We start from the raw sequence: 57,671 nt of genomic DNA, 5'->3' as shown, positions 1-57,671 counted from the left end.
CGCCGACGGTGCGGACCGCTCGGGGCTGGCGCCGCTGAGCTACGTCACCATCGCGAACTTCGCGTGTGACGCCATCCTCGCGGTAGCCCTCGCCAACACCCTGTTCTTCTCGGCGGCGACCGCGGAGTCACGCGGCAACGTCGCGCTGTACCTGCTGGTGACGGTCGCCCCGTTCGCGCTGATCGCGCCCGTCATCGGCCCTGCCCTCGACCGCCTGCGCAGTGGCCGTCGGCTCACCGTCTCGCTGACGTTCACCCTGCGTGCGGTGCTCGCGGTGATCCTCGGCCTGAACTTCGACACATGGCTGCTCTATCCGCTCGCCCTGGGCATGCTCGTGCTGTCCAAGACGTTCGGCGTGGTCAAGGCCTCCATCACCCCGCACGTGCTGCCACCGGCGCTGGACCTGGTCCGGACCAACTCCCGCCTGACGGTGCTGGGACACGTCGGCGGCAGCGTCGTCGCCGGGGCCGCCGCCGGCGCCGTGGCATGGATCTGGGACTCCCCCACCGCGCTATGGCTGCTCGCCGCGGTCGCCCTCGTGTCGGCCTACGTGTCCATGACGATCCCCGCGCACGCCGAGGCGTCGGAGGACGATGAATCCGCCACCCTGTGGTCGGGACACGGGGGTTCGGTGGGACGTGGCCTGCGCGCCGTGCTCACCCGGCCGCTCGGCAGGAACGTCCTGGCGAATCTCTGGGCGGTCTCGCTGGTGCGGTTCATGACGGGATTCCTCACCCTGTATCTGGCCTTCGTCGCCAAGGCGCAGGAGGACGCGTCCGCCCTCGAACAGGCGGGCCTGCTCGCGATCGCCGGCGCGGCCGGCGGGTTGGGCACCTTCGCCGGCAACGCGGTCGGCGCCCGACTGCCGCTGGGGCGCCCGGGCCGGATCACGAGCACGGCGGCGGGGGCGGCGCTGGCCACGGCCGTCGTCGCGGCATTCCTCGGCACGCTCTGGGGCGCGGCCGTCCTGGCGCTGGTGGCCGCGGTGTGCAGCGCACTCGGCAAGGTGGCACTGGACGCGTCCATCCAGACCGACATCCCCGACGCCGCCCGCTCGTCGGCGTTCGGTCGGTCCGAGACCGCGTTGCAGCTGGCGTGGGTCGCGGGCGGGGCGTTGGGCGTGCTGTTGCCGCCCGACTTCACGATCGGGTTCTCGATGATCGCCTCGGTCGGCGCCCTGCTGTTCGCGCAGTCACTGCTCACCGCTCGCGGCTCCACCCTCGTCCCCGGCCTGGGCGGCGACCGGCCGCGGTTCCCGGGCGGGCCCCGTGACCCGGGTGCGCTCGGCGGCCACCTGCTCGGCAGAATGAAGGGGTGAGTTCCCTGAGTGATGCCCCGTCGACCGGCCCCCGCGTCCGCCCGATCACCTGGGCGATCCTGGCGTGGATGATCATCATGATCGCGGCGATCGTCGGCGCGTGGCAGGGGTCGGAGTCCCGCTACGGGGCGCTGCCCGAGATCACCGTCGCCACCGACCGCGGGCAGGAGAAGGTCCTCCCGTTCACCGCGACCGACCTGGACGGCAACACGTACACCAACCCGGTCGGCGAATTCCACGTGCAGGACGAGCACACGTTGACGGTCCGGCTACCCGGCGAGCTGCGGTCCGCGACGATGGACGTCTACGAGGTCCGCGCCGACGGGGTGCGCGACTACACGGTCGAGGCGGACGGACCCGGCCAGCTCCTCGTGCCCGTGACCACCCCGGAGGAGGGCCGGATCGAGGGCCTGGCCATCCGGGCAGTGGCGATCGTCTACGCGGCGGACGGCTCGGAGTCGATCCTCAACGGCGAGTGGTCGGTCGGCTTCACCTACGAGGACTGACCCACCGAACGCACTGGAGCCGGGCCCTCGCCCCGGCCCTGCGCCGTGACGGGATCAGGCGTCCAGCTCGCGCGCTACCGCGCGCAGGACCGAGGCAACCCGGCTCGAGATCTTGTGGTCCGGTCGGTGACCGCGCCGCAACTCCGGCTGGACGGTCGACTCGAGCACCTTGATCATGTCCTCGACCATCCCGTGCAGCTCATCGGGCGAGCGCCTGGGCCCGCCGCGCGGGGCGCGCTCCTCGGCGACGGTCGGCTCGTCGTGGACCACCACGCGCAGCGCCTGCGGACCGCGGCGGCCGGAGACCATGTCGAACTCCACACGCTGACGGGGGCGCAGGGTCTCCACGCCGGCGGGGAGCGCGTCCGCGCGTACGTAGACGTCCTCGCCGCCCTCCTGGGACAGGAAGCCGAACCCCTTCTCCGCGTCGTACCACTTGACCTTGCCGCTGGGCACCGCGAACCACCTTCCGTCCCGGGCGCGCACGGGCGCGACCGACAACTCCACTGACGATCAGAGACTACCCTCGTGCGCGTTGGTGACGGCCGCGAGGCGAGCGGTACCCTCCCCTGTGTGACCTCCGACGATCGACGCCCGGCCGACGACCCCTGGACACCCGACGCGTCCGCCTCCGGTGACGCGCACGCGCCCGCGCGGCCACGTCGCCGCGGGCTGTTCGTGGCCGCGCTGATCATCTTCGCGATCGGGGTCGTCTTCACGATCGTCGCCGCGCTGACGCCGTTCGTGCTCGACCGCGACGCGCCGACGATCCTGTACCTCGGCGCGATGTTCTTCACTCCGGTGGGCTTCCTGCTGGGCCTCGCGTACGCCATTCTCGGCTCGCGCCCGCCCAGGGTGTGACCAACTCCACCCTCGTGGTAACGACCCAGGTAACGAGCGGATAACAGCGCGCTATCTCCGCCCGGGCGAGCTCTTTTTATTTCAGAATGGTGACGATCCGGCATCGAACCGCTACTGTTCCGTAGCAGACTCGTCAGCGAGTCGGCATCGGCCGCACCCACCGAACCCCGCCCTGCGGCCGACGCCACTGTGACCATTACCCGGGCGGGGACGGGGGACCCGACAGGGCCCACGACGGGCCCGGCGACCGCAGGTCGCCTTGGGGTGAAGCCGCCGCCGGCGGCCGGACGCACTCGTTTCCGAACCCGACAGCTCACCTCGTAGGCACAGAGTGAAAAGGACTGACGCGTACATGACCTCGTACACCGGACGCCACCGCGCCGCCACCCCCTCCTCCGCGCCCAAGACCGCCGTCAAGGTCGTGCTCGCCGGCACCGCCTTCTCCGCCGCGGGCCTGGCCCTCGCGCCGGCCGCCAACGCCGCGCCCGACTCCGACTGGGACCGTCTGGCCCAGTGTGAGTCCGGCGGCAACTGGGCCATCAACACCGGCAACGGCTACCAGGGCGGCCTGCAGTTCTCGCCGAGCACCTGGGCCGCCTACGGCGGCACGCAGTACGCGCCGACGGCCAACCAGGCCACGCGCGAGCAGCAGATCGCGATCGCCGAGAAGACCCTCGCCGGCCAGGGCTGGGGCGCATGGCCCGCCTGCTCGGCCAAGCTGGGCCTCAACTCGGCGCCCACCCCGCGTGACCTGTCGGCCCCGAAGCCGGCTCCGGCCCCGCGCCCGCACGCTGATACGGCCGCCCCGGCCGCCCCGCCCGAGGTCAGCGCCGCCGATCACGTGGCCACTCTCAAGGCGTTCGCCGAGAGCCGCGGTGTCTTCCTCCCGATCACCGAGGGTTACGAGGCCAACAAGGCCGCCGTCGACGCCGCCTACGCCGGCAACCAGGACCTGGTGGACGGCTTCGTCGCCACCTACCTGGCCAACTGACGCCGGCGACACCCGCCGAGCGGTCCCCGGGCCACGAGGAAGGGCCGCCACCCCCTACAGGGAGTGGCGGCCCTTCTCGCGTTCCTCGGCGCCGCGCCGGAGGTCGGATCTCAGGCGACCCAGGGCGCGCCGTTGATCTTGGTGTACGGGTGGATGTAACCGAGTCGCTCCTGCGGGAGCGGGAAGGTCTCCTGGCCGAACGGCGACAGGCCTCCCGCGACCAGCGCGGCGAGTTCGGTGACCGGGTGCTCGCCGAACGAGGCGTCGGGCCAACCCGGGTTGTCATAGGTCAGATTCTTCTTGGCAGCCACGCCTGTAGTCTCTCACCTCCGACCCGATTCGGCAGCAGGTGGGTCGATTCCCACGCGGACCGGTTCTCACGGCCGCCGCGGTCTCACTAGGCTGGGACGGATCATGCCCAGCTCCCGAGCCACCTCACGCGGCGCCGCCTCACGCGGCGCCGCCGCCGACGCGCCGGACTTCCCCGCCTGGCTCGCCGGGTTGTCCGACGACGCCCTCGTGCGCGTGTGCGAGCTGCGCCCGGACGTGGCCACTCCCCCGCCCGCCTCGCTGGACGTGTTGGCGTCGCGACTGCGCCTGCCGGCGTCCACCGCGCGGGCGGTGGGGACGTTGTCGTGGCCGGAGCTGCTCGTGGCCGCCGCGGCCGCGGCGGTCGGCGCCGATTCCGGGGCCGTACCACTGGGCGCGGTGTCGGGGAGACTGGGTGTCGACGACGACGAGCCCGTCTTCCACGCCGCCGTGGCCCGTCTCCGCGAACTCGCGTTGATCTGGGGCGAGGAGGACTCGGCGCGGATGGTGCCCGTCACGGCGGTGGCGATCCGGTCGGCTCCCGTGGTGGCCCCTCATCCGGGCGAGCCCGCCGGGGCCGATCTCGAGGCGGCGTGGGGCGGCCTGTCCTCGGCTGCGGCGGGGGTCCTCGAGGCCATCGCCCGCGGGCGCATCCCGGCCGGTGCGCTCGGGGCCGGGGCGTCGGAGTCCGTGCGCGCGGCCGCGGTCGAACTCGCCCAGGCGGGGTTGGCGGAGCTCACCGGCGACGACGACGCCGAGCGGGTGGTGCCCCGCGCCCACGCCCTCGACCGGGCGCGCCACGGGGCCCGCGCGGACGGCTCGTCCCTGCTCCACCCACCGGCCTGGGCGACGCCTCGCGCCGGGGCGGGTGCCGGGCGGGCCCGCGAGGTGGACGCCTCCGGCGGCGTGGCGGCCCTCGACCTGCTCCACCGCTGCGACTCGGTGCTGGCGGCGCTCTCGACCGCCCCGGCGGCCACCCTCAAGGCCGGCGGCGTGGGGGTCCGCGAGTTGCGCCGGGTGGCGCGGGCGGCCGCGCTCGAGGAGTCCGAGCTGCCCCTGTTGCTCGAGGTCCTCGCGGCCGCCGGCCTCATCGCGGTCGGCGACGCCGAGGTCGGGGACGTCGACTACGACTCGGTGTGGGCGCCCACCGAGGCCGCGGACGTGTGGTCGGCGCGCGAGCCCGCCCGCCGCTGGGCCGAGCTGGTCGTGGCGTGGTGGTCGATGCCGCGCACCCCGTGGCGCGTCGGCTCCGAGCTCGAGGGCGGCGGGACCCTGCCCGCACTGGGCGAGCCCGTCGGCCCGCCCGGACCGACGGAACGCGGCCGCGTCCTGAAGGCGCTGGCCGCCCTGGACCCCGCGGCCGAGCCCGCCGACGCCCTGCTGCCCGAGGTGGTGCGCTGGTCGGCGCCGGTGTGGTTCTCGCGTGCGGGTGCGCGGCCCGTCTCGGAGACCGTGGCCGAGGCGCGACGGATGGGACTCGTCGTCGGGACCGTGGCCACCTCGGCCGCCCGCCACCTGGTCGACGCCACCCACGGCGCGGGGGTCTCCGGCGCGGGTGTCTCCGGGGGTTCCGGCGGCGCGGTCGTCGAGGACCTGGAACCGATCCTCACCGCCGCGTTGCCCGCCCCGGTGTCGGAGGTCATCGTCCAGGCGGACCTGACGATCCTCGCCCCCGGCCCGCTGACCCCGGAGCTGGCGGCGGAGTTCGCCCTCCTCGCCGACGTCGAGTCCGCCGGCGCCGCCACCACCTACCGCGTCACCGAGACGTCCCTGCGCCGCGCGCTCGACGCCGGACGCACGGCCGCGGGCATCCGCGAGATGCTCGCCCGCACGTCCGTCACCCCTGTCCCGCAGTCGCTGGACTACCTGATCGAGGACGTCGCCCGCCGCCACGGGCGCCTGCGGGTGGGCACCGCCCTGTCGTTCATCCGCTGCGACGATCCGTCCCTCGTCGCGCAGGTCCTCGGCTCGCCGGTGGCGGAGAGCGCCGCGCTGCGCTCGGTGGCGCCCACCGTCCTGGTCTCCCAGGCCCGACCGCTCGACCTGGTCGAGGCGCTGCGCGTGCACGGGTTCGCCCCCGTCGTGGAGGACACCTCCGGAGCGGTCGTCGCGCTGTCCCGGCCGGCCGCCCGCGTCCGCGAGTCCCGCACCACCCGGGCGCCCCGCGTCCCGACCCGCGCGCCCACCACCTCCGAACTGCGGGCAGCGGTCGCGGCGATGCGCTCCGCGGACCGCGTGCGCTCGGCGCGCGGTACCTCCGCGGGCGCGTACACGGGCGAGGCCGCCATCGCCCGCCTGCACGAGGCCGCGGGCACCGGCACGGCCGTCACCGTCTCCGTGGTCGACGCCGCGGGCCGCTCCTCCGCCCGGCTGGTCGTCCCCGCCTCCGTCGGCGGGGGCCGGATCGAGGGAATCGAGCCGGACTCGGCCGAGCCCGTCGTCCTGCCGCTGCACCGGGTGATCTCCGTCTCCGACGTCGAACCCACGCGCTGACGCGGATTTCTGGACAATGGAGGGTCGGGCCCACGCGGGCCCGGCGAGAGACCCGAGGAGGCCCGAAGTGAGCGGTGGACCGCTGATCGTCCAGTCGGACAAGACAGTGCTGCTGGAGATCGACCACGAGCAGGCCGCCGACGCCCGACAGGCGCTGGCCCCCTTCGCCGAACTCGAGCGCGCGCCCGAGCACGTCCACACCTACCGGATCACGCCGCTGGCCCTGTGGAACGCCCGGGCCGCCGGGCACGACGCCGAGCAGGTGGTCGACGTCCTGGTCTCCTACTCGCGCTTCCCCGTGCCGCAACCGCTGCTCGTGGACATCGCCGAGACCATGGCGCGCTACGGCCGGCTGCAGCTGGTCAAGAGCCCGGTGCACGGCCTGACGCTCGTCTCCCTCGACTCCGCCGTGCTCGCCGAGGTCAAGCGACACAAGAAGATCGCCCCCATGCTCGGCGCCGACATCGACGCGGACACGGTGATCGTGCACCCCTCCGAGCGCGGTCGGCTCAAGCAGGAGCTGCTCAAGGTGGGCTGGCCCGCCGAGGACCTCGCCGGCTACGTGGACGGCGAGGCCCACGAGATCGCGCTGTCCACCGAGGAGGAGCAGTGGGAGCTGCGCGACTACCAGCAGATGGCCGCCGACTCGTTCTGGGCGGGCGGCTCCGGCGTGGTCGTGCTGCCCTGCGGCGCCGGCAAGACGATGGTCGGCGCGGCCGCGATGGCCAAGGCCAAGGCCACCACGCTCATCCTGGTGACCAACACCGTCGCCGGGCGCCAGTGGAAGCGGGAACTGCTGGCCCGCACCACCCTCACCGAGGACGAGATCGGCGAGTACTCCGGTGAGCGCAAGGAGATCCGGCCCGTCACCATCGCTACATACCAGGTGGTCACGCGCAAGACCAAGGGCGTGCACCGGGCGCTGGAGCTGTTCGACTCCCGCGACTGGGGCCTGATGATCTACGACGAGGTCCACCTGCTGCCCGCGCCCGTGTTCCGCATGACCGCCGACCTGCAGTCGCGCCGCCGCCTCGGCCTGACCGCGACGCTCGTGCGCGAGGACGGCCGCGAGGGCGACGTGTTCTCCCTCATCGGGCCCAAGCGCTACGACGCCCCGTGGAAGGACATCGAGGCGCAGGGGTGGATCGCGCCCGCCGACTGCATCGAGGTGCGCGTGACGCTCACCGAGAACGAGCGGATGCTGTACGCGACCGCCGAGGCCGAGGACAAGTACAAGCTGTGCTCGACCGCCCGCACCAAGATCCCGGTGGTCAGGAAGATCCTCGCGCGCCATGCCGGCGCCCCCACCCTGGTGATCGGCGCCTACCTCGACCAGCTCGAGGAGCTCGGCGCCGAACTGGACGCGCCCGTCATCCAGGGGTCGACCTCCAACAAGGAGCGCGAGAAACTGTTCGACCAGTTCCGCAACGGTGAGATCTCCACGCTCGTGGTGTCCAAGGTCGCCAACTTCTCGATCGACCTGCCCGAGGCCAGCGTCGCGGTGCAGGTGTCGGGCACGTTCGGCTCGCGTCAGGAGGAGGCGCAGCGGCTCGGTCGACTGCTGCGGCCCAAGCACGACGGCGGGCAGGCGCACTTCTACTCGGTCGTCGCCCGCGACACCCTCGACGCCGAGTACGCCGCGCACCGCCAGCGGTTCCTCGCCGAGCAGGGGTACGCGTACCGGATCGTCGACGCCGACGACCTGCTCGGCCCGCCCATCCCCGAGGTCGGCTGACGCCCGCGGCGGTCACCCGTGGGCCCGGCCGTCGCCGGTGCTGGGATACTGGGCGCCATGGCCGCCGATCGCTCCCCACGCAACCCGCACGAGCAGTACCGACTCGCCGACATCCCCGTCGACGACGCCTGGGTCCGCAAGAACAACGAGAGCCTCGCCGAGGTGCGCCGCCTGCAGTGGTCGGCAGGCATCCTCGGCGTCATCGTGCTCGCCGCCGGCATCGGCATGCTCGTCTACGCGGAGTTCGCGGCGTGGGGCTGGATCATCGCGGTGGTGGCCGGCGCGTTCGCGATCGGCTGCCTCGCGATGGTCGGCTACATCCCCCGCAAGATGGGGTCGATGCAGCACACCTACTCCACCTCTGAGCTCGTCCCGGCCGTCATCGCCGAGGTCCGCCCGCGCGGCGTGACCCTGCTGGCGTTGGTCGACCGGGCCGTCGACCGGTCCGCCGGCAAGCTGCCCGCCCTCGTGGCCCGCAACTGCGGACCGATCCCGGGCCACGAGTCGAGGGTCGGCGAGCGCGTGCCCTGCGTCGCCGTGGTGGGCAACCGGAGCGCCCGCGGCCGCGACAACCTCTACCAGTTCATCTCCCCCATGCCCGTCGCGTGGGCCACCTCCGACAAGGCGGCGCTGCGCCGGCTGGAGAAGGAGATCCCCTCGGGTGAGTGGGAGCGGCTGCGGCAGAACATCGACCGCGTCACCGAGGTCCAGGCCGTGCCGACGAGCCTGCTCCCCCTCGACTGAGGGTCTCACCGCACCCGCCGGCACACGCCGCAGCCGCCCGCCGACCGGCCCCTCACCCGGCCCCGGGACCGGTGTGAAGTAAGCGTCACGGGACCGTGACCCGACGCCACAGCGCCGCAACACCTCCTTCCTAGCCTGATCCGCACAGGCACGCCAAGGAGGTCCAGGAATGACTGAGCACATCGTCGTCGTCGGGCACGGGATGGTCTCCCACCGCTTCGTCTCCACCCTCGGCTCGCGGTACGCCGACGCCGACGTGGCCGTCACGGTGATCGGCGAGGAACCCGATCCCGCCTACGACCGCGTCGGACTGTCCGCCTACGTCGGCGCGTGGGAGCGCGACGCCCTGCACCTCGACGACGCGCGGCACTCCGCCGACCCCCGCGTCACCGTGCGGTCCGGCCGGCTCGTCACCGCGATCGACACCGCCGCCCGGCGCGTGGAGCTCGACTCCGGCGAGCACGTCGACTACGACACCCTGGTCCTGGCGACCGGCTCGCGCGCGTTCGTCCCGCCCGTCCCCGGCCACGACCTGCCCGGCTGCCACGTCTACCGCACGCTCGACGACCTCGACGCGATCCGCGCGGCCGCCGAGCGGGCCGGGGCGGGCGCGCACGGCGTGGTGATCGGCGGCGGGCTGCTGGGCATCGAGGCCGCCAACGCGCTGAGCCTGCTCGGCCTGGTCCCGCACGTCGTGGAGCGCAACGACCGGCTCATGCCCGTCCAGGTCGACGGCCGCGGCGGCGCCCTGCTGTGCGACCTCATCCGCGACCGCGGCATCGACGTGCACCTCAGCGTGACCGACACGGCCATCGAGGAGAGCGCCGCCGCCGGGCTCCGCGTCGCCCTGTCCTCCGACGACGGCGAGACGGATGTCGTCGACGCGGCCCTCGTCGTGTTCTCCGTCGGAGTCCGGCCCCGTGACGAGCTCGCCCGCGCCGCCGGGATCGCCGTGGCGGAGCGGGGCGGCGTGCTGACCGACCGGGCCTGCCGCACCTCGGACCCGCACGTCTACGCGATCGGCGAGTGCGCGGCCATCGAGGGCACCTGCTACGGCCTGGTCGGGCCCGGATACACCTCCGCCGAGGTCGCGGCCGGGCAGATCACCGGCGACGCCGGCACCGAGTTCACCGGGGCCGACCTCGCCACCAAGCTCAAGCTCATGGGGGTCGACGTGGCCAGCTTCGGCGACGCCCACGGGCGTACGCCCGACTGCCTCGAGGTGGTGGTGGATGACCCGGTCGCCCGCACCTACAGCAAACTCGTCCTCAGCGACGACGCCCTGACCCTGCTCGGCGGCGTGTTCGTCGGCGACGCGGGCCCCTACCAACTGCTCAAGCCGCTGCTGGGCCGCACCTTGCCGTCGTCCAATCCCCTGTCCCTCATCACCCCGGGCGCGGCGGCCGACTCCGGCGTCGGCGTGGACTCACTTCCCGACGACGCGCAGATCTGCTCGTGCAACGCCGTCACCAAGGGCGACCTGCGCGAGGCCATCTGCGGCGGCGCGTGCGACGTGCCCGCCCTCAAGGCGTGCACCCGGGCCGGCACCTCGTGCGGCTCGTGCCTTCCGCTCATGCGTCAGGTCCTCGAGGCCGAGGGCGTCGAGCAGTCCACCGCGCTGTGCGAACACTTCGACCAGTCCCGCTCAGAACTGTTCGAGATCGTCACCGTCACCGGCATCCGCACGTTCTCCGGCCTGATCGGGCGCTTCGGGCGCGGGATCGGCTGTGACATCTGCAAGCCGACGGTCGCGTCGATCCTCGCCTCGACCAGCTCGGACCATGTCCTCGACGGCGAGCAGGCGGCGCTGCAGGACACCAACGACCACTTCCTGGCCAACATCCAGAAGAACGGCACCTACTCGGTGGTACCGCGGATGCCCGGCGGCGAGGTGACGGCCGAGCAGCTCATCGTGATCGGCGAGATCGCCCGCGACCACGACCTGTACGTCAAGGTCACCGGCGGCCAGCGCATCGACCTGTTCGGCGCGCGCGTCGAGGAGCTCCCCGCCATCTGGCGGCGGCTGGTGGACGCGGGCATGGAGTCCGGCCACGCGTACGGCAAGTCGCTGCGCACGGTCAAGAGCTGCGTGGGCACCTCCTGGTGCCGGTACGGACAGCAGGACTCGGTCGCGATGGCGGTGCTGCTGGAGACCCGCTACCGCGGGCTGCGGGCGCCGCACAAGATCAAGATGGCCGTGTCCGGGTGTGCGCGCGAGTGCGCGGAGGCCCGGGGCAAGGACGTCGGCGTGATCGCCACCGAGAACGGCTGGAACCTCTACGTGGGCGGCAACGGCGGCGCGACCCCGCGGCACGCCCAGCTGCTGGCCGGCGACCTCACCGACGACCAGCTCATCCGCTACATCGACCGCACGGTGATGTTCTACGTCCGCACCGCCGAGCGGTTGCAGCGCATGGCGCCGTGGCTCGAGGCGCTCGAGGGCGGGCTCGACCACCTGCGGGAGGTCGTGTGCGACGACTCGCTCGGCCTGGCCGCCGAGCTCGAGGAACGCATGGAGGCGCACGTCGCCGGCTACGTGGACGAGTGGGCGGCCGTGCTCGACGATCCCGACAAGCTCGCCCGGTTCGTCTCGTTCGTCAACGCCCCCGAGGCGCCGGACCCCACCGTGCAGTTCGAGCAGCGCGACGGCCGCAAGGTGCCGGTGCTGCTCGGCTCCCCCGCCATGCCCGTCCGCAGCTGAGCTCGCGCGCCCCCGACGCGCCGGGCCCCCGCCCCAAACCTTTGACCCGACATCCACCCGCCCACACCCGAGGAGTCCGCCATGACCGCAACCCTGTCCCGCCCCGCCCGCACCGGCGCCGCCCCCGAGATCGCCGTGTGCGCGTTCGACCGCCTCATCCCCGGCCGCGGGGTCGCCGCCCTGCTACCCGACGGGCGACAGGTGGCGGTGTACACGCTCGACGACGGCGAGGTCCACGCCGTCTGCAACATCGATCCCGTCGCCCGCGCGGCCGTGATGAGCCGCGGGCTCGTGGGCGACCGCGCCGGCGTCCCCGCCGTGATCTCGCCCATCGGCAAGCAGGCGTACGCGCTCGAGGACGGTCGCGGCCTCGACGACCCGTCCCGCGGGATCTCCGTATTCCCCGCCCGGGTCGCCGACGACGGCACGGTCTACGTGGCGACCGAGCCCGCGGTCCGCCACGCGCGCGCCACCGCTGCGTAGGGCGAGCTCGCGGGGCGCGCGGCTGTCGGGCCGCGCGCCCCGCCTGTTCAGATGGTGAGCCGGTAACCGCGCTTGACGACTGTCGTCACCAGGTCCGGCACGCCGAGCGCCCGCCGGAGTCGACCCATCGCGGTCTCCACCGCGTGCGGGTCCGTGCCGTCGCCGGGCAGGGCCGCGAGCAGCTCGTCCCTGCTCACGCACGCCCCCGGGCGCCGCGCGAGCACCCGCAGCAGCGCGAGCTGGGCCGGCGTCACCTCGACCGGTCGGCCGTCGACCAGCACCGCCGCCGCGCACACGGTCAGCTCGTGCCCGGCCACGTGGATCGGCGCCGTCCGGGCGGCGAGTTCGTCGGTGGTGTGCCGCATGAGCGAACCCAGGCGCATCCGGTCGGGGCAGGTGAACGGCACGTCCAGGTCTGCCAGCGGGGCCGCGGTCACCGGGCCCACGCACAGGGCGGCGACGGGGCCGCGCAGCGCGTCGAGCAGGTCGTCGAAAAGCCCGAGTGCGTCCGCACGCGAGAGCACGGCCACGACCGCCGGCGCGGCGGTGAACGTCACGCCGTCGACGCCGTGACGGGCGATCGTGGTGACCAGTTCGTCGAGCGCGGCGAGATCCTCGGGCAGCTCCCACCGGTAGACGGGCACCTCGATCACGTCGGCGCCCGCGTCCCGCAGGCCGTCGAGCAGGGGGGCCATGGGGTTCCAGCCGGAGCCCGCACCCTGCACCTGCACGCCGATCGTCAACCCGTCGACGCCCCGCTCGAGCAGCATCTCCAGCAGCTCCGGGCTGGCCTCGCTGACCGCGGACGCGTGCTCCCGCAGGCCGGCGGCCCGGATCGCCCCGGTCGTCTTGGGTCCGCGCGAGTACAGCGGGATCCGACCCATCAGTTCGAGTAGCTGCCCGGCCAGGCCCCACTCCTCGCACACCTGCATCCACCAGCGCACCCCGGCGGCGGTGGTGAGCACCATGAGGTCGGCGGGCGCGGCCAGCAGTCGCTCGGTGGCCTCGCGGACCACGGTGTCCTCGGCGATGGGGATCATGTGCATCGCCGGCGCGTGCAGAACGGTCGCGCCGCGGCGCTTGAGCAGGGTGCGCTGCTCAGAGGCCCGCCGGGCGGCGGTGACGGCGACCGTGCGCCCGAGGAGCGGGAGATCGGTGCCGGCGGTGGTCACGTCGGAATCGGTCACTCCCCCATCATGGCCGATCTCTGTTGCCGGGGTGTTTCGCCGCCCGCCGGTCGCTCCGCTCATCCTCGTCTCCTCCACTGCCCGCTTCTCCTCTGTTCCTCACGTCTTCCACCGGGCCCTACCCCGCCGCCGCGAGCCAGCCGCAGATCCCGTCGACGGCCGCCGAACAGCCGCCGCAGCCCGTCCCGGCGCGAGTGCTCTCGGCCAGCGCGTCGCGGTCGCGGGCGCCGTCGGTCCACGCCGCGACGAGGTCGCCCTTGCTGACCCCGTTGCAGCGGCACACCACCGCGGCGGCGGGCATGGTCGACGGCGTCTGAGCGGCCACCGCCTCGGCGCGCCCCAGTATCACCGACACCACGTCGTCCGGCACGGGCAGGGAGTTCTCGTACAGCTGGGTGAGGATGCCGATCGGTTCGGGGTGGCCGATCAACGCGGCGCCCGCCACGCGGCCGGCCACCACGTCGACGCGGGCGTACCGGCCGCGCGCGGGTTCGCACAGGGTGGTGACCTCGACGGCCGCGTCGTCGCCACCCGCCGAGCCGTACACGTCCCCGGCGAGTTCGCCCAACGCGACCACGTCGAGCCCGTGCGCCTTGAGCCTGGTGACCCGGGTGCCGCCGGAGTACCGGGCGCCGGGGTCCGTGCCGCTCAGTCGCGCGGCCAGCACGACGGCCTGGTCCCATGCCGGGGCCACCAGGCCGCTGACGACGCCTCGGTGCTGGGCGCAGTCGCCGATCGCGCTGATCGCGGGATCGCTGGTGGTGAGCTCGTCGTCGACGATCACGCCGTGGCCCACCTCCAGCCCGGCGTCACGCGCGAGGTCCGCCAGGGGCGCGGACCCGGCGGTGAGGACGACCGTGCGGCAGCGCACCTCGCCGTCGTCGAGTCTCAACGTCGCCCCGTCCCAGCTCGTGGCGCGCGCGTCGGTCACCGTCCGCACGCCGAGCGCGGCGAGGGAGCGGACCAGGACGGCGCCGGCGCCGGCGTCGAGGCAGCCGTTCATGGGCCAGGCGCGGGGATGGACGACGACGACGTCGTGCCCGGCCGCGGCCAGTGCGCAGGCGACCTCCAGACCGATGAAGCCCGCACCGACGATCGCGACGGGCCCCGGGTGGGCCGCGAGATGAGCGGTCAGCGCTCTCTGACCCGCGGCGTCCCGGAGGGTGAACACGCCGGGCGCGAGGCCGCCGCCGGGTGAGCGGATGCCGTCGACGGGCGGGATGCGGGGCGCGGCCCCGGTGGCCAGGACGAGGTGGTCGTAGCCGACCCGCTCGCCGCCCGCGAGCTCGACCTCGCACGTGACGCGGTCGATCGCCGCGACGGGCGTCGAGGTGCGCAGGGTGATGTCGTGACGGTCCCACCACCCGGCGGGCTTGAGCCGCGCCACCGGGGTGGCGCCACCGGCAGCGCCGGAGGCCGCGGCGCGCCCGGCCGCGGCGGCGTGGGAGAGCATGATGCGGTTGTACGGCTCCTCCGCCTCGGCGCCGAGCACGGTCACCGCGAGCCTCGCCGGGTCCGGTTCGCCCGCGCGCAGTTCCTCGGCGAGGCGCGCGGCGGCCATCCCCGCGCCGACGATCACCACGCGGCGGGGTGCCCGCCGGACCGCGGCCGCGCTCACGCCGCCTCCAGCCGCACCGCGCACACCTTGAACTCGGGCATCCGGCTGTGCGGGTCGAGCTCGGGCAGGGTGAGCAGGTTGGCCCGCCCCGCGCCGGCGAAGTGGAACGGCAGGAAGAGGGTGTCGGTGCGCATGTCCTCGTCGCAGCGGACCTCGGCCTCGACCGAGCCGCGCCGCGAGACCACGCGCGCGGCGGCGCCGTCGGTCAGCCCGGCCGCGCGGGCGACGACGGGGTGGACCTGCACCCACATCCGCGGTTCGGCCGCGGCGAGTTCGCCCACGCGGCGGGTCTGTGCGCCGGACTGGTAGTGCGCGAGCAGCCGCCCGGTGGTCGCGAGCAGTGGGTACGTGGCGTCGGTCGGCTCGGCCGGTGTCCGCGGTGCGTCGATCACGAAGCGGGCGCGACCGTCGGGAGTGGCGAACCGGTCGAGGAACAGTCGCGGGGTGCCGCCCGGGGAGTCGGCGCCGCACGGCCAGTGCAGCACCTCCCCCGCGTCGAGGCGGTCCCAGTCGACGGCCGAGTAGTCGGCCTTGCCGCCGGCCGAGGCGCGGGCGAGTTCGTCGAACACCGCGCGCGGGTCGGTCGGGAAGCGTTCGGGCCCGCGGTCCAGGCGGCGGGCGAGCTCGTGCCAGATCCACAGTTCGTCACGCGCGCCGGCCGGCGGGGTGATCGACCGGCGGCGCCGCAGGACGCGGCCCTCGAGGTTGGTGAGCGTGCCCTCCTCCTCGGCCCACTGCGGCACGGGCAGCACGACGTCGGCGAGTGCCGCGGTCTCCGACAGGACGAAGTCGGCCACGACCAGCGTGTCGAGCGCGCGCAGCCGCTCGGCGACGCGGTCGGCGTCCGGCGCGGAGACCACCGGGTTGGAGGCGTGCAGGAGCATCGCGGTGGGTCCGCCGGGCTGTCCGAGCGAGTCGAGCAGTTCGAACGCCGACAGACCCGGGCCGGGAATCTGCTCGGGGTCCACGCCCCACACGGCGGCGACGTGGGCGCGGGCGTCGGGATCGGTGATCATCCTGTACCCGGGGAGCTGGTCGGCCTTCTGCCCGTGCTCGCGGCCGCCCTGCCCGTTGCCCTGGCCGGTGAGCGTGCCGTAGCCGGCGCCCGGTCGACCGGGCAGGCCCAACGCGAGGGCCAGCGCGATCACCGCTCCCACCACGGAGGTGCCGTCGGCGTGCTGTTCGGCACCGCGGGCGGTGAGGATGTAGCTGCCGGCGCCGGCGTCGCGGGCGTCGGCGAGGAGCCGCACCGCCCGCTCGAGGAGGGCGACGGAGACCCCCGTGACGCGCTCGGTGCGCTCCGGCAGCCACGCGGCGGCGTGCGCCCACGCGTCCTCGAATCCGGTGGTGCGGGCGGCGAGGTACCGCGTGTCGACGGCCCCGGTGACGACGACGAGGTGCAGCAGCCCCAGCGCGAGGGCCGCGTCCGTGCCGGGGCGCAGGCGCAGGTGCACACCGCCGGAGTCGAGGGCGCGCCGCGCGGTCGCGCTGAGCCGCGGGTCGGCCACGATGAGCCCGCCCGCCGCGGCCGCGGTGCCGAGGTGCGCCAGGAACGGCGGCATGGTGTCGGCGGGGTTGGCGCCGATGAGCAGGACGGCCCGGGCGTCATCGAGGTCGGTGACGGGGAACGGCAGCCCGCGGTCGAGGCCGAAGCTGCGGTTGGCGGCCGCGGCTGCGGAGGACATGCACCAGCGGCCGTTGTAGTCGATGAGCCGGCTGCCCAGCGCGAGCCGGGTGAACTTGCCCAGCTGGTAGGCCTTCTCGTTGGTGAGTCCGCCGCCGCCGAAGGCCGCCACGCCGTCCGGCCCGCCGGCCGCCTGCGCGCTCCGGATCCCGTCGACGACCCGGTCCAGGGCGGTGTCCCAGTCACAGGGCTGCAGCCGCCCGTCGCGCCGGATGAGCGGGGTGGTGAGCCGGTCCGGGTGTCCGAGCAGGTCGCCGGCGGTCCAGCCCTTGCGGCACAGTCCGCCGCGGTTGGTGGGGAACCACTCGGGCGTCACCTCGGCGGCGCCGCCCACGGTGGGCGTGACGTTCATCGCGCACTGCAGCGCGCAGTACGGGCAGTGGGTGTGGCCGGGTCGCTCGGGCTCCTGCATGCCCGGCCGGTCCGGCGTCACCCGGGGGGTGTCGACGCTCGTCATGGTGATCTCCTCGTCGTCGTACTCGTCGTTTCTCGTCGCGCCGCCGCCGCGGCCTGCCGGCGAGTGGTCGAACCCAACCACGTCGTCCCAGGTCGGCACACGCGCAGACCGGCACTTGTGACCACTCGCCGCGCCCCGGCGGGGGCGGGGACACAGGCGCGGCGGTCAGCGCGCGGCGGGCACCGGCTCAGCCCCACCCGGCGAGGCGCCGGCAGTGCCAACCCGCGACGACCCGGCCGCCCCGACAGGCGACGTCCCGGTGGCCACCGGCGCGGGCGCGGCGGCCGGGCGGCGCAGGTACACGGCCCGGGTGATCACGGCCGCCACCACGTAGAAGACGGTGAACACCACGAACGCCGCCGTCGCCGATCCCGATGACTGGTATGAGCTGCGCAGGGTCATGTTGATGAGGAAGCCGCCGAAGGCCCCGACGGCGCCGGCCACTCCGATCAACGCTCCCGAGTGGGCGCGCGACCACGCCGCCCGCGCCGCCTCCGGCAGGTCCAGGCCCCTGCTGCGGGCCTCGTAGACGGTGGGGATCATCTTGTAGACGGACGCGTTGCCCATCCCCGTGAGCGCGAACAGGGTGAGGAACGCCGCGAAGAACAGGACGAGCGCGCCGCCGGAGAGCCTGCCGCCGTTCGAGGCCTGCATGCTCGAGGTGACGATCAGCGCGACCGTCGTGACGGCCATGCCCAGGAACGTCACGAGCGTCACCCGCGCGCCACCGAACCGGTCGGCCAGGCGCCCGCCGAGCATCCGGGTCAGCGAACCGAGCAGCGGGCCGAGGAACGTGATCTGCGCGGCGTGGAGCGCGGCGTCCGCCGGTGACTCGCCGTTGCCGGTGAACGTCATGGTGAGCATCTGCCCGAACGCGAAGCTGAAGCCGATGAACGAGCCGAAGGTACCGATGTAGAGCAGTGACAGGACCCAGCCGTCGCGGTCGGTGGCCACGTCGCGCATGCTCGCCACGTCGACTGTCTGGTGGCCGAGATTGTCCATCTTGAGCGCCGCGCCGATCCCGGCCACGACGAGCAGGACCAGGTACACGGCGATCACCCAGTGCGGCGATCGGTTACCCGCGGCGGCGATCACCACCAACCCCACCACCTGGATGGTGGCCACACCGAGGTTGCCGCCGCCCGCGTTGAGGCCGAGGGCCCAGCCCTTCATGCGCTGCGGGAAGAAGGCGTTGATGTTGGTCATGGACGACGCGAAGTTGGCCCCGCCCAGGCCGGCGAGCGCGCCCACCACCAGGTACAGCCACAGCGGCTGACCCGGGTTGGCCATGATCCACAGCATCGCGCCGGCCGGGATGAGCAGGACGAACGCGGAGAACATGGTCCAGTTGCGCCCGCCGAACGTGGCGGTGGCCAGCGTGTACGGGATGCGCAGGAACGCGCCGGTGAGGGTGACCACCGCGGAGACGAGGAACTTGTCCGGCGCGTCCAGGCCGTAGACGTCCTCGGGCATGAACAGCACCATCACCGCGAACAGGGTCCACACCGAGAACCCCACGTGCTCGGCGAACACGGACCAGTAGAGGTTGCGTACGGCGACGCGTCTGCCGCCGGACTCCCACTGGTGCCGATCCTCCGGATCCCAGTTCTCGATCGTGCGTGAGCGCGTCATGTGCGTGGCCCCTCCCCGCCGGTGGGCTCCCCTGTCCGGTGCCCCGTGCGGGCAACCGTAGGAACGGGCTGTTTCCCCTGCGCTACTCGTGGTGACGGTCCCGTCACGGTGTACTCACGTGTGGGCGTTCGGCCTGTGAGGAGGCGTCGGCCGTGGTGGACTGAGGCATGTCCTCCCGCGTCACATCCCGCGTCACCGCCCGCCTCGTCACCGTGGTGTCCGCCGCGCTCGCCCTCATGACGGGTCCGGTGCCCGCAGCCTCTGCGCAGCAGACCGGGGCCCACCCCCTGGAGACATGGCGGGCGCCCTTTCCACCGCCCGCGCCGATCCCGGCCGACGCGCGGTACGTGGACACCCAGTCCACCACCGGCCCCGACCAGCCGGGGTTCTGGGAGCTGGGGCCAAATGCCATGCGCGTGGTCTCGCGGGCCCCGGCGGACTCTCCCACCTGGTGCGACGGTTACTGGAACCTGGCGGGTGTGCGGTGTTGGCAGGTGGCACCGGATGGATCCGCCGCCGAGCTTCGCCGGTTCTCCCTCCTCACCGACGTGTGGCACGGCTCGTCGGACCCCTGGGCCGGGGCCGCCTATCAGACCGGCTACCGCATCGCCTACGAGATGGGCTGGGACTACACCTCCGGCGGCATCTTCATCCCCACCGGATCCGGGACCACCTACTCAACGATGATGCCGCTCGGCAGGCAGTCACCGGATGCCGACGTATGGGTGGCGCCGGGGATCCTTCCCGGGAGCTGACGAGCGTGGCCGCCACGGCTGAGTAGCCTGAGGGTTCCGCTCGCCCCCGGATGAGAAGGATGCCCCACGTGCCGTTCCCCCTGGATGTACCCGAGTCCGTCCTGCGCAGGCGCCGGAGCCAGAAGTGGCAGGCGTACCCGGAGGACGTGCTGCCGCTGTTCGTCGCCGAGACCGACGTCCTGCTGGCCCCCGCGATCCGGGATCGTCTCGCCGCCGCCGTCGCCGACGGGGACACCGGGTACTTCACGGAGATCGAGCGGCTGGCCGGGGTGTGCGCGCGGTACTACTCGCGTTTCGGGTACGAGGTGCCGGAGGACACCGTGGTCCCGGTCAACGACGTGGGGGTCGGCGTCCGCGAGTCGCTATCGCGCATCCTGCCGGCCGGGAGCGGCGTCGTGTACACGCCGCCGGTGTACATGCCGTTCGGGCCGTGGATCCGGCGGGTGGGGATGTCACCGGTCGCGGTGCCGTTGATCGGTCACGGCGGCGAGGACCCGCGCCTCGACCTGACCGGCATCGAGCAGTCATTGGCGGGCGGGGCCCGGGCGGTCCTGTTGAGTCACCCCCACAACCCCACGGGCGTCCTCCACTCGCAGGCGGAGTTGGCCGAGCTCGCCCAGATCGCCGCCCGGCACGACGCCGTAGTGGTCTCGGACGAGATCTGGGCGCCCCTGGCGATGCCGGGAGTCGACTTCGTGTCGTTCCTCGCCGTATCGAAAACCGCGCGCGAGGTGGGCCTGGCGATCTCGTCGGCGTCCAAGGCGTTCAACCTCGCAGGGTTGAAGTGCGCGTTCGTCGTCAACGGCAATCCCGAGAAGTTCGCGGTGCCGCGTTCGGCTCTGTCCGGAGCAGTGGGGCACTTCGGCGCCCTCGCCGCCGAGGTTGCCCTCACCGAGTCCCTCGACTGGCTCGACGACATGCGCGCCGCTCTGTCCTCCAACCTCGACCTCATGGAGCGGTTGCTGGCCGAGCATCTGCCCCGTGCGCGGTGGCGGCGGCCTGACGCGGGGTTCGTCGCGTGGATCGATCTGCGCGGGTACCCGGGCCTCGGCGACGACCCCGCCGCCGCGTTCCTGGACGAGGGTCGGGTCGCGCTGAGCCCGGGCCCGGCGTTCGGCTCCCAGGGCAAGGGATTCGCCCGCGTGAACTTCGCCTGCTCCGAAGAGCTTCTCTCCGAGGCGTTCACCCGTATGGGGCGGGTCGCGGCCGAGCGCGGTTGAGGTCTGCCCGGGCGCGGTGTCAGCGGGTCCGCGCCCCTTCGGCGGCGGGGCCGTGGCCCCGCCGCCAGAGGAAAACTCCACCGAACGTTCAGCCCGTCACCGTGAAGGCGAACGACGTCCTGTGCTTACGTCCGTATCGGTCCGTCGCCGAGACCTGGGCGGTGTGCTCGCCCGGCTCGAGATCGGAGGGCAGCGCGATCCGCCACAGGTGCGAGCTCGACCGGCCCAGTGCGGCGTCGGCGATGAGGTTGTGGGTCCCCGAGACGGTCTCGGTGTACTCCCAGCCCACGTTGAGGGCCTCGCCGGTCGCCGGCTGGGTGTGCTCGGCGGCGACGGGCTCGCCCCCGTCGACAGACACCCGGACGCTGGCGTCCGTGGATCCGCCGAAGAAGCTGGCCGCCAGCCACGCCGCGCCCGTGCTCACGTCCGCGGTGCTGACGGAGTCGGTCGCCACGGGAGCCGGAGCCTCACCCTGCTCCCCGTCGTCCTTCCACTGCTGGTAGACCTCGGCCCACTCCCGCCACGCGGGGCTGTTGATCCCTGTCAAGAACTGGCGGTCGGCCGACTCGTTACGCACGGTGTAGTACTCGGAGCGCTCGTGTCCGTCGAACTCGATGGTCAAGACACCGGGCTCGGCGGCGTCGGACGTGTACGAGTAGGGGACGCCGTTCTCATTGAGCTCGCCGGAGTACCACGAGCCGGAGACCGCGCCGGCCACGAGCTGGTCGTGGGTCAACTCGGGGATCCCGGCATCGATCCACTCTTGCCTGGAGTCACCCGCCAACAGATGCTCCAGCGTGTGGGTGTGACCGCCCACCGTCACCGCGTTGGGATAATCGGCCAGGATCTCGTACAGCGCACTCGCGTTGTCGGTCGTGACACCGCGGTAGTCCACGATCGGCGCGTGCGCGGCCACGACGATGTTCTTCTGACGCTCCACGTGCTGCAGGTCGTTACGCAGCCAGTCGAGCTGCTCCTGCGTGAGGGCCTCGGCGTAGCCGCCGTTGGACCCGTCGGCCTTCTGACCGTTGTAGACGATGTTGAACAGACCCACGAAGTGGGTGTCGCCCACTTCGTAGGAGTAGTACGGCGCGCCGAAGTCGCGGCGATAGGTGTCGACGGAGTGGGTGGCGTCGGCCGCGTCGAAGTCCATGTCGTGGTTACCGGGGATGGCACGCACGGGACCGTTCGCGTCGGCGTAGAGGTCCTTGACGGGCTGGTTCAGGCTTAGGTCGTCGCCGACGTTGTCGCCCAGGAGCAGGATGCCGCAGCCCGCGTAGTCGTCGCGGGCCGCGAGGTCGGCGGGCACGCCGCGGCTCGCGTACCCGACCTCCTCCATGTCGTAGGTCTGGGTGTCGGAGGCGATCGGGCAGGACTGCCTCGGATCGGCGGTCGCGGCCGACTTCGCGAGCGGGAAGTTCACCGCCGCGGGTAGATCGCCGGTCGGCTTCAGCCCGCCGAAGCGCAGCTCCGGCGAGCCCTCGGGCAGGTGGTTGTAGCTGAACTGGGCGACCTTCTGCTCGTCGACTGGCACCTGCCAGCCTGCGGGCTGGGTGACGAAGGCGGTGAAGTTGTCGGTGGCCGGCAGTTCGTAGCGCCCCTGCTCGCGTTTCACGCCGCGGCGGGCAGAGGGTCTAGGTGCATGCGCGACACCCCCGCCCGCCGTGCCCTTCGAGGGGACGGCGAACGGGGGTGGACGACAGCCTGAGCCGGTGGGATGCGGGCGTCAGCCCTGGTCTGCCGCCAGCTTCCTCAGCGACTCGGTCGGAGCGAAGCGCTCGCCGTACTTCGCGGCCAGCTCCTCCGCGCGAGCGACGAAACCCTTGTAGCCCGAGGCCTCCTTGGCGCCCGGCTCCGAGTAGTTCTTGGCGTACTGGCGGGTGCCGCCGGTCCACGCCGGGAACCCGATGCCGATGATCGAGCCGATGTTGGCGTCGGCGTCGTCGGTGATCACGCCCTCGTCAACGCACTTCTGCGTCTCGAGCACCTCGGCGAAGATCATGCGGTCGATCAGGTCCTGCAGCGGCGGGGCGTTGTCGGGAGAGGTGTTGAACGCCTCCCGCAGGCCCGGCCACAGTCCGCCGCGCTTGCCGTCGGCGTACTCGTAGAATCCGGCGCCGGCGGCGCGCCCGGACCGCTGGAGCTCCTCGACCATCTTGAGGACGACGCGGTCGGAGGAGGTGGGCACGTACTCCCTGCCCGCGGCCTCCTCGGCCTCGCGGGTGGCCTGACGAATCTTGACCATGAGGTTGAGGTTCAGCTCGTCGGAGAGCTGCAGCGGCGCCGCCGGGTAGCCGGCGATCCGGCCGGCCTGCTCGATGGTGGACGGTTCGATGCCCTCGTCGAGCATGCCGATCGCCTCGTTGACGAAGGTGCCGATGACGCGGGAGGTGTAGAAGCCTCGCGAGTCGTTGACGACGATCGGGATCTTGCGGATCTGCAGCGTCAGGTCGATGGCCTTGGCCAGCGTCTCCGGCGTGGTCTTCTCCCCGCAGATGATCTCGACGAGCTGCATCTTGTCGACGGGCGAGAAGAAGTGCAGGCCGATGAAGTCCTCCGGCCGCTTGACGCCGGTGGCCAGGTCGGTGATCGGCAGGGTCGAGGTGTTGGAGCCGAGCAGCGCGTCGGGCGCGACGATGTCCTCGATCTCCTGGAAGACCTTCTTCTTGAGATCGGGCGACTCGAACACCGCCTCGATCACCAGATCGCAGCCGGCGAGCGCCTGCGGGTCTGTGGTCGGGGTGATGCGGGCCAGCAGCGCGTCGGACTTCTCCTGCGTGGTTCGGCCCCGCTCGAGGGCCTTGGCCTCGAGCTTCTCGGAGTACGCCTTCCCCTTGTCGGCGGAGGCCTGCTCGACGTCCTTGAGGACGACCTCGATGCCGGCCTTGGCGCAGACGTAGGCGATGCCGGCGCCCATCATGCCCGCGCCGAGGACGCCGACCTTGGTGAACCGGGTGCGCGGGATCTCGGAGCCGTCGGCCGCCTTCGGGCGGGCGCCGCCGGAGGAGCAGTGCTGCATGTCGAAGAAGAACGCCTGGATCATGTTCTTCGCGATGGGGCCGGTGACGAGGGAGACGAAGTAGCGCGCCTCGATCTTCTCGGCGGTGGCGAAGTCGACCTGGGAGCCCTCGACGGCGGCGGCCATGATGGCGCGCGGCGCAGGGGCGGGCGCGCCCTTGGTCTGCTTGCGCATGTTGGCGGGGAAAGACGGCAGGACGCCCGCCAGCGCGGGGTCGTCGATCGTGCCGCCGGGCAGAGTCCAGCCCTTGCGGTCCCACGGCTGGGTGGGCTCGGGGTCGGTGGCGAGCCATGCCTTGGCGGCGTCGATGAGCTTCTCGGGCTCGACGACCTCGTCGACCAGCCCGGCCTTGAGGGCCTTGTCGGGCGCGAAGGAACGGCCGGACATGAGGATGTTGGGCACGGCCTGGGCGAGGCCGAACATCCGGACGGTGCGGACGATGCCGCCACCGCCGGGCAGCAGGCCGAGGGTGACCTCGGGCAGTCCGACCTTGGCGCCGCGGGCGTCGGCCATGACGCGATGGTGGCACGCGAGCGCGAGTTCGAGGCCGCCGCCGAGGGCGGCGCCGTTGATCGCGGCCACGACGGGCACGCCGCAGGTCTCGAGGGCACGCATGCGGCCCTTGATACCCATCGACCGCTCGTAGAGCTCCTCGGCCTGCTCGGGGCCGGCCTTGATCATGGACTTGAGGTCGCCGCCGCCGAAGAAGCTCTTCTTGGCGGAGGTGAGGACGACTCCCTTGATGGAGTCCTTCTCGGCCACGATGCGGTCGACCGTGGCGGAGAAGTCGTCGATGAAGCGGGTGTTCATCGTGTTGGCGCCGTGGTCGGGGTCGTCCATGGTGAGGGTGACGATGCCGTCGCCGTCCTGCTCCCACCGGAACATGTTGTCGCTCACTGGTTCTGTACTCCTGTATCGCTGTGGTGTCGGTGGGTCAGACGCGTTCGATGATGGTGGCCACGCCCATGCCGCCACCCACGCAGAGCGTGATGAGGGCGCGCTTGCCGCCGGTGCGCTCGAGTTCGTCGAGCACCGTGCCGGTGATCATGGCCCCGGTGGCGCCCAGCGGGTGGCCCATGGCGATGGCGCCGCCGTTGACGTTGAGCTTCTCGTCCGGGATGTCCATGTCCTTCTGGAAGCGCAGCACGACCGAGGCGAAGGCCTCGTTGAGCTCCCACAGGTCGATGTCGTCGGGGGTCAGGCCGGCGGTGGCGAGCGCCTTCTTGGCCGCCGGCGTGGGTCCGGTGAGCATGATGGTGGTGTCGGCCCCCGAGGTCGCGGCGGCGACGACCCGGGCGCGCGGGGTCATCCCCATCTCCTGCCCGGCCTTCTCGGAGCCCACCACGACGAGGGCGGCGCCGTCGACGATGCCGGACGAGTTGCCGCCGTGGTGGACGTGGTTGATCTCCTCGACCCAGTGGTACTTCTGCAGCGCGACGGAGTCGAACCCGCCCATGTCGCCGACCATGGCGAAGGAGGGCTTGAGCCCGGCGAGCGCCTCGACGGTGGTGCCGGGTCGCATGTGTTCGTCGTGGTCGAGGATGGTGATGCCGTTGATGTCCTTGACGGGCACGACCGACCTGGCGAACCGGCCCTCCTCCCAGGCCCGGGCGGCGAGTCGCTGCGAGCGCTCGGCGTAGCGGTCCACGTCCTCGCGGGTGAAGCCCTCGAGGGTGGCGATGAGGTCGGCGCCGATGCCCTGGGGCGAGAAGTAGGTGTCGTAGTTGGTGGCGGGGTCCATCGCCCAGGCGCCACCGTCGGTGCCCATGGGGACGCGGGACATGGACTCCACCCCACCGGCGAAGACGACCTCGTCCCATCCGGAGCGGATCTTCTGGGCGGCCATGTTGATGGACGTCAGCCCGGAGGCACAGAAGCGGTTGATCTGCACGCCGGCGACCGTGTCGGGCATGCCGGCGGCCAGGGCCGCGATGCGGGGCAGGTCCATCCCCTGGTCACCGAGGGGGGTGACGATGCCGAGGATGATGTCCGAGATGCGGTTCTCGTCGAGATCGGGGAACCGACGGCGCGTCTCCTCGATGAGGCCGACCACCAGGTCGATCGGCTTGACCCCGTGTAGGGCACCGCCGGGCTTGCCCTTACCTCGCGGTGTCCGGATGGCGTCGTAGATGAATGCCTCGGTCATGGGTGGGCCACGCTCTTTCTCTGGGCGAACAGGTTCGTGTTCCGTCAGGCTACGTGGTGCGGCCGCGCTTCGCGGAGTGTGGTCCGTTTCCGTCGACCGGCGCGTCGACTGCGCGGCCGGTGGCACAGTGGACCGCGTGACTGCGAATGACATCGTCTCCCCTGTCCTGGCCGAGCTCGCCGAGGTGTGCGGGGTCGCCACGAGTTATGACGACGCGCAGGGCGTGCACCGGGAGATCCCCGCCCGCACTGTGCGCGCGGTGCTCGCCGCGATGGGCGTACCGGTTGCTGTCGACGACGACGACGAGCTCGGCGTTTCGGAACACGAGGCCCTGGCGGCCGTTCGCGTGCGCCCCTGGCGGCGTGTTCTGCCGCCGTCTCTGGTGGCACGTCAGGGCACCGCCATAGGGTGCCCGGTCCATGTCCCGCACGGCGCGAAGGTGACCGTGTCGGTCCTGCTCGAGGACACGGATGTCCCGGTGACCCTGCTCCCCCGCGATGAGCCACGGGCAGCCCGTGAGGTCGACGGCGTCACAGTCGAACGGGTGACGCTCCAGGTGCCGGCCGCGCTGCCCGCGGGATGGCATCGCGTCTCCGCCGTGGTGGAGGTTCCGGACCGCGAACCCGAGTCGAGTGAGTGCACCCTGCTCGTCTACCCGCCGACGATCCCGGTCCCCCGCGGCCTGAAAGAGCGCAGGGCCGTCGGCCTGGCCGCGCAGATTTATCAGGTGCGTTCGCGGCAGTCGTGGGGCGTCGGGGATCTCGCCGACCTCGGCGACCTCTGCGGCTGGGCCGGCCGGGAGACGGGCGCGGATTTCGTGTTGGTCAATCCGATGCATGCCGGCGAGCCGTACCCGCCGGTCGGTCCGTCGCCGTACCTGCCGACGACCCGCCGTTTCGCCTCTCCCCTGTACCTACGTCCGGAGCTGGTGCCCGAGTACGCGGAGCTACCCGCCGCTGATCGCGCGCGGGTCGATGCGCTCGCGCGGGAGGCAGCGGAATCCAATGAGAAGGACACCATCGACCGGGACGCGTCGTGGTCCGCGAAGTTGGAGGCACTGCGCCTCCTCTTCGCCGTTCCGCTCTCGCCGCGACGCTCTGAGTCGTTCGACCGGTTCGCCGTCGAACAGCCGGGGCTGAGGGGGTTCGCCACGTGGTGCGCACTGGCCGGCGAGCACGGGCCTGACTGGAGCGAGTGGCCGGAGGAGCTGAGGGATCCGGACTCGGAGTCCGTCGCGCGCTTTGCCACCGAGCACGCGGAGGAGGTCCGTTTCCATGAGTGGTTGCAGTGGCAGGTCTCGCAGCAGCGGGGGCTTGCGCAGAGCGAGGCGGTCGGAGCCGGTATGCGGCTGGGCGTCCTCCACGATCTGGCGGTCGGCGTCCATCCGACCGGGGCGGATGCGTGGTCTCTGAACCGGTCGCTCGCCCGCAGCGTCTCGGTGGGCGCGCCGCCGGATGCGTACAACCAGCTGGGTCAGGACTGGTCGCAGCCGCCGCTGCGACCGGATGCTCTGGCGGAGGAGGGTTACGCGCCATTCCGCGACATCGTTCGCGCCGCGCTCCGGGATTCCGGTGGGGTGCGTATCGATCACATCCTCGGGCTCTTCCGCCTGTGGTGGATTCCTGAGGGCGCTCCGCCCACCGAGGGGACGTATGTCCGGTATGACCACGAGGCCATGCTCGGTGTCCTCGCGTTGGAGGCCACGCGGGCCGGCGCCGTGGTGGTCGGTGAAGACCTGGGCACGGTGGCTCCGGGGGTGCGGGAGACGTTGTCCGATCTCGGGGTGTTGGGTACGTCGGTGATGTGGTTCGAGAAGCGTGACGACGAGCCGGTTCCGCCGGAGGAGTATCGCCGCCTGTGTATGGCGTCGGTGACGACGCATGATCTTCCCCCGACGGCGGGGTATGTCGATCTCGTCCACGTGGATGTTCGTGAAGAGCTCGGCCAGCTCACCGGCGACGTCGAGGAGGAGCGTCGGTCCGCGGCGGCCGAGATCGAGGCGTTCCGTAAGGAGGTCCGCGATCGGGATCTTCTCGAGGGCGATTCCCCGGATGATCTGGTGGTGGCACTTCACCGATTCGTGGCGGCTGCGCCGTCGTTGCTCGTGGCGGTGTCGGTGTCGGATCTGGTGGGCGATCGCCGCCCGGTGAACATGCCGGGTACGTCGGATGAGTATCCGAATTGGCGGGTGCCGTTGACGGACGCCGATGGCCGTTTGGTCAGCCTCGAGGGGCTCGTGGATTCGGCGTTGGCGCGTCGCGTGATGTCTGTGGTGGTGGGCCGCTGAAATGGCTGGAACCCCCGAACCGTTGGTTCGGGGGTTCCAGCGTTGTGAAGTTGTGTTCGGCGGTGTCCTACTCTCCCACACCCTCGCGAGTGCAGTACCATCGGCGCTGGCAGGCTTAGCTTCCGGGTTCGGAATGGGACCGGGCGTTTCCCTGCCGCTATGGCCGCCGTAACTCTGTGAAACAAGGCCCACACACGCTTTTGGTGTGGGTGTGTTGTTTCAGATACTGCACAGTGGACGCGGGTCGATCTCGTAAAAAGGTGTTTGTGTGTAAGTCCTCGGCCGATTAGTACCGGTCACCTGCACGCATTGCTGCGCTTCCAGTTCCGGCCTATCAACCCCATGGTCTGTGGGGGGCCTTAACCACGCGAAGGTGGTGAGAAACCTCATCTTGGAACAGGCTTCCCGCTTAGATGCTTTCAGCGGTTATCCCTTCCGAACGTAGCTAACCAGCGATGCTCCTGGTGGAACAACTGGCACACCAGAGGTTCGTCCGTCCCGGTCCTCTCGTACTAGGGACAGCCTTCCGCAAGTTTCTTACGCGCGCGGCGGATAGAGACCGAACTGTCTCACGACGTTCTAAACCCAGCTCGCGTGCCGCTTTAATGGGCGAACAGCCCAACCCTTGGGACCTACTCCAGCCCCAGGATGCGACGAGCCGACATCGAGGTGCCAAACCATCCCGTCGATATGGACTCTTGGGGAAGATCAGCCTGTTATCCCCGGGGTACCTTTTATCCGTTGAGCGACACCGCTTCCACATGCCGGTGCCGGATCACTAGTCCCGACTTTCGTCCCTGCTCGACGTGTCAGTCTCACAGTCAAGCTCCCTTGTGCACTTGCACTCAACACCTGATTGCCATCCAGGCTGAGGGAACCTTTGGGCGCCTCCGTTACTCTTTGGGAGGCAACCGCCCCAGTTAAACTACCCACCAGGCACTGTCCCTAACCCAGATCATGGGCCGAGGTTAGACGTCCAATACGATCAGAGTGGTATTTCAACAACGACTCCACACACACTGGCGTGCATGCTTCACAGTCTCCCACCTATCCTACACAAACCGAATCGAACGCCAATACCAAGCTATAGTAAAGGTCCCGGGGTCTTTTCGTCCTGCCGCGCGTAACGAGCATCTTTACTCGTAATGCAATTTCGCCGAGTCTGTGGTCGAGACAGCAGAGAAGTCGTTACGCCATTCGTGCAGGTCGGAACTTACCCGACAAGGAATTTCGCTACCTTAGGATGGTTATAGTTACCACCGCCGTTTACTGGGGCTTAAATTCTCAGCTTCGCCTTGCGGCTAACCGGTCCTCTTAACCTTCCAGCACCGGGCAGGCGTCAGTCCGTATACATCGACTTACGTCTTCGCACGGACCTGTGTTTTTAGTAAACAGTCGCTTCTCTCTGGTCTCTGCGACCACCCCCAGCTCCCACCGCAAAGGGTGTTCACCGGGCGTGGTCCCCCTTCTCCCGAAGTTACGGGGGCATTTTGCCGAGTTCCTTAACCACAGTTCTCTCGATCGCCTTGGTATTCTCTACCTGACCACCTGTGTTGGTTTGGGGTACGGGCCGTGTATGAACTCACTAGAGGCTTTTCTCGGCAGCATAGGATCACTGAATTCCCCACAACGGGTACGCATCAAGTCTCAGCCTTAATGTGACACGGATTTGCCTGTTGTCACGGCCTACACTCTTACACCAGTACAACCACTGACTGGCCCAGCTACCTTCCTGCGTCACCCCATCGCTTGGCTACTACCAGATCAGGTCCCGCGCATCCCCACCACGTACACCGAAGTGTCTCTAGGTGGTTCTGGGCGGTTAGTATCACTGATTCACCATGGGCGCGCATACACGGGTACGGGAATATCAACCCGTTGTCCATCGACTACGCCTGTCGGCCTCGCCTTAGGTCCCGACTCACCCTGGGCAGATTAGCTTGACCCAGGAACCCTTGGTCATCCGGCGGACGAGTTTCTCACTCGTCATTCGCTACTCATGCCTGCATTCTCACTCGTGTGGCCTCCACACCTGGATCACTCCGGCGCTTCTATGGCCACACGACGCTCCCCTACCCACCCACACACCTGCCCGGAGGAGGATATACGTGTGAGTGCCGCGGCTTCGGCGGTGTACTTGAGCCCCGCTACATTGTCGGCGCAGGACCACTTGACCAGTGAGCTATTACGCACTCTTTCAAGGGTGGCTGCTTCTAAGCCAACCTCCTGGCTGTCTCAGCGATCCCACATCCTTTTCCACTTAGTACACGCTTAGGGGCCTTAGCCGGCGATCTGGGCTGTTTCCCTCTCGACTATGAAGCTTATCCCCCACAGTCTCACTGCCGCACTCTCACACCTCGGCATTCGGAGTTTGGCTGACGTCAGTAACCTTGTAGGGCCCATCGGCCATCCAGTAGCTCTACCTCCGAGGTGAAACATGCGACGCTGCACCTAAATGCATTTCGGGGAGAACCAGCTATCACGGAGTTTGATTGGCCTTTCACCCCTACCCACAACTCATCCCCTCAGTTTTCAACCTAAGTGGGTTCGCGCCTCCACGACGTCTTACCGTCGCTTCACACTGGCCATGGGTAGATCACTCCGCTTCGGGTCTAGAGCATGCCACTAACAACGCCCTATTCGGACTCGCTTTCGCTACGGCTTCCCCACACGGGTTAACCTCGCGACATACCACTAACTCGCAGGCTCATTCTTCAAAAGGCACGCCATCAGCCCAAAAGGCCTCTGACGGATTGTAAGCACACGGTTTCAGGTACTATTTCACTCCCCTCCCGGGGTACTTTTCACCATTCCCTCACGGTACTAATCCGCTATCGGTCACCAAGGAGTATTCAGGCTTACCGGGTGGTCCCGGCAGATTCACAGCAGATTTCACGGGCCCGCTGCTACTTGGGTACACAAATCGCCCCGCCGCACAGTTTTCAGGTACGGGACTCTCACCCTCTCCGGTCGACCCTTCCAAGTCGTTCCCCTAACCCACGGTCAATCGGCGCCCGGTCCGGCAGAACCAAGGACATCGCGCCCCACAACACCACACACGCAACCCCTGCCGGGTATCACACGCATGCGGTTTAGCCTCCTCCGCGTTCGCTCGCCGCTACTGACGGAATCACTATTGTTTTCTCTTCCTGCGGGTACTGAGATGTTTCACTTCCCCGCGTTCCCTCCACACACCCTATGTATTCAGATGCGGGTAACACGCCATCACGCGTGCTGGGTTCCCCCATTCGGACACCCTCGGATCACAGCTCGTTTGGCAGCTCCCCGAGGCTTATCGCAGCCTACTACGTCCTTCATCGGCTCTTGGTGCCAAGGCATCCACCGTGTGCTCTTACACACTTACATTCACAAACAATTAAAGATGCTCGCGTCCACTGTGCAGTTCTCAAACAACACACACCAACCCCACCCACACCCTAAGGTCCATAGACCGCATCAGGTGTATCGGGAATCAGTGCCACCAGAAACAACCCAACCCCTCTCAGGGTCAGACGGTGTTGTTTCAGACACCCAACAGTGTGTTTCGTCCCGGACCACACTCACGCCGGCACGCAGATCCTGAGTCTGCATACCCTGCGGTCACCGCGGGTCCTTAAGCGATAGTGTTCCACCCAATTGAGCGTCCGGCCGGCCCACGAACGGGACCGCTACCGGCACTAGACTCTGACCACACCAACAGTGTGGTGAGTGCTCCTTAGAAAGGAGGTGATCCAGCCGCACCTTCCGGTACGGCTACCTTGTTACGACTTCGTCCCAATCGCCGATCCCACCTTCGACGGCTCCCTCCCGCAAGGGGTTAGGCCACCGGCTTCGGGTGTTACCGACTTTCATGACGTGACGGGCGGTGTGTACAAGGCCCGGGAACGTATTCACCGCAGCGTTGCTGATCTGCGATTACTAGCGACTCCGACTTCATGGGGTCGAGTTGCAGACCCCAATCCGAACTGAGACCAGCTTTAAGGGATTCGCTCCACCTCACGGTATCGCAGCCCTCTGTACTAGCCATTGTAGCATGTGTGAAGCCCTAGACATAAGGGGCATGATGATTTGACGTCATCCCCACCTTCCTCCGAGTTGACCCCGGCAGTCTCTCACGAGTCCCCACCATAACGTGCTGGCAACATGAGACAGGGGTTGCGCTCGTTGCGGGACTTAACCCAACATCTCACGACACGAGCTGACGACAACCATGCACCACCTGTATACAAGCCACAAGGGAAACGACATCTCTGCCGTCGTCCTGTATATGTCAAGCCTAGGTAAGGTTCTTCGCGTTGCATCGAATTAATCCACATGCTCCGCCGCTTGTGCGGGCCCCCGTCAATTCCTTTGAGTTTTAGCCTTGCGGCCGTACTCCCCAGGCGGGGCGCTTAATGCGTTAGCTACGGCACGGAATCCGTGGAAGGACCCCACACCTAGCGCCCACCGTTTACGGCATGGACTACCAGGGTATCTAATCCTGTTCGCTACCCATGCTTTCGCTCCTCAGCGTCAGTTACTACCCAGAGACCCGCCTTCGCCACCGGTGTTCCTCCTGATATCTGCGCATTTCACCGCTACACCAGGAATTCCAGTCTCCCCTGTAGTACTCAAGTCTGCCCGTATCGCCCGCAAGCTCGGAGTTAAGCTCCGAGTTTTCACGGACGACGCGACAAACCGCCTACGAGCTCTTTACGCCCAGTAATTCCGGACAACGCTCGCACCCTACGTATTACCGCGGCTGCTGGCACGTAGTTGGCCGGTGCTTCTTCTGCAGGTACCGTCACTTGCGCTTCGTCCCTACTGAAAGGGGTTTACAATCCGAAGACCGTCATCCCCCACGCGGCGTCGCTGCATCAGGCTTTCGCCCATTGTGCAATATTCCCCACTGCTGCCTCCCGTAGGAGTCTGGGCCGTGTCTCAGTCCCAGTGTGGCCGATCACCCTCTCAGGCCGGCTACCCGTCGTCGCCTTGGTAGGCCATTACCCCACCAACAAGCTGATAGGCCGCGGGCTCATCCTGCACCGAAAAACTTTCCAACCACCACCATGCGGCAGAAGCTGAATATCCGGTATTAGACCCAGTTTCCCAGGCTTATCCCGAAGTGCAGGGCAGATTACCCACGTGTTACTCACCCGTTCGCCACTCGTGTACCCCGAAGGGCCTTACCGTTCGACTTGCATGTGTTAAGCACGCCGCCAGCGTTCGTCCTGAGCCAGGATCAAACTCTCCATAAAAGCTTCTCAGCACTACGAAAAGCACAATCCAAGCAACAGAACAACCAAAACTGGCTGTTCCAAAAAACGCGACCCCCACGACAGGGATGTGAAAGGGTCGCAACCAAACAAAAAATTTGGCACTATCACAAACAAAACACACTGTTGAGTTCTCAAACAACACCCACACACCATCCGCACACCCGACCAGACGGCCGAACAGCATCCGGGGTGATCGCCGCCCCTTTCGAGGCAACTCCTCCAGAGTAAGTCACTCGCCCACCCCAGTCAAACCGGGTGAACCACTTCCCACTCTGGCCCGCCCCCAACTCGCCGAGCCGGTTCTTCTCGTTCCGGCCCCGCTCCCTGGCGGCTCCGATAAAGTTACACGGGCCTGTCTGCAAAGCCAAATCCGGTGCCTTTTCCCTGGTCAGGCGCTCATGGCTGTCAACCGGTGTCGGCTTGTTCCAGCGAGACGACGTCGAAGTGTCGCCGGCGAGGATCCCCGGCTGTCGTTGTGGCCTCTTCCCGGTAGTGGCTCGAGTTCGAACCTTCTCAACGGACTTCATTCGTTCGCCGTCCTTCCCCGGGTCGGCACTGCGCAGGAAGCGCCCTAACCCCGGTGATTCACGGGGATCTGCGGATCGCTGGGTGAAAATAGACCGAAGTGCTTCCTGAACAGGGGAAACTGGGACTTGTCTAGAGCTCCAGGTTCTCAAGCAGAAAGCACTCGGTAGGTGAAGCGTACTTCGTGGTCGTCTGGTCTGTCGTTCTCCGTCGAGGATGTCGGGGTGATTGCTCATGCCGGGGTCATCGCGCCACGTCTTCTGGCTGATCGCGTCGGCCTGACCGCCGAGCTGTCGGGGGCCATGGCGCAGCGCCGATCCATCCCGATCCATGACCGTGGACGGGTGTTGACCGATGTCGCGGTGATGCTCACCGGTGGCGGCACGTCCATTGCCGATATCCGCGTCCTGCGCCACCAATCCACGGTCCTGGGTCCGGTCGCCTCCTCTCCGACGGTGTGGCGCACGCTGGATGAGGTCACCGCTGGTAAACGCAAGAAGATCCAGGTCGCGCGTGCCCGCACGCGGCGGCACGTTTGGTCCCAGCTGCCTGGCGGGGTGCCGGCCTCTAAGTGCGCGGGCCGGGATCTGGGGGACACGGTCGTGCTTGATGTGGATGCCACCATCGTGGTCACCCACAGCGAGAAAGAACAGAGCGCGCCAACCTATAAGCGCACCTTCGGCTACCACCCGATCGGCGTGTGGTGCGACAACACAGAAGAGTTCCTCGCTGCGAGCTTGCGCCCGGGCAACGCGGGGTCGAACACCGCGGCCGACCACATCGACGTCCTCGGGCAAGCCATCGCCCAGATTCCCGCCGCCCATCGGCGTGATCTGCTGATCCGATCCGACGGCGCCGGCGCCTCCCATGACCTGTTGGAGTGGATCTCCGAGCAGAATCGGATCCGTGGTCGGCGGGTGGAGTACTCGGTCGGCTTTTCGATCACCGCCGGAATCCGCCGGGCCATCGCGATCGCCCCCGACACCGCGTGGGGGCCAGCGGTGAATCAAGGCGGCGACCTGAGGCCGGGCGCGGAGATCGCCGAGCTGACTGGACTGCTGCCGCCCAGGATGCTCGCCAAGTGGCCCGACGGGATGCGGGTCATCGTCCGCCGTGAGCGGCCCCACCCCGGCGCCCAGTTGTCGATGTTCGAGGAACTCGACGGGTGGCGCTACCAGGCGTTCGTCACCAACACCGCCACCGGTCAACTGCAGTTCCTCGAGGCCAGGCATCGGGCGCATGCCCGGGTGGAGGACCGGATCCGCCACGCCAAAGACACCGGCCTGGGCCGTCTGCCCTCGCGAGAGTTCGCTCTCAACCAGGCATGGCTGGTGGCGGTGATGATCGCCGCCGACCTCGTCGCCTGGACCCGGATGCTGGCCTGCACCGGCGCCGCCGCCATCCTCGCAGCGTGCGAGCCCAAAGCGATGCGCTACCGCTTCCTCCACGTCGCCGCCCTACTGACCCGCAGCAGCCGACGTAGACGGGTCAAAATCCCCGAAACCTGGCCCTGGGCCACCGCCATCGAAGCGGTGTTCCACAAGATCGCCGCGATCCCCAAACCGGCCTGACCCCGCCTGCCCACCCTTGAGAGCACCACCCGGAGACCCGCCCACCGGCAGCGCCAGCCGGCGCCCAAACACGTCTACACGACCCGCCGGGCACAACATCCGTAGAGAACCGACTCCATCACGCCCCATGAATCAGCGGGGCTAATAGGGCCGGCACTGCGCAGGAAGCGCCCTAATAGGGCCACAGCGAGCGCAACGGGCCGGCGGCCGGAAGCAAGATGGCCGCCGCCATCCCTTATCCGTCGGTCGCCTGCGGGAGTGGACAACCGCGACACGTTCTGCGCGCAGCGGCCTACCGCGGATGCAGGTGCCGTGACGCCTTCCATGTGGCCGCGTGATCACGAGGCGCGCAACTCGGCCGGGACATGGTCGAGCCGACCTGGGCGATTCGCCTTCTCGGGCGCAGACGTCAGTCAGTGGCTATCCGGCCAGCTGTTGCGTTGGGACACATCGCTGCGGGCAATAGATCCAAGGGTTCTGCGGAGCCGACCGCGGCTCGCTCCGGAACATCGGGCACGTCCTGATCGTGGGCCGCTGATCGCTCCGGGATCCGGGTAGCCGAGAGGCAGCAGCCCGGTGAAGCTGAGCGCTGTCTCGTTCGCAAAACTCGATGACCGTGAGGTCCTGTTGGCTCACGGAATGCACTCCCTGCTGGTACCCACAACGTCGAATCTCGTCGGCCCCGTTCCGTGCGACCAGCCAGACTCACTCACCCAGCAGCAGTCACACAACGACAGCGGGCGTTCGGCACCGCGACTGAATCACCGGGCCTACAGACGCCACGAGACGCGCAGGGGCCGGCCACTGCCTACACGGGTTGCTCGTCAGGGGAAGCGAGGTCAGCGCCCGCGCCCTCCTCTGGGTACTCCGCAGGGTGCGGCCTCGATCCGGGACCGTGGCTCTCGTACCGGCGGGTCGCGGCTGCAGGAGGGAGTCACGAGCGGCACCGCGGCGGCGCGCCCACGGCCCCTGGTCACGAGGGTTTGCGCTCTTACGTTCGCGCGCGGCGGGGCGCCGCCGGTCGCAGCGTCTCGGGGCCCGGTGGTTGCCCCCAGTGGGGTTGCGCACTACAGCGGGTCATCTAACCTCGATTTTTCATCCGGCAGTTGAGCGGAGTGAAGGCGCCGTCAACTCGTGATTCTGCCCGATTTTCGGTGTGTGGGCGTGATTGTTCGGCCGGTGTCGCCCGGGTGGGCGTCGGGGTTCCACGTCTCCCGCGTTTTGCTACGTCTGTCGAGGGCCTGCAGGGTCTTGCCGGGGTGCTAGCCAGGGTCTTCGAGTCGGGCGAGGCCGCGGGTGATCAGGTGGCCCCATGGTGCGGTTTCGTCGAGGTGGAGGCGGGTTTTTCGGGCGTGGCGGGCCAGACTCGCGGCCACGGAGAGAAGCCGCAGGCGCAGGCGTTTGGGTTCCCAGGTCGCGGCTGGGGTGGCGTCGAGGGCGATGAGCTGGGACCAGGCCAGGAGAAGCTGTGCGAGTTGGCAGATGAGGATCCAGATCCGGTTCTGCGCGGTGGTCTGCAGGGGAAGTTTGGCCAGGCCGGTGTCCTTGGCGGTGCGGATGCGATCCTCGCATCGGGCCCGTTGGCGGTGGCGGAGCTCAAGTGTCTGGATGTGGCCGCGGCGGGTGTTAGTGACGAACGCTGTCAGGCGGCGTCCGGAGGCGTCGGTGAATCGCAGTTGAGCGCCCGGATGGGGTCGTTCTGCTCGGACTATCAGCCGCATTCCGGCAGGCCAGTGGCTCAAATCGGCCACACCGGTCAGTTCGACGACTTCGGCGCCCTCGCGGGTGTCGCCGTCTGAGGTCAGTGCGGACTGCCACGCCTGGTCCGGCATATCGTCGACCAGGGCGGCCAAGGCCGGGGTGAGGGCAAATCCGATGGAGTACTGGACCCGCTTGCGGTGCAGGTGCTCGAGGAACTTATGCGATGCGCCGGCTCCGTCAGTGCGGACCAGTACTCGTTTCCCGGGCCGGGGGGTGTTGATACCCGGGATCGACTTCAGCGCCGTGGCCAGGAGTTTCTTGTGGTCGGCGGCGGTGTTCGCGCCGGCGTTGCCCGGCCGCAGCAGCGCGGCCACTGGTTCTCCGCCCCCGCCGGGCCCGTGGTCGCAGTACGCCAGCAGTGGGTGGTGACCGTAGCCCTTCTTATAGGTCGGGGCAGCGTGTTCCTTGTCCGAGTGCGCGGTGATCAAGGTGGCGTCGATGTCGATGATGACCGGGTTCTCCGCGCTCGGTGCCCGCAGCGACGGCCTGTTCTCTGCCCGGTTCCACACGTGCTCCCGTGCACGAGATATTGCCTGCTGGACGACTGATTCGACGCGGTCGACATCGTCAGCGAGCACGGCCAGCAGGCGGGAGATCGTGGCAGGGGAAGGCACGGGGCCGACGATGGTGTCGGCACCGGCGAGTTCGCGGATATCGACCAGATGATCTCCGCCGGCGGCGACCGCCAGTGCCAACTGCGTCAGCATGTGGCCGGGGTCGAACACCGCGGTCGGCGCCCGCCATGGCGCCAACGCCTGCGATAGGCCTTCCACCAGGCCTGATGTTTCGGCGACCCGGGCGGGAAGCACAATCCCGGCGTGGGAGACGACCCCCTTCCCGGCGTGGTCAACCTCCAGGCGGATGGGCGAGAGGGTAGAGTTCTTCACCAGAAAGGTGCTCCTTGACTGGATACTTTGCGAGCTTCAACACCCCGCATTATTCCAGCTCAGAGCACCTTTCTTTATGCCCGACACGCACTACCGAGGCCGCCACCATGAAATCTCGAGGCTAACGCTCTCGTGCATTTCTCTGACCCCCGCTGGCTCCGGAGTGCGCGGGCCCTCGCACCGAATCACAGCGATCAGCGCATTAGCGCGATTAGCGCGATTAGCGCGATCAGCGCGATCAGCGCGATCAGCGCGATCAGCGCGATCAGCCGAGATGACAGCGCATCTGTGTAGCGCTCGAGGCCAGAGACGAACCGCTCTGGCTACAGGGCTCGCACTTCACCGTCGCACCAAACCCCGGCGACACCCCCGGTGACCCCACTTTCACGGACGCCGACGGAGCGACCGAGGCGGTTCCACGACCGTACGAGTGACTCCGACGAATCGCGAGTACCGATGAGCACAGCGTCTTGGGGGCAGACGCGAAGTCGTAACCCCCGACGCCGTCCTCCGCCGCATCGGCGGGTGTGAGGGCCCGGCGCCGCACTCACGATCGCAATTCGTCGTGATAAGGAGGCTCACGGCGGAGCCGGTCTCCGCGCGTGCGCTCGAGTTGCTCACCCGCCCCGTGGAGGGCGGAGGCGCGACCCTCGCCCTGCCCGGCTCTGCCCTTTCTCGCTTGCGACCTCAAAGAGTCGCGTCAGCCAGCAGGCTGGCCCCCCATAGAGTGAGAAAGCTCTGGAGCGGGCTGGCCGCTCCCGGCCAGAACCCCTGACCCGGGGAACCCGGGGCGGGACCGAGAAGACGATCCGCCACGCGCGAACTACGTCGGCACCTGAACACCGGTGCGGTCACCCCGAAGTCCCCGTCATTCGACGAGCTCCGCGTGCTAGCGGCCATGCCAATCTCCCTGTAGGCGGACACGTACTTCCCTGCTGACGGTCAGTTGATCTCCCTGTCCGTGGCCAAGGGATCGGGCCGTGTCGGTCCCGCGAAAAGCGCCCCTCCGGGGATGTGCTCGAGGTCTTCGACCACCTATGAGCGCTGTTCCACCGGAGGGACGCATGAAGAAGTCTGACAGGGAGATCATGGAAATTCTCGAGGCATACGGATAGTGCCCCGTGGCGTGGTGGAATTCGGATCGGCATCTGGTCAGTCGCAGTGATCAACGAGTTCCGTGGGTTGATCATAACCAGTACCGGTGTCGAGGGCGTGTTGCTTGGCCGCGATGACGGCTCGGAGTTCGGCCATGGAGCTCTCTGACAGGTAGCGGCGGCCGACTTGCCATTCGTCGTGTTGGTCGATGACCACCGAGGTCGCAAGCCGTAGGAACGCGGCCGGGTTGGGGAAGATCTCCACGACGTCCGCACGGCGCTTGATCTCCTTGTTCAGCCGCTCGATCGGGTTGTTGGACCAGATCTTCTGCCAGTGCCCTTTCGGGAACGCGGTGAACGCAAGAACGTCGGTCTTGGCCTCGCGCATCATCGCGGTGGCCTTGGGGAACGAGGCGGCGAAGGTGTCGGCGACCTGGTCCCACTGCGCAGCCACATCCTTGGGGTCGGTGTGGGCGAAGATCGTCTTGACCGCCGCGGTCACCGCGGGTGCGTGCTTGGACGCCACCGTGCCATGCAGATTGCGCATGAAGTGCACCCGGCAGCGCTGCCAGGAGGCGCCCACAAACTGGCGCTTCCGGATTTAGAGTGCGTTGATCTGGTTCTGGAGCTGTCCGGAGTGGATGAGTGATCGCAAGATGTAGTGCTTGAGGTTCCGGAAGCCGAGGGCGATTCCGCGGAGGTGCTCGAGGCGTCCGTTGATGGCCTCGACCGGCCCGTTGGAAGCGCCCACGTCGAAGTAGGCCAGGATCTCTCGGTGCCGCTTCCACAGGGACCGGCCGAGCTGCGCCAACTCGGTGAGGTGCTTCGGCACGCCAGTCCGGATGGACTTGAGGAGCTTGTACATCGCGATCTTTCCGTCCCTTCGCCGCGGCTGCTCGTAGACGTTGATCAGCCCCTGGTAGACGCGGTAGGTGACCTCCACCGCGACGTGGGCGTCGTGGGCGACGAACGCCTTGAACAGGCGAGCTTTCTGCTTGTCGGTGAGCAGCTCAGCGCGGGTGCGCAGGATGCGGCGGATCCCGTACAGGGGGTCGCCGGTGCGGCCCCGATGTCCGGTGGTGGTCTGCTGTATTCGTTGTCGGCACACGGTGAGCTTGTCGGCGGCCAGATGGACGACGTGGAACGGGTCCATCACCGTCCGTGCCTCGGGGACGGCTTTGGCGGCGGCGGTGTGGTATCCGGCGAACCCGTCCATCGTCACCACCTTGACGCGGTCTCGAAACATTTGGTCACGGGCATCGAGCCACTCGGTGAGCACCTTCGCTGAACGGCCCGGGACCATGTCCAGCAGCCGAGACGGGCCGGCGCCGTCCACGACCGGTGTGAGGTCGACCAGCACGGTGACGAACGAAGAGGAACCGTCGCCGCGGACGTGCTTGAAACTTGTGCTCATCGACCCCGAGAACGCGGACGCCGTCGAAGTGTCCGGGCTGGTCGTAGACCATCGTGCGGATCTCCGAGACCGCGAGATCGTTGACCAGATCCCACCCCAGCCCGAGGGCCTTGGCCACGGCGGACACGCTGGTGCGATCGATCGCCAGACGCTGCAGAATCCAGCGGGTGCAACGGCGGGTGGTCTTGGCCCGCGGCTCGGCCAGATTCGGCATGCGTTGCTGGAAGATCCTCGTGGCGCACTCGGTGTTGTCGCAGATGAAGCGCGGTACCCGCACGTGCAGCCTCGTGGGGTGCCCGACGATCGGCAGATCGGTCACCCGCCGCTCGACGTGGTCCCGCAGCCGGCCCGCCATCCCGCACTCCGCGCAGATCGGGTCCAGTGCGACCGGGGCACAGAACAAGTGCGTGAGCTCGCCGGCCACGGCGGCGTCGGTGATGGTCACACCGAGTTCGACGGTGCGGCAGATGGTGTCGGCAAGCAGGCTGGCGGTAGCGTTCAAAGCGGGTCCTGGGTGGTTCTGGGTGCAGGTGTAGGAACCGCAATCCTCACACCCCCAGGACCCCCAAATTCTCCGCCACGCCCCGCCTCACGGAACCCCAGCTACGCACTCCGGATCCGGAAGAGATTCCCTAACGATTGTCAACCCCCCTCAGGATGGTCCTGTCGGGATGCATGTCGAGGCGCCGTAGAGCGCCGGGCTCTACGGCTGATCTGGGGCCTCGTGGTGGCGAGGCGAGGGAGGGGTCAGGCTGCCAGTCGGGCTCTCCTTTGGGCGGTGGTGTGGTTGCGGTGGCGGGCGCGGACTTCCGCGGGCACCTGGTAGCGCTCGCGGACGATGGCCCGAGCCTGGGTGATGTCGAGGATCGCGCCGTCGTCGTCGCGGTACTCGTAGGGCGCGTTGCGGTGCACGACTATCCACATCCGCTCGGCGAGCTTGCGGGCGACCGCGCACACGGCCTTGTTGTGGTGCTGACCCTTGTCGACCATGAGCCGGTGGTACACCCGAGCGAGCTGCGGGTCGGATGTGCGTGCCGCATTCGCGGCGAGGAACACCGCCATCCGCAAAGCCGACGGGCCTTCCTTGCTGATCGCGCGATGTTTGTGCTCCATGGTTCCCGACGACCAGTTCGATGGGGTCAGTCCGCAGTAGGAGGCGAAGTCCTCGGGGCGGGCGAAACGGGACCCGTCGCCGAGCCAGCCACGAATCGTCGCCGCGGTGATCGGGCCGGTCCCCGGCACCGAGAGCAGCAGATCATCGGGGCCGTAGAAGGCGTGCCAGAGCCCGTCGAGTTGCTCGGTGTAGCGGTCGAATCGGTCCGCGGCCTGATCGATGTCGGCGAGCATTCCAGCGACCTTCAAAGCCCAGAAATCTAGGTCGTAGTAGTCCCTGAGGATGCCCACCCAGGCCGCCGCGGCACTGCGGAGTTGGTCAGCGATCTGCTCCTGGCGGCCACCGCAGTAGGAGTGTTCGCGCAGCACTGCGGTGATGGTGGACCGGTGTGCTCGGGCCAGGGCTCGCAGGTCAGGCCACCGCCCCAGCACCGCCAACGTGCGGGTACGAGATCCGGCGAGAATCTTGTCGATGTCCGGAACGGTGGCGGCGACGTAAGAACGCAGTCGGCGCCAGCACTGGTCGTAGTGCACGCGGGCATCGCCCCGCGACAGGGCCGAGCGTTTGATGGCCTCGGAACCGACGTCGGCAACGACGAGCGGTTCAAGGTCGAACAAGTCGAGCGCCTTGGCCAGCAGATGCGCATCGATGACGTCGGACTTGTTCTTGCCGGCCACCGCTGCGCGCAGTCGAGAGGAGTGCCTGGTGCCGATCAGGTAGAACCGGCCGCCGGCGGCGCCGACCGCAGCCTGGATACCAACCCAGGTCAGGGAAGTCGGTTCAGCGACCACGTCGACGGCGACGTCGACTGCTGCGAGAAACCTGGTCAGCTCGTTCATCCCGGCCGCGGTGCTCGGGATGGTCTTGCGGGTTGTTCGTGTCGTGCCGTCGTCGCGATATTCGATCAGCTCGCACTGGTGATTCGCCACGATCGCGCAGTCGATCCCGGCGCGGGCCTGAATCGTTGTGGGACTATGGACTGTGCCCGTTGAAGTCATGGGTTCGGGCTTCCTTCCTGCCACGCTCGCCATAGCGGGACAGTCGAGACGATGTCGCCGGGCGTCCTCGAGCGGCATCGCACGTGCCGGCAGGCTCCACCAAGCCTGCCTGCGACGTCGCAGGAGGGAAGCCCCACAATCATCGCCGCGCCATCGGGTAGTGCGGCCGTGGCTTCCTGTGTACTTATCGGTCTCGGGAGCATCCCGTCGCCGCGGCCCCGCATACTCGAGCCGCTGCCACAGCAGGCCATCGGCGCCCCGCGGCCAGCAATCGGCCGAGAGGTGTCGCCGCCAGGGTGTGCCCGTGCTTACGTGTCATCCGGCGCGACCAGTCGACAGAACACCTCTGCCAGGCCAGTCCGTCAATTCCCTTCAAACGGGCCATGTGGCGGGGCAGATCCGGTGTCGCATTCTCTGTTCACGAGGCACAACCCTCAGCCGACAACCGCGCTCACCGAACCTCTCCCACCGTCAACCCTAGCGGGCTGCTGAGCTGGGAAAACCCAGCACCGAAAACGATATAAGCCGCTTTGACACGTTCATGCCCAAGACCCTGGCCACGGCCGCAGTGGACCGACTCCTGCACCACGCCCACGTCATCGTCACCGAGGGCACCTCCCTCCGACTCGCCGAAGCCACCGCCGGCAAGCGGGTGGTCCCATTGCACTAACCGACCACCAGGGAGATCAGCTGTCCGCGAGCAGGGAGATGAACTGACCGCCCACAGGGAGATCCCAATGTCCCTTGACACCGCGTTTCCCAGCCGTACATCTCTCGATTCGTGCCGAAGGACGCGCGCCTTCGCCCCCAAGGTGTTCGAGGCGGATCGAGCGGCGTCGGCGAGCGATCTTCTCCGGCGCTGTCGTCTAAGCCGCAGCAGGTCACTAACAGCGCACCCACCAGCGCAACCCCGGGAAACCGCCGACTACACGCCGATGGTGCATCGCCCCGGGTTTGATGGAGACATCGATTACCCGGGAAGGGATCATCAGAACCATGGGAGCACCTCGCAAGTACCCGGACGAGCTTCGTGAACGAGCGACGCGGATGGCGCTGGAAGCGCTGGCCGACCCCGACCGCTCACACGGTGCGATCGTGCGTGTCGCCGAGCAGCTCGGCGTGCACCGCGAAGCACTGCGGACCTGGGTCCGCAAAGCCCAGGCCGAGGGCCAAGACGCCTCGTCGGTCTCGGCTGATCGCGACGCCCGCCTGGCCCAGCTGGAAAAGGAAAACCGCGAGCTGCGGCGAGCAAACACGATCTTGAAGCAGGCGTCGGCTTTTTTCGCTTCAGTACCAAAATGATGGTGCCCGGTGGGGCTGGCTCGTTTTTTCGCTGCCGAAGGTGGCTTGTCCGCGATGTGCCGCTCCACCGGGTTGGCATCGCTGATCGAGGCCGTGGCCTGATAGGAGCTTGCTCGCTCGTCCTGCCCGACTGAGGCGTGCCCGACCTCGGTCGGCGATGCCGCACTGCACGAGACGCAGCAGGAGGAGGTCCGCGGTGACTGTCATCGGAATTGACGCCCACAAGAACTGGCACACGCTGGTGGCTGTCGACGAGGTCGGCAGGAGGATCGATGTCCTCACCGTCGAGGCCCGGTCGGCTGGGCATCAGAAAATCATGAGCTGGCTCGAGCAGTTCGAGGAGGTGAGCATCGCGGTCGAGGACTGCCGGCACTTGACCCGCCGCCTGGAGGCCGACCTGCTCGACGCCGGGCACAAGGTGGTGCGAGTCCACACCCGGCTGATGGCGGGTATGCGCAGGTCGGGTCGTGAACCCGGCAAGTCCGACCCGATCGACGCGGAGGCCGTGGCGCGTGTTGCTCTGCGGGAACGTGACCTGCCCACGGCCGAGTTGCCGGGGCCGGCGCGGGAGATCAAATTACTGTCTGACCACCGTCGCAGCCTGGTCTCTCGCCGTACCGCACTGCAGTCCAAGGTTCGCTGGTTCCTGCACGAGATCGACCCTGACCTGCGGATACCGTCCCGGGCGCTACGTCGCTACCATCTTCTCGATGAGCTAATCGCCCACCTGGACGACCACACCGGGGTGGTAGTTGAGATCGCCCGCGACATCTTGGAAGACATCCGATCGCTCACCCGGCGGATCAACGAGATCGAGGGCCGATTGGGCACGCTGGTACGCGCGAATCATCAGCACTTGCTCGACGTGCCGGGCCTCGGGGTGCTCGGAGCAGCCATGATCATCGGCGAGACTGCCGGGGTTGGGCGGTTCAAGTCCAAAGACGCCTTCGCCCGTTTCAATGGCACGGCCCCGATTCCAGTGTGGTCTGGCAATAAGGTCCGCGTCAGGCTGTCTCGGGGCGGCAACAGACGCATTAACACCGCGCTGCACATGGCCGCGGTGACCCAGCTGCGGCTCGGCGGCGAAGGCACCGACTACTACGACAAGCTCATCGCCGCCGGCAAGACCCGAACCGAGGCATTGCGACTGCTCCGCCGCCGAATATCCGACCGGGTGTTCGCAGCGATGCGCGCCGACGAAACACGGCCCCTGCCCGACGCCACGTCGCCAACTCCTACAGCGTCCCCGCGCACTCCGATCCCTGCTCTGCAGGCGGCCGCGTGACGAGACTTGACATAGGAGCATCGCGGAGCTGGACCGTCCACAGCGCTGAAGGTCGAGTTCATCGACCGCTACAAGGACGAACACGGTGTCCAGCCGATCTGCGACGCACTGTCCGAGACCAGCGCCGCGATCGCGCCTTCGTCCTACTACGCCGCCAAGACCCGACCGCCCTCAGCGCGATCGGTTCGCGACGCCGAACTGACGGTCGCGATCACCACGATGTACGAGGAGAACTACCACGTGTACGGCGCCCGCAAGATGTGGAAGGAGATGGGCCGCGCCGGCCACCAGGTCGCCCGCTGCACTGTCGAACGCCTCATGAGAGCTGAAGGACTCAAGGGGGTCCAGCGGGCCAAGTCCCCGCGCACCACTCGGCCCAAGGCTGAGACTGAGCGCCCCGCTGACCTGGTGGAACGCAAGTTCGTCGCCGAGCGGCCGAATCAACTGTGGGTCGCCGACATCACCTACATCCGCACGTACGCCGGGTGGGTGTACGCGGCGTTCATCATCGACGTCTACTCGCGGATGGTCGTCGGCTGGCAGCTGTCCAAAAATCTGTACACCGACCTGGCTCTGGACGCGTTGAACATGGCGATATGGCAGCGCACCCACGCCGGCGACGACCTGGGCGGGCTGATTCACCACAGTGACCGCGGCGTTCAGTACCGGGCGCTGCGCTACACCGAGCGGCTCGAAGAACAGGACCTGGTGGCCTCGGTGGGTTCACGCGGCGACTCCTACGACAACGCTATGGCCGAGGCGTTCAATTCTCTGTTCAAAGCCGAGTTGATCCGCAACCGACACAGGGGGCCATGGCGGGACATCGACGATCTCGAGATCGCCGTCGCCGAGTACATCGACTGGTTCAACCACCGCCGCATCCACGGCGAGATCGGCTACGTCCCACCCGCCGAATACGAAGCCCAACACACGGCGGCCGAACCGGCACCAGAGCCCGTCGACGACCTCGTCGACGCCAGATAACCACCCTCTACAAAACCCGGGGCTTGACATGGAGCAGGCCGCGACCGATCGACACAACTACGCCGTCCCTTCCGGGACGAAGCGGCCGTAACCTGTTAGCCCCGCTGATTCATGGGGCGTGATGGAGTCGGGTTTCTACGGATGTTGTGTCCGGCGGGTCGTGTAGACGTGTTTGGGCGCCGGCTGGCGCTGCCGGTGGGCGGGTCTCCGGGTGGTGCTGTCGTGGGTGGGCAGGTGGGGTCAGGCCGGTTTGGGGATCGCGGCGATCGTGTGGAACACCGCTTCGATGGCGGTGGCCCAGGGCCAGGTCTCGGGGATTTTGACCCGTCTACGTCGGCTGCTGCGGGTCAGTAGGGCGGCGACGTGGAGGAAGCGGTAGCGCATCGCTTTGGGCTCGCACGCTGCGAGGATGGTGGCGGCGCCGGTGCAGGCCAGCATCCGGGTCCAGGCGACGAGGTCGGCGGCGATCATCACCGCCACCAGCCATGCCTGGTTGAGAGCGAACTCTCGCGAGGGCAGACGGCCCAGGCCGGTGTCTTTGGCGTGGCGGATCCGGTCCTCCACCCGGGCGTGCGCCCGATGCCTGGCCTCGAGGAACTGCAGTTGACCGGTGGCGGTGTTGGTGACGAACGCCTGGTAGCGCCACCCGTCGAGTTCCTCGAACATCGACAACTGGGCGCCGGGGTGGGGCCGCTCACGGCGGACGATGACCCGCATCCCGTCGGGCCACTTGGCGAGCATCCTGGGCGGCAGCAGTCCAGTCAGCTCGGCGATCTCCGCGCCCGGCCTCAGGTCGCCGTCTTGATTCACCGCTGGCCCCCACGCGGTGTCGGGGGCGATCGCGATGGCCCGGCGGATTCCGGCGGTGATCGAGAAGCCGACCGAGTACTCCACCCGCCGACCACGGATCCGATTCTGCTCGGAGATCCACTCCAACAGGTCATGGGAGGCGCCGGCGCCGTCGGATCGGATCAGCACATCACGCCGATGGGCGGCGGGAATCTGGGCGATGGCTTGCCCCAGGACGTCGATGTGGTCGGCCGCGGTGTTCGACCCCGCGTTGCCCGGCCGCAAGCTCGCAGCGAGGAACTCTTCTGTGTTGTCGCACCACACGCCGATCGGGTGGTAGCCGAAGGTGCGCTTGTAGGTCGGCGCGCTCTGTTCTTTCTCGCTGTGGGTGACCACGATGGTGGCGTCCACATCGAGCACGACCGTGTCCCCCAGATCCCGGCCCGCGCACTTGGAGGCCGGCACCCCGCCGGGCAGCTGGGACCACACATGCCGCCGCGTACGGGCCCGCGCGACCTGGATCTTTTTGCGTTTACCAGCGGTGACCTCGTCCAGGGCGCGCCACACCGTCGGAGAGGAGGCGACCGGACCCAGGACAGTGGATTGGTGGCGCAGGACGCGGATGTCGGCGATGGACGTGCCGCCACCTGTGAGCATCACCGCGACATCGGTCAACACCCTGCCACGGTCATGGATCGGGATGGATCGGCGCTGCGCCATGGCCCCCGACAGCTCGGCGGTCAGGCCGACGCGATCAGCCAGAAGACGCGGCGCGATGACCCCGGCATGAGCAATCACCCCGACATCCTCGACGGAGAACGACAGACCAGACGACCACGAAGTACGCTTCACCTACCGAGTGCTTTCTGCTTGAGGATCAGGAACCTTAGACAAGTCCCAGTTTCCCCTGTTCAGGAAGCACTTCGGTCTATTTTCACCCAGCGATCCGCAGATCCCCGTGAACTACCGGGGTTAGGGACGTGCTTCGGAAAGCAGGGTTCTGATGATCGGGTAGCGCGAGTATGAGCATCGGATAGCGGTGCCGGTCCTCGTGTGCTCGTGTCGGTTCTACGCGTGGCAACTGGGCTACGCGTGATTCCGAACAGGAGGCACGGGTGACTGATTACCGATTGGTGATGTCGCTACTGCTGCAGGACAGGTCCTACCGGGACATCGAGGCGATCGCGGGCTGCTCGCACCGCACGATCGCCAAGGCGAAAAAGGTGTGCCGCGAGCACGGGGTGACCGCCACCAGCCAGGTCGAGGCGCTCAGCGGCGAGGAGATCGACGCCTTGTTCACCGATGGGCGTAAGACGCCGTCGGCGGAGTTCGTGGCCTTCGACGTGGCGGCGACCGTGAAGAAGCGCACGGGCAAGAACAAGCTGCCGCTGCGGGTGCTGTGGGCCAACTACCTCGACAGCGAGGGATCGCCGGGGCAGCGGCACTACAGTTATCAGCGGTTCTGCCAGATCGTCGGCGAGTACGTCGAGGTCAACGAGCTGACGATGCGGATCGCGCACGTGCCCGGGCACACGATGCAGGTCGACTGGGCGGGGTCGAAGATGGCGATCTTCGATCCCGTCCTCGGCACCAAGACCACGGTGTCGGTGTTCGTGGCGTCGCTGCCGTACTCGGGGCTGGTCTTCTCCTCGGGCTGCGTGGACGAGAAGATGCCGAACTGGCTCGACGCGCACCTGCAGGCCTTCGAGTACTTCGGCGGCGCGGCGCAGGTGATCGTCCCGGACAACGCCTCGACGGCATCGAATCAGATCGCCCGCGGCGACCGGGCCCGCGAGGTCAACCGGGAATACCGGGACTTCCTCGAGTACCACCACACCGCCGCCGTGCCCACTCGGCCGGTGCGCCCGACGGACAAGGGCAACGTCGAGGCCGGGGTGAAGGTGGTGACGAACTGGGTGATCGGACGGCTGGCCGATCGACGGTTCGCGAGCCTGGACGATCTGAATGAGGCGATCGCCGCCGAGGTGGAGGCGATCAACGACCGGATCCCGTTCCGCGGCCAGAAGATCAGCCGGCGAGAGCTGTTCACCGAGCATGAGCAGTCGGAGCTGATCGCTCTGCCCGAGGTCCGCTGGCAGCCGGTCATCTGGAAGAAGTCCAAGGTCAACCGGGACTATCACGTGGAGATCGCCACGGTGAAGTACTCGGTGCCGTACACCTTCGCCGGCCAGCACGTCGATGTGAAGATCACCGGCCCCACACTGGTGGTCATGGCTGGCGGTGAGGTCATCGCCTCCCACGTCGTCTCCGGTAGGCGGCACGCGTTCGTCACCGACCCTGACCACGTGCCCGCCCAGCACCTGCAGTCATCGGACCTGTGGTCGCGGGCCTACTTCGTGCGCCAGGCCCACAAGATCGGACCGCATACCGTCGCCGCGATCAGCGAGGTCCTGGATCGCCAGCGGATCGAGGCGCAGGGCTACCGATCGTGCCAGAACATCCTCGCCCTGGCCCGCGGGGACAACAAGATGCTGCTCGAGCGGGCCTGTGGCCAACTCGTCTCCGAGACCTCACGCCGGGCGATCAGCTACACCGCCGTCAAGCAGCAGCTGGCGGCCCTGAGGACCCAGGCCGCCGCCCGGCCCACCACCACGCAGCCGGCGGTGGCGGCTACGACGGACCGGCTGGAGCCGCCGCCGGGTCGGCGAGATACCACCGGGGCGCATCTGGCCGGGCCCGAGCAGTTCAGCCTCGCCGCCCTCACCGGACGCCCGAGTACGAGCACCGGCATCGCGGGGAAGGAGGAGCTGCAGTGACTGATCGTCATCTCACCGACGCCGACATGCCGCTGTTCACGCAACTGCGGATGACCGCGTTCGGCCAGACCGTCATTGACCTGGCAGGCGATCCCGCCTGCGACGAGTGGACCTTCTCCGAGAAGATCTTCCACGCTCTGGACAAAGAGATCACGGCCAGGCAGGAACGCCGGACCCAGAAACTACTCAAGGCCTCCAGATCACCAAACCCTGACGCCTGCGTAGAAGAGATCCGCTACCTGCCTGACCGCAACGTCAACCGCGAGCTAATCGCACGACTTTCCAGCTGTCAATGGATCGACGCCACTCGCAATCTCGTCGTGCTCGGCCAATCCAGCGTGGGCAAGACCTACCTCGCCCAAGCGCTTCTCAATGCCGCGTGCCGAAAGTACTACACCGCGAGATTCTTCCGGCTCGACGACCTGGCCAACCGGCTCGCCGTGCTGGAGCCGACCTCGCAGCGCAGGCTGGACTTCCTCACCGACCTGCACAACTGCGACCTGCTAGTGCTGGACGATTTCCTGACCACGCCGGTGGCCCCGCACACCGCGGCGGAGCTGCTCAACATCCTGGCCGCTCGGGAAGGGCGGGGCTCGACTCTGGTGACCTCGCAGTTCGATCCGCCCGATTGGTACAAGTCGCTCCAAGACGCGGTCATCGCCGAATCGATCCTCAACCGGATCGTCGCCGGCGCCGAGATCATCGCCCTCGACGGCCCCAACATGAGACGACACCTCGCCACGACAACGCCATAGCGGCCCAGCGGTCGGACGGGTGAACTCCGCTATCCGATACCCGTCCGACCGCTACCCGATCATCAGAACCGCGCTTTCCGAAAGGCGTCCCAAACAGGCCCTTCCGGAATCAGAGTGCATTGATCCGATTCTGGAGCTGACCGGAGTGGATCAGTGACCGCAAGATGTAGTGGTTGAGGTTGCGGAAGCCCAGGGCGATCCCGCGGAGGTGCTCGAGGCGACCGTTGATGGCCTCGACGGGGCCGTTGGAGGCGCCCACGTCGAAGTAGGCGAGGATCTCGCGGCGGCGCTTCCACAGCGACCGGCCCAGCTGGGCGAGCTCGGGCAGCTCCTTGGGCACCCCGGCCCGGATCGAGCGCAGGAGCTTGTACATCGCGATCTTGCCCTCCCGCTTGCCCGAGGCCTCGTAAGCGGTGATGAGACGCTGGTAGACGCCGTAAGTGACCTCCACCGCCGCGTGCGCGTCATGGGCGGTGAACGCTTTGAACAGCCGGACTTGCTGCTTGTCGGTGAGTAGCTCAGCTCGGGTATTCATGGTCCGGCGGATCCCGTACAGCGGATCGCCACTGCGGCCCCGGTGCCCGGTGGTGGCCTGCTGGATGCGTTGGCGGCACACGGTGAGCTTGTCCGCGGCCAGCTGCACGACGTGGAACGGATCCATCACCGTCCGGGCTTCAGGGACAGCGTTGGCGGCGGCGGTGTGGTAGCCGGCGAACCCATCCATCGTGACAACCTTGACCCGGTCTCGAAACACCTGATCACGGGCGTCCAGCCACTCGGTCAGCACCTTCGCCGAACGGCCCGGGACCATGTCCAGCAGGCGCGACGGGCCCGTGCCGTCCACGACCGGGGTCAAGTCGACCAGGACGGTGACGAACGAAGACGAACCGTCGCCGCGCACGTGCTTCCACTTGTGCTCATCGACCCCGAGAACGCGGACTCCGTCGAAGTGTCCGGGCTGGTCGTAGACCATCGCGCGGGTCTCGGAGACCGCCAGGTCATTGACTAGATCCCAGCCCAACCCGAGCGCCTTGGCGACCGCGGAGACGCTGGTGCGGTCGATCGCCAAGCGCTGCAAGATCCACCGGTTACAGCGTCGGGTGGTCTTGGCCCGCGGCTCGGCCAACGCCGGCATCCGCTGCTGGAAGACCCTCGTCTCACATCCGGTGTTGTCGCAGGTGAAACGCGGTACTCGCACGTGCAGCCTCGTAGGGTGACCGACGATCGGAAGATCGGTCACCCGCCGCTCGACGTGGTCTCGCAGGCGCCCCGCCATCCCGCACCCGGGGCAGATCGGGTCCAGTGCGACCGGGGCACAGAACAAGTGCGTGAACTCGTCAGCAACGGCGGCGTCGGTGATGCTCACCCCGAGTTCGACGGTGCGGCAGATGGTGTCGGCAAGCAGGCTGGCGGTAGCGTTCAAGACGGGTCCTGGGGTGTTCGATGCGCGGTGTGAGAACCTGCATTTTCACACGCCCCAGGACCCCTACATCTTGTGCCTCACCGCATCACCGGCGAACCCCAGCTACGCACTCCGGATCCGGAAGAGATTCCCTAACGATTGTCAACCCCCCTCAGGATGGTCCTGTCGGGATGCATGTCGAGGCGCCGTAGAGCGCCGGGCTCTACGGCTGATCTGGGGCCTCGTGGTGGCGAGGCGAGGGAGGGGTCAGGCTGCCAGTCGGGCTCTCCTTTGGGCGGTGGTGTGGTTGCGGTGGCGGGCGCGGACTTCCGCGGGCACCTGGTAGCGCTCGCGGACGATGGCCCGAGCCTGGGTGATGTCGAGGATCGCGCCGTCGTCGTCGCGGTACTCGTAGGGCGCGTTGCGGTGCACGACTATCCACATCCGCTCGGCGAGCTTGCGGGCGACCGCGCACACGGCCTTGTTGTGGTGCTGACCCTTGTCGACCATGAGCCGGTGGTACACCCGAGCGAGCTGCGGGTCGGATGTGCGTGCCGCATTCGCGGCGAGGAACACCGCCATCCGCAAAGCCGACGGGCCTTCCTTGCTGATCGCGCGATGTTTGTGCTCCATGGTTCCCGACGACCAGTTCGATGGGGTCAGTCCGCAGTAGGAGGCGAAGTCCTCGGGGCGGGCGAAACGGGACCCGTCGCCGAGCCAGCCACGAATCGTCGCCGCGGTGATCGGGCCGGTCCCCGGCACCGAGAGCAGCAGATCATCGGGGCCGTAGAAGGCGTGCCAGAGCCCGTCGAGTTGCTCGGTGTAGCGGTCGAATCGGTCCGCGGCCTGATCGATGTCGGCGAGCATTCCAGCGACCTTCAAAGCCCAGAAATCTAGGTCGTAGTAGTCCCTGAGGATGCCCACCCAGGCCGCCGCGGCACTGCGGAGTTGGTCAGCGATCTGCTCCTGGCGGCCACCGCAGTAGGAGTGTTCGCGCAGCACTGCGGTGATGGTGGACCGGTGTGCTCGGGCCAGGGCTCGCAGGTCAGGCCACCGCCCCAGCACCGCCAACGTGCGGGTACGAGATCCGGCGAGAATCTTGTCGATGTCCGGAACGGTGGCGGCGACGTAAGAACGCAGTCGGCGCCAGCACTGGTCGTAGTGCACGCGGGCATCGCCCCGCGACAGGGCCGAGCGTTTGATGGCCTCGGAACCGACGTCGGCAACGACGAGCGGTTCAAGGTCGAACAAGTCGAGCGCCTTGGCCAGCAGATGCGCATCGATGACGTCGGACTTGTTCTTGCCGGCCACCGCTGCGCGCAGTCGAGAGGAGTGCCTGGTGCCGATCAGGTAGAACCGGCCGCCGGCGGCGCCGACCGCAGCCTGGATACCAACCCAGGTCAGGGAAGTCGGTTCAGCGACCACGTCGACGGCGACGTCGACTGCTGCGAGAAACCTGGTCAGCTCGTTCATCCCGGCCGCGGTGCTCGGGATGGTCTTGCGGGTTGTTCGTGTCGTGCCGTCGTCGCGATATTCGATCAGCTCGCACTGGTGATTCGCCACGATCGCGCAGTCGATCCCGGCGCGGGCCTGAATCGTTGTGGGACTATGGACTGTGCCCGTTGAAGTCATGGGTTCGGGCTTCCTTCCTGCCACGCTCGCCATAGCGGGACAGTCGAGACGATGTCGCCGGGCGTCCTCGAGCGGCATCGCACGTGCCGGCAGGCTCCACCAAGCCTGCCTGCGACGTCGCAGGAGGGAAGCCCCACAATCATCGCCGCGCCATCGGGTAGTGCGGCCGTGGCTTCCTGTGTACTTATCGGTCTCGGGAGCATCCCGTCGCCGCGGCCCCGCATACTCGAGCCGCTGCCACAGCAGGCCATCGGCGCCCCGCGGCCAGCAATCGGCCGAGAGGTGTCGCCGCCAGGGTGTGCCCGTGCTTACGTGTCATCCGGCGCGACCAGTCGACAGAACACCTCTGCCAGGCCAGTCCGTCAATTCCCTTCAAACGGGCCATGTGGCGGGGCAGATCCGGTGTCGCATTCTCTGTTCACGAGGCACAACCCTCAGCCGACAACCGCGCTCACCGAACCTCTCCCACCGTCAACCCTAGCGGGCTGCTGAGCTGGGAAAACCCAGCACCGAAAACGATATAAGCCCCCAAACACCGTAACCGGCCAGGGCATCCGGGTCGATACACCGGCGTCTGCGAGCAACGCGTCGGAGCGTCACCGAGCCGCGGGGTCATAGAGTCCGCCGCCCTCCGCACGGCGCACCTGGCTTGCTCCACAGGTCTGCTGGCCGGGATTCAGTGCGCCACTCGACCCGGTGCCGATGGGGCCCGAGGATTCGCGGGCCGACCCGCATTGCTGGCACAAGCCCTACTTGCCGACGCCGCGGTCATGAGCCAGCCGGCGCCCTCATTCGCCCGCCGCGGCGGTGTACCTGACTGAGCACCGCAACGTCGTCCAACTGGATTCACTGCAAACCAGGCACCCGCCGCGCGATGCCGATTACACGAACCGGGGCATGAATACTCTGACCTCGGACTCCCTACTGACCCGGCAGGAGGGATTCGCCGACGACCAAGCTGAGTCCGCAGACCTCAGCCGGACGGCTCCTCGATCAAGTCCCGCCGATCGATCGGTCTGCCGGGGCCAAGACCTGACCTGACTTCCACAAGTTGACGCTGTTCTAGGGATCGGGATTGCGGTTTTCGCTGGTAGGGCGAGTTCGGGGCTGGCGTTTGTGACACTAAACGGCCCGGTAGCTTGGACGTGTGGGGCTGAAATTTCGGAAGGCGCCGACGGGGTCGGGGGCCACGGGCGTGCAGTTGGTCGAGTGGGTCAGCGGCCGGTTGGTGGTGCGCGAGCACCTCGGTTCGGCTCACACCCCCGGCGAGTTGGCGGCGTTGATCGAGGTCGCCAAGCAGCGCATCCAGGGCGATCAGCAGGCGTTAGACCTGGAGTTGAGTGAGCGCGGCGCCGCGGTGATCGACGTGCCGGCAGCGACAGCCGCGCGGATCCAGCAGTCCACGGCGCGGATCCTGTGGCAAGGATTGACCGGTACGTACTCCAGGCTCGGCTTCGACGTGGTGGGCGATCCGGTGTTCCGCGACCTGGTGCTGTGCCGTGTGGTGGAGCCGACCAGCAAGTTGGACTCGGTTCGGGTCCTGGGCGAACTGGAGACGAAACCACCGCACGTCAACACGCTCTACAACTGCCTACAGCGAGTGGTCGGCCGGGACTACCGCAGCCTGATCGCCACCGCCTGCTGGGCCCACGTCACCCGCACCGGCGGCCCTGGCGTGGCGTTGGTGCTCTACGACTTGACCACCTTGTACTTCGAGGCCGAAAAAGAAGATGACCTGCGCAAAGTCGGTATGAGTAAAGAGCGCAAGGTCGACCCGCAGATCACCGTCGGCCTGCTGGTGGCCCGGGATGGGTTCCCGCTGGACGTGCACGTCTTCGAGGGCAACAAGGCAGAGACCAAGACGCTAATCCCGGTCATCACGGCCTTTCAGAAGCGCCACCAGATCAGCGACATGGTCGTGGTGGCCGATGCGGGCATGCTGTCGGCGGCCAACCTCAATGCGCTGGAAGATGCGGGCCTGTCGTTCATCGTCGGCTCCCGCACTTCCAAGGCGCCCAAGGAGCTTGAGGACCACTTCGGCCGCCGCGGCAACGTGATTGCCGACGACGGCGTCGTGGAGCTGATCCGCCCAATGGGACAGGGCCGGGACCGGCGAGACCGGCGGGTGGTGTGGCACTACAAATGGGAGCGGGCCAAGCGAGACCGGCGGACGCTGAACGCGCAGATTGACCGCGCCCAACGCGTCGCCGACCGGGCAGAGCCACTCAAGAAGCAGCGGTTCGTCAAGGTCACCGACCAGAAGGTGATCCTGGACGAGGTCTCGATCCAGCGGGCCCGCGAATCTGCAGGTTACAAGGGGTATGTCACCAACATCGCGTCGGAGGTCATGGACGGCCATGCCGTCGTGGCGGCCTATCACGACCTCTGGAAAGTCGAACAGTCCTTCCGCATGGCCAAGGCCGACCTGAGGGCCCGGCCGATCTTCCACCGCACCCGCGACGCGATCGAAGCTCACCTGACCGTCGTGTTTGCCGCCCTGGCCGTGGCCCGGCACCTGCAGGACGTCACCGGCATGTCGATCAAGAAGATCGTCACCACCCTGCGGCCCCTGCGCACGGTCACCGTCGCCATCGGCGACCACGAAATGCTCGTCGAACCCACAATCCCGGACGCCGCGCGAGCCGTCATCGACGCGATCAACGCAGGGTGACACTAAAACTTGTGGAAGTCAGGCCTGATGCGGAAACGGTCGCGTGATGTCTGTGGTGGTGGGCCGCTGAAATGGCGGGAACCCCCGAACCGTGGGTTCGGGGGTTCCCGCGTTGTGAAGTTGTGTTCGGCGGTGTCCTACTCTCCCACACCCTCGCGAGTGCAGTACCATCGGCGCTGGCAGGCTTAGCTTCCGGGTTCGGAATGGGACCGGGCGTTTCCCTGCCGCTATGGCCGCCGTAACTCTGTGAAACAAGGCCCACACACGCTTTTGGTGTGGGTGTGTTGTTTCAGATACTGCACAGTGGACGCGGGTCGATCTCGTAAAAAGGTGTTTGTGTGTAAGTCCTCGGCCGATTAGTACCGGTCACCTGCACGCATTGCTGCGCTTCCAGTTCCGGCCTATCAACCCCATGGTCTGTGGGGGGCCTTAACCACGCGAAGGTGGTGAGAAACCTCATCTTGGAACAGGCTTCCCGCTTAGATGCTTTCAGCGGTTATCCCTTCCGAACGTAGCTAACCAGCGATGCTCCTGGTGGAACAACTGGCACACCAGAGGTTCGTCCGTCCCGGTCCTCTCGTACTAGGGACAGCCTTCCGCAAGTTTCTTACGCGCGCGGCGGATAGAGACCGAACTGTCTCACGACGTTCTAAACCCAGCTCGCGTGCCGCTTTAATGGGCGAACAGCCCAACCCTTGGGACCTACTCCAGCCCCAGGATGCGACGAGCCGACATCGAGGTGCCAAACCATCCCGTCGATATGGACTCTTGGGGAAGATCAGCCTGTTATCCCCGGGGTACCTTTTATCCGTTGAGCGACACCGCTTCCACATGCCGGTGCCGGATCACTAGTCCCGACTTTCGTCCCTGCTCGACGTGTCAGTCTCACAGTCAAGCTCCCTTGTGCACTTGCACTCAACACCTGATTGCCATCCAGGCTGAGGGAACCTTTGGGCGCCTCCGTTACTCTTTGGGAGGCAACCGCCCCAGTTAAACTACCCACCAGGCACTGTCCCTAACCCAGATCATGGGCCGAGGTTAGACGTCCAATACGATCAGAGTGGTATTTCAACAACGACTCCACACACACTGGCGTGCATGCTTCACAGTCTCCCACCTATCCTACACAAACCGAATCGAACGCCAATACCAAGCTATAGTAAAGGTCCCGGGGTCTTTTCGTCCTGCCGCGCGTAACGAGCATCTTTACTCGTAATGCAATTTCGCCGAGTCTGTGGTCGAGACAGCAGAGAAGTCGTTACGCCATTCGTGCAGGTCGGAACTTACCCGACAAGGAATTTCGCTA

Annotated in this window: 33 protein-coding genes, 5 rRNA genes, 3 pseudogenes and 1 riboswitch (2 of these 42 only partly in view); of the genes and pseudogenes, 20 read left to right on the top strand and 21 right to left on the bottom strand. The window is 68.1% G+C overall.

What is annotated here, in order from left to right; all coding sequences use genetic code 11:
- Both VYL96_RS04135 and VYL96_RS04130 read left to right on the top strand, forming a co-directional pair.
- Positions 1-1,318 carry the 3' portion of an MFS transporter gene (locus VYL96_RS04135; RefSeq protein ID WP_131885777.1) on the top strand. The gene continues 74 nt to the left of window position 1, outside the view, so only the last 1,318 of its 1,392 coding nucleotides appear in the window; its start codon lies off the left edge, out of view; it ends in the stop codon at positions 1,316-1,318.
- Entirely contained in the window at positions 1,315-1,824 is a 510-nt protein-coding gene (locus VYL96_RS04130; RefSeq protein WP_007626815.1) for a DUF2771 family protein, read from the top strand. Before VYL96_RS04135 ends, VYL96_RS04130 begins: the two co-directional genes overlap by 4 nt.
- A 54-nt stretch (positions 1,825-1,878) precedes the next feature.
- Here VYL96_RS04130 and VYL96_RS04125 read toward each other — a convergent pair whose 3' ends face one another.
- Complete coding sequence (locus VYL96_RS04125) at positions 1,879-2,280, bottom strand: cold-shock protein (RefSeq protein WP_061229338.1); 402 nt, start codon at positions 2,278-2,280, stop codon at positions 1,879-1,881.
- A gap of 117 nt (positions 2,281-2,397) precedes the next feature.
- On the opposite strand from VYL96_RS04125, the gene VYL96_RS04120 reads away from it, so the two are divergent.
- Positions 2,398-2,685, top strand: a complete 288-nt coding sequence (locus VYL96_RS04120) for a hypothetical protein (protein ID WP_007626818.1) — start codon at positions 2,398-2,400, stop codon at positions 2,683-2,685.
- Between the two features lie 181 nt (positions 2,686-2,866).
- A riboswitch (cyclic di-AMP (ydaO/yuaA leader) is annotated at positions 2,867-3,026 on the top strand.
- 11 nt (positions 3,027-3,037) lie between these two features.
- Positions 3,038-3,676, top strand: coding sequence for a transglycosylase family protein (locus VYL96_RS04115; RefSeq protein ID WP_131885776.1), 639 nt, complete (start codon positions 3,038-3,040; stop codon positions 3,674-3,676).
- A 110-nt stretch (positions 3,677-3,786) separates the two neighbouring features.
- Here the strand turns inward: VYL96_RS04115 and VYL96_RS04110 are convergent, their stop codons facing one another.
- The gene (locus VYL96_RS04110) at positions 3,787-3,987 is read right to left on the bottom strand and encodes a hypothetical protein (protein WP_131885775.1); all 201 of its coding nucleotides are present in this window, start codon (positions 3,985-3,987) and stop codon (positions 3,787-3,789) included.
- A 103-nt stretch (positions 3,988-4,090) separates the two neighbouring features.
- On the opposite strand from VYL96_RS04110, the gene VYL96_RS04105 reads away from it, so the two are divergent.
- The 5 genes from VYL96_RS04105 to nirD all read left to right on the top strand — a co-directional run bounded on the left by VYL96_RS04105 (position 4,091) and on the right by nirD (position 12,141).
- Complete coding sequence (locus tag VYL96_RS04105) at positions 4,091-6,478, top strand: helicase-associated domain-containing protein (RefSeq protein WP_131885774.1); 2,388 nt, start codon at positions 4,091-4,093, stop codon at positions 6,476-6,478.
- 67 nt (positions 6,479-6,545) lie between these two features.
- On the top strand, positions 6,546-8,213 hold the full coding sequence (locus tag VYL96_RS04100) for a DNA repair helicase XPB (RefSeq protein ID WP_007628622.1): 1,668 nt from the start codon (positions 6,546-6,548) through the stop codon (positions 8,211-8,213).
- A 57-nt stretch (positions 8,214-8,270) separates the two neighbouring features.
- The gene (locus VYL96_RS04095; protein ID WP_063974134.1) at positions 8,271-8,957 is read left to right on the top strand and encodes a DUF3239 domain-containing protein; all 687 of its coding nucleotides are present in this window, start codon (positions 8,271-8,273) and stop codon (positions 8,955-8,957) included.
- 169 nt (positions 8,958-9,126) lie between these two features.
- Positions 9,127-11,658, top strand: a complete 2,532-nt coding sequence (nirB, locus tag VYL96_RS04090) for a nitrite reductase large subunit NirB (RefSeq protein ID WP_063974133.1) — start codon at positions 9,127-9,129, stop codon at positions 11,656-11,658.
- Positions 11,659-11,739: 81 nt separating this feature from the next.
- The gene (gene nirD, locus VYL96_RS04085; RefSeq protein WP_131885773.1) at positions 11,740-12,141 is read left to right on the top strand and encodes a nitrite reductase small subunit NirD; all 402 of its coding nucleotides are present in this window, start codon (positions 11,740-11,742) and stop codon (positions 12,139-12,141) included.
- A gap of 47 nt (positions 12,142-12,188) precedes the next feature.
- Here the strand turns inward: nirD and VYL96_RS04080 are convergent, their stop codons facing one another.
- The 4 genes from VYL96_RS04080 to VYL96_RS04065 form a co-directional block, all read right to left on the bottom strand.
- Positions 12,189-13,328, bottom strand: coding sequence for a uroporphyrinogen-III synthase (locus VYL96_RS04080; RefSeq protein ID WP_243699695.1), 1,140 nt, complete (start codon positions 13,326-13,328; stop codon positions 12,189-12,191).
- A 118-nt stretch (positions 13,329-13,446) separates the two neighbouring features.
- On the bottom strand, positions 13,447-14,946 hold the full coding sequence (locus VYL96_RS04075) for an FAD-dependent oxidoreductase (protein WP_131885771.1): 1,500 nt from the start codon (positions 14,944-14,946) through the stop codon (positions 13,447-13,449).
- On the bottom strand, positions 14,943-17,186 hold the full coding sequence (locus VYL96_RS04070; protein ID WP_456237602.1) for a molybdopterin oxidoreductase family protein: 2,244 nt from the start codon (positions 17,184-17,186) through the stop codon (positions 14,943-14,945). Before VYL96_RS04070 ends, VYL96_RS04075 begins: the two co-directional genes overlap by 4 nt.
- Before the next feature lie 66 nt (positions 17,187-17,252).
- Positions 17,253-18,719 carry an MFS transporter gene (locus tag VYL96_RS04065; protein ID WP_131885770.1) on the bottom strand — a complete coding sequence of 489 codons (1,467 nt, stop codon included), beginning with the start codon at positions 18,717-18,719 and terminating at the stop codon, positions 17,253-17,255.
- 167 nt (positions 18,720-18,886) lie between these two features.
- Between VYL96_RS04065 and VYL96_RS04060 the strand changes: the two genes are divergently transcribed.
- On the top strand, positions 18,887-19,474 hold the full coding sequence (locus VYL96_RS04060; protein WP_131885769.1) for a hypothetical protein: 588 nt from the start codon (positions 18,887-18,889) through the stop codon (positions 19,472-19,474).
- Between the two features lie 59 nt (positions 19,475-19,533).
- Entirely contained in the window at positions 19,534-20,694 is a 1,161-nt protein-coding gene (locus tag VYL96_RS04055; RefSeq protein ID WP_243699694.1) for a MalY/PatB family protein, read from the top strand.
- An 88-nt stretch (positions 20,695-20,782) separates the two neighbouring features.
- On the opposite strand, the gene VYL96_RS04050 is transcribed toward VYL96_RS04055, so the two are convergent.
- From VYL96_RS04050 to VYL96_RS04040, 3 genes are all read right to left on the bottom strand, one after another.
- Positions 20,783-22,309, bottom strand: a complete 1,527-nt coding sequence (locus tag VYL96_RS04050; RefSeq protein WP_243699693.1) for a calcineurin-like phosphoesterase C-terminal domain-containing protein — start codon at positions 22,307-22,309, stop codon at positions 20,783-20,785.
- A 111-nt stretch (positions 22,310-22,420) separates the two neighbouring features.
- Positions 22,421-24,610: a 3-hydroxyacyl-CoA dehydrogenase NAD-binding domain-containing protein gene (locus tag VYL96_RS04045; RefSeq protein ID WP_061229317.1), complete on the bottom strand. Its 2,190-nt coding sequence runs from the start codon at positions 24,608-24,610 to the stop codon at positions 22,421-22,423.
- 37 nt (positions 24,611-24,647) lie between these two features.
- Complete coding sequence (locus tag VYL96_RS04040) at positions 24,648-25,859, bottom strand: acetyl-CoA C-acetyltransferase (RefSeq protein WP_131885767.1); 1,212 nt, start codon at positions 25,857-25,859, stop codon at positions 24,648-24,650.
- A gap of 136 nt (positions 25,860-25,995) precedes the next feature.
- Between VYL96_RS04040 and malQ the strand changes: the two genes are divergently transcribed.
- Positions 25,996-28,146 (top strand): 4-alpha-glucanotransferase, encoded by a 2,151-nt coding sequence (malQ, locus tag VYL96_RS04035; protein WP_243699692.1) that lies wholly within the window; start codon positions 25,996-25,998, stop codon positions 28,144-28,146.
- Between the two features lie 54 nt (positions 28,147-28,200).
- Here malQ and rrf (VYL96_RS04030) read toward each other — a convergent pair.
- The 3 genes from rrf (VYL96_RS04030) to VYL96_RS04020 form a co-directional block, all read right to left on the bottom strand.
- Positions 28,201-28,317: ribosomal RNA gene (gene rrf / locus VYL96_RS04030) — 5S ribosomal RNA — on the bottom strand.
- A 95-nt stretch (positions 28,318-28,412) separates the two neighbouring features.
- Positions 28,413-31,512 (bottom strand): 23S ribosomal RNA (locus tag VYL96_RS04025).
- Positions 31,513-31,865: 353 nt separating this feature from the next.
- A 16S ribosomal RNA gene (locus VYL96_RS04020) occupies positions 31,866-33,383 on the bottom strand.
- The 16S, 23S and 5S rRNA genes sit together here, the layout of an rRNA operon.
- A gap of 716 nt (positions 33,384-34,099) precedes the next feature.
- Between VYL96_RS04020 and VYL96_RS04015 the strand changes: the two genes are divergently transcribed.
- Entirely contained in the window at positions 34,100-35,500 is a 1,401-nt protein-coding gene (locus VYL96_RS04015) for an IS1380 family transposase (RefSeq protein ID WP_329439075.1), read from the top strand.
- Positions 35,501-36,762: 1,262 nt separating this feature from the next.
- Here the strand turns inward: VYL96_RS04015 and VYL96_RS04010 are convergent.
- From VYL96_RS04010 to VYL96_RS03990, 4 genes and pseudogenes are all read right to left on the bottom strand, one after another.
- Positions 36,763-38,148, bottom strand: a complete 1,386-nt coding sequence (locus VYL96_RS04010) for an IS1380 family transposase (protein WP_407935065.1) — start codon at positions 38,146-38,148, stop codon at positions 36,763-36,765.
- Between the two features lie 1,152 nt (positions 38,149-39,300).
- Positions 39,301-39,834, bottom strand: a pseudogene (locus VYL96_RS04005) (transposase); the annotation flags it as partial.
- Positions 39,835-39,843: 9 nt separating this feature from the next.
- Positions 39,844-41,158: pseudogene (locus VYL96_RS17260) on the bottom strand (ISL3 family transposase).
- A 245-nt stretch (positions 41,159-41,403) separates the two neighbouring features.
- The gene (locus VYL96_RS03990) at positions 41,404-42,768 is read right to left on the bottom strand and encodes an IS110 family RNA-guided transposase (RefSeq protein ID WP_329438463.1); all 1,365 of its coding nucleotides are present in this window, start codon (positions 42,766-42,768) and stop codon (positions 41,404-41,406) included.
- Between the two features lie 523 nt (positions 42,769-43,291).
- On the opposite strand from VYL96_RS03990, the pseudogene VYL96_RS03985 reads away from it, so the two are divergent.
- The 4 genes and pseudogenes from VYL96_RS03985 to VYL96_RS03970 form a co-directional block, all read left to right on the top strand.
- Positions 43,292-43,438 (top strand): annotated as a pseudogene (locus VYL96_RS03985) (ATP-binding protein); the annotation flags it as partial.
- A 287-nt stretch (positions 43,439-43,725) separates the two neighbouring features.
- A complete protein-coding gene (locus VYL96_RS03980; RefSeq protein ID WP_131886692.1) occupies positions 43,726-44,070 on the top strand; it encodes a transposase in 345 nt (114 codons plus the stop codon).
- A gap of 196 nt (positions 44,071-44,266) precedes the next feature.
- Positions 44,267-45,355, top strand: coding sequence for an IS110 family RNA-guided transposase (locus tag VYL96_RS03975; RefSeq protein WP_131886691.1), 1,089 nt, complete (start codon positions 44,267-44,269; stop codon positions 45,353-45,355).
- A 45-nt stretch (positions 45,356-45,400) separates the two neighbouring features.
- Positions 45,401-46,339 carry an IS3 family transposase gene (locus VYL96_RS03970; RefSeq protein WP_131886690.1) on the top strand — a complete coding sequence of 313 codons (939 nt, stop codon included), beginning with the start codon at positions 45,401-45,403 and terminating at the stop codon, positions 46,337-46,339.
- 240 nt (positions 46,340-46,579) lie between these two features.
- Here VYL96_RS03970 and VYL96_RS03965 read toward each other — a convergent pair whose 3' ends face one another.
- Positions 46,580-47,980 (bottom strand): IS1380 family transposase, encoded by a 1,401-nt coding sequence (locus tag VYL96_RS03965; RefSeq protein ID WP_039867814.1) that lies wholly within the window; start codon positions 47,978-47,980, stop codon positions 46,580-46,582.
- A 263-nt stretch (positions 47,981-48,243) separates the two neighbouring features.
- Here VYL96_RS03965 and istA point away from each other — a divergent pair, with 263 nt between their 5' ends.
- Both istA and VYL96_RS03955 read left to right on the top strand, forming a co-directional pair.
- Positions 48,244-49,905, top strand: a complete 1,662-nt coding sequence (istA, locus tag VYL96_RS03960; RefSeq protein WP_329439068.1) for an IS21 family transposase — start codon at positions 48,244-48,246, stop codon at positions 49,903-49,905.
- On the top strand, positions 49,902-50,660 hold the full coding sequence (locus VYL96_RS03955) for an ATP-binding protein (protein ID WP_329437607.1): 759 nt from the start codon (positions 49,902-49,904) through the stop codon (positions 50,658-50,660). The genes istA and VYL96_RS03955 overlap by 4 nt, the downstream gene beginning before the upstream one ends.
- Positions 50,661-50,769: 109 nt before the next feature.
- Here the strand turns inward: VYL96_RS03955 and VYL96_RS03950 are convergent, their stop codons facing one another.
- On the bottom strand, positions 50,770-52,083 hold the full coding sequence (locus VYL96_RS03950) for an ISL3 family transposase (RefSeq protein WP_329439066.1): 1,314 nt from the start codon (positions 52,081-52,083) through the stop codon (positions 50,770-50,772).
- 246 nt (positions 52,084-52,329) lie between these two features.
- Positions 52,330-53,694, bottom strand: coding sequence for an IS110 family RNA-guided transposase (locus VYL96_RS03945; RefSeq protein ID WP_329438463.1), 1,365 nt, complete (start codon positions 53,692-53,694; stop codon positions 52,330-52,332).
- A gap of 1,147 nt (positions 53,695-54,841) precedes the next feature.
- On the opposite strand from VYL96_RS03945, the gene VYL96_RS03940 reads away from it, so the two are divergent.
- On the top strand, positions 54,842-56,365 hold the full coding sequence (locus VYL96_RS03940) for an IS1634 family transposase (protein WP_456237601.1): 1,524 nt from the start codon (positions 54,842-54,844) through the stop codon (positions 56,363-56,365).
- Between the two features lie 124 nt (positions 56,366-56,489).
- On the opposite strand, the gene rrf (VYL96_RS03935) is transcribed toward VYL96_RS03940, so the two are convergent.
- Both rrf (VYL96_RS03935) and VYL96_RS03930 read right to left on the bottom strand, forming a co-directional pair.
- Positions 56,490-56,606: ribosomal RNA gene (rrf, locus tag VYL96_RS03935) — 5S ribosomal RNA — on the bottom strand.
- Between the two features lie 95 nt (positions 56,607-56,701).
- Positions 56,702-57,671 (bottom strand): 23S ribosomal RNA (locus VYL96_RS03930); it runs 2,130 nt beyond the window's last position.

Source organism: Dietzia maris (assembly GCF_036287335.1).
Classification (GTDB): Bacteria; Actinomycetota; Actinomycetes; order Mycobacteriales; family Mycobacteriaceae; genus Dietzia; species Dietzia cinnamea.
The sequence above is the reverse complement of the archived record's forward strand: the minus strand, read 5'-3'. Positions and strand labels throughout refer to the sequence as shown.

What these genes read in the sequence shown, in the direction of transcription:
- VYL96_RS04115 (WP_131885776.1), top strand. Translation starts at nt 3,038, where the DNA reads ATGACCTCGTACACCGGACGCCACCGCGCCGCCACCCCCTCCTCCGCG.
- VYL96_RS04105 (WP_131885774.1), top strand. Translation starts at nt 4,091, where the DNA reads ATGCCCAGCTCCCGAGCCACCTCACGCGGCGCCGCCTCACGCGGCGCC.
- VYL96_RS04095 (WP_063974134.1), top strand. Translation starts at nt 8,271, where the DNA reads ATGGCCGCCGATCGCTCCCCACGCAACCCGCACGAGCAGTACCGACTC.
- nirB (WP_063974133.1), top strand. Translation starts at nt 9,127, where the DNA reads ATGACTGAGCACATCGTCGTCGTCGGGCACGGGATGGTCTCCCACCGC.
- nirD (WP_131885773.1), top strand. Translation starts at nt 11,740, where the DNA reads ATGACCGCAACCCTGTCCCGCCCCGCCCGCACCGGCGCCGCCCCCGAG.
- VYL96_RS04065 (WP_131885770.1), bottom strand. Translation starts at nt 18,719, where the DNA reads ATGACGCGCTCACGCACGATCGAGAACTGGGATCCGGAGGATCGGCAC.
- VYL96_RS04060 (WP_131885769.1), top strand. Translation starts at nt 18,887, where the DNA reads ATGTCCTCCCGCGTCACATCCCGCGTCACCGCCCGCCTCGTCACCGTG.
- VYL96_RS04055 (WP_243699694.1), top strand. Translation starts at nt 19,534, where the DNA reads ATGCCCCACGTGCCGTTCCCCCTGGATGTACCCGAGTCCGTCCTGCGC.
- VYL96_RS04040 (WP_131885767.1), bottom strand. Translation starts at nt 25,859, where the DNA reads ATGACCGAGGCATTCATCTACGACGCCATCCGGACACCGCGAGGTAAG.
- VYL96_RS03990 (WP_329438463.1), bottom strand. Translation starts at nt 42,768, where the DNA reads ATGACTTCAACGGGCACAGTCCATAGTCCCACAACGATTCAGGCCCGC.
- VYL96_RS03980 (WP_131886692.1), top strand. Translation starts at nt 43,726, where the DNA reads ATGGAGACATCGATTACCCGGGAAGGGATCATCAGAACCATGGGAGCA.
- VYL96_RS03945 (WP_329438463.1), bottom strand. Translation starts at nt 53,694, where the DNA reads ATGACTTCAACGGGCACAGTCCATAGTCCCACAACGATTCAGGCCCGC.